This is a genomic window from Actinophytocola sp. (assembly GCF_035762905.1).
In the GTDB taxonomy this organism is placed as follows: domain Bacteria; phylum Actinomycetota; class Actinomycetes; order Mycobacteriales; family Pseudonocardiaceae; genus DASYTH01.
The window spans coordinates 1-56,658 of the sequence record NZ_DASUCC010000148.1 but is presented as its reverse complement, the minus strand read 5'-3'; the positions used below and the strand labels follow the sequence as shown (position 1 = coordinate 56,658).

General features: G+C 69.2%; 54 protein-coding genes and 1 tRNA gene (1 of these 55 only partly in view). 27 read left to right on the top strand and 28 right to left on the bottom strand.

Annotation, left to right across the window (positions count from 1 at the left end; translation table 11 throughout):
• Positions 1 to 513, top strand: partial view of an ABC transporter ATP-binding protein gene (locus tag VFV67_RS32270; protein WP_326474487.1) — the end only. Its footprint begins 1,311 nt before the window's first position; the window shows 513 of its 1,824 coding nt (coding positions 1,312-1,824); its start codon lies beyond the left edge, outside the window; the stop codon is at positions 511 to 513.
• Positions 510 to 941 (top strand): S26 family signal peptidase, encoded by a 432-nt coding sequence (locus VFV67_RS32265; protein WP_326474486.1) that lies wholly within the window; start codon positions 510 to 512, stop codon positions 939 to 941. Before VFV67_RS32270 ends, VFV67_RS32265 begins: the two co-directional genes overlap by 4 nt.
• On the opposite strand, the gene VFV67_RS32260 is transcribed toward VFV67_RS32265, so the two are convergent.
• Positions 938 to 1,393 (bottom strand): GNAT family N-acetyltransferase, encoded by a 456-nt coding sequence (locus VFV67_RS32260; protein ID WP_326474485.1) that lies wholly within the window; start codon positions 1,391 to 1,393, stop codon positions 938 to 940. The two genes, VFV67_RS32265 and VFV67_RS32260, sit on opposite strands and share 4 nt — an antisense overlap.
• Positions 1,394 to 1,605: 212 nt before the next feature.
• On the opposite strand from VFV67_RS32260, the gene VFV67_RS32255 reads away from it, so the two are divergent.
• The 3 genes from VFV67_RS32255 to VFV67_RS32245 all read left to right on the top strand — a co-directional run bounded on the left by VFV67_RS32255 (position 1,606) and on the right by VFV67_RS32245 (position 5,004).
• Positions 1,606 to 3,111, top strand: coding sequence for a UvrD-helicase domain-containing protein (locus VFV67_RS32255; RefSeq protein ID WP_326474484.1), 1,506 nt, complete (start codon positions 1,606 to 1,608; stop codon positions 3,109 to 3,111).
• Positions 3,112 to 3,188: 77 nt separating this feature from the next.
• On the top strand, positions 3,189 to 3,749 hold the full coding sequence (locus tag VFV67_RS32250) for an RNA polymerase sigma factor (protein ID WP_414636389.1): 561 nt from the start codon (positions 3,189 to 3,191) through the stop codon (positions 3,747 to 3,749).
• A complete protein-coding gene (locus VFV67_RS32245) occupies positions 3,742 to 5,004 on the top strand; it encodes a hypothetical protein (protein WP_326474483.1) in 1,263 nt (420 codons plus the stop codon). The genes VFV67_RS32250 and VFV67_RS32245 overlap by 8 nt, the downstream gene beginning before the upstream one ends.
• Before the next feature lie 57 nt (positions 5,005 to 5,061).
• Here VFV67_RS32245 and VFV67_RS32240 read toward each other — a convergent pair whose 3' ends face one another.
• Positions 5,062 to 6,153: a type VII secretion protein EccE gene (locus tag VFV67_RS32240; protein ID WP_326474482.1), complete on the bottom strand. Its 1,092-nt coding sequence runs from the start codon at positions 6,151 to 6,153 to the stop codon at positions 5,062 to 5,064.
• A 162-nt stretch (positions 6,154 to 6,315) separates the two neighbouring features.
• On the opposite strand from VFV67_RS32240, the gene eccB reads away from it, so the two are divergent.
• From eccB to VFV67_RS32210, 6 genes are all read left to right on the top strand, one after another.
• Positions 6,316 to 7,695 (top strand): type VII secretion protein EccB, encoded by a 1,380-nt coding sequence (gene eccB / locus VFV67_RS32235; protein WP_326474481.1) that lies wholly within the window; start codon positions 6,316 to 6,318, stop codon positions 7,693 to 7,695.
• A complete protein-coding gene (locus tag VFV67_RS32230; RefSeq protein WP_326474480.1) occupies positions 7,695 to 9,929 on the top strand; it encodes a sensor histidine kinase in 2,235 nt (744 codons plus the stop codon). Before eccB ends, VFV67_RS32230 begins: the two co-directional genes overlap by 1 nt.
• A complete protein-coding gene (locus VFV67_RS32225; RefSeq protein WP_326474479.1) occupies positions 9,926 to 10,567 on the top strand; it encodes a DNA-binding response regulator in 642 nt (213 codons plus the stop codon). The genes VFV67_RS32230 and VFV67_RS32225 overlap by 4 nt, the downstream gene beginning before the upstream one ends.
• Positions 10,568 to 10,665: 98 nt before the next feature.
• Positions 10,666 to 11,298 carry a response regulator transcription factor gene (locus VFV67_RS32220; protein ID WP_326474478.1) on the top strand — a complete coding sequence of 211 codons (633 nt, stop codon included), beginning with the start codon at positions 10,666 to 10,668 and terminating at the stop codon, positions 11,296 to 11,298.
• Position 11,299: 1 nt separating this feature from the next.
• The gene (locus VFV67_RS32215) at positions 11,300 to 11,905 is read left to right on the top strand and encodes a sensor histidine kinase (protein WP_326474477.1); all 606 of its coding nucleotides are present in this window, start codon (positions 11,300 to 11,302) and stop codon (positions 11,903 to 11,905) included.
• Positions 11,902 to 13,044 carry a S8 family serine peptidase gene (locus VFV67_RS32210; protein WP_326474476.1) on the top strand — a complete coding sequence of 381 codons (1,143 nt, stop codon included), beginning with the start codon at positions 11,902 to 11,904 and terminating at the stop codon, positions 13,042 to 13,044. Before VFV67_RS32215 ends, VFV67_RS32210 begins: the two co-directional genes overlap by 4 nt.
• Positions 13,045 to 13,395: 351 nt before the next feature.
• Here VFV67_RS32210 and VFV67_RS32205 read toward each other — a convergent pair whose 3' ends face one another.
• The 7 genes from VFV67_RS32205 to eccCa form a co-directional block, all read right to left on the bottom strand.
• Positions 13,396 to 14,319, bottom strand: a complete 924-nt coding sequence (locus VFV67_RS32205) for a hypothetical protein (RefSeq protein WP_326474475.1) — start codon at positions 14,317 to 14,319, stop codon at positions 13,396 to 13,398.
• A 23-nt stretch (positions 14,320 to 14,342) separates the two neighbouring features.
• On the bottom strand, positions 14,343 to 15,131 hold the full coding sequence (locus tag VFV67_RS32200; RefSeq protein ID WP_326474474.1) for a hypothetical protein: 789 nt from the start codon (positions 15,129 to 15,131) through the stop codon (positions 14,343 to 14,345).
• A gap of 13 nt (positions 15,132 to 15,144) precedes the next feature.
• Positions 15,145 to 16,353: a WXG100 family type VII secretion target gene (locus VFV67_RS32195; protein ID WP_326474473.1), complete on the bottom strand. Its 1,209-nt coding sequence runs from the start codon at positions 16,351 to 16,353 to the stop codon at positions 15,145 to 15,147.
• A gap of 5 nt (positions 16,354 to 16,358) precedes the next feature.
• Positions 16,359 to 16,697 carry a hypothetical protein gene (locus VFV67_RS32190; RefSeq protein ID WP_326474472.1) on the bottom strand — a complete coding sequence of 113 codons (339 nt, stop codon included), beginning with the start codon at positions 16,695 to 16,697 and terminating at the stop codon, positions 16,359 to 16,361.
• A gap of 105 nt (positions 16,698 to 16,802) precedes the next feature.
• The gene (locus VFV67_RS32185) at positions 16,803 to 17,141 is read right to left on the bottom strand and encodes a hypothetical protein (RefSeq protein WP_326474471.1); all 339 of its coding nucleotides are present in this window, start codon (positions 17,139 to 17,141) and stop codon (positions 16,803 to 16,805) included.
• Positions 17,142 to 17,156: 15 nt separating this feature from the next.
• Positions 17,157 to 17,486, bottom strand: a complete 330-nt coding sequence (locus VFV67_RS32180) for a WXG100 family type VII secretion target (protein ID WP_326474470.1) — start codon at positions 17,484 to 17,486, stop codon at positions 17,157 to 17,159.
• A 108-nt stretch (positions 17,487 to 17,594) separates the two neighbouring features.
• Positions 17,595 to 21,578: a type VII secretion protein EccCa gene (gene eccCa / locus VFV67_RS32175; RefSeq protein ID WP_326474469.1), complete on the bottom strand. Its 3,984-nt coding sequence runs from the start codon at positions 21,576 to 21,578 to the stop codon at positions 17,595 to 17,597.
• Positions 21,579 to 21,683: 105 nt separating this feature from the next.
• Between eccCa and VFV67_RS32170 the strand changes: the two genes are divergently transcribed.
• From VFV67_RS32170 to eccD, 3 genes are read left to right on the top strand one after another with little or no spacing between them, the layout of a single operon-like run.
• Positions 21,684 to 22,283 (top strand): WXG100 family type VII secretion target, encoded by a 600-nt coding sequence (locus VFV67_RS32170; RefSeq protein ID WP_326474468.1) that lies wholly within the window; start codon positions 21,684 to 21,686, stop codon positions 22,281 to 22,283.
• A gap of 11 nt (positions 22,284 to 22,294) precedes the next feature.
• Entirely contained in the window at positions 22,295 to 22,603 is a 309-nt protein-coding gene (locus VFV67_RS32165) for a YbaB/EbfC family nucleoid-associated protein (protein ID WP_326474467.1), read from the top strand.
• Complete coding sequence (gene eccD / locus VFV67_RS32160; protein WP_326474466.1) at positions 22,600 to 23,967, top strand: type VII secretion integral membrane protein EccD; 1,368 nt, start codon at positions 22,600 to 22,602, stop codon at positions 23,965 to 23,967. The genes VFV67_RS32165 and eccD overlap by 4 nt, the downstream gene beginning before the upstream one ends.
• An 18-nt stretch (positions 23,968 to 23,985) precedes the next feature.
• Here eccD and VFV67_RS32155 read toward each other — a convergent pair whose 3' ends face one another.
• From VFV67_RS32155 to VFV67_RS32135, 5 genes are all read right to left on the bottom strand, one after another.
• Positions 23,986 to 24,483 carry a hypothetical protein gene (locus tag VFV67_RS32155; protein ID WP_326474465.1) on the bottom strand — a complete coding sequence of 166 codons (498 nt, stop codon included), beginning with the start codon at positions 24,481 to 24,483 and terminating at the stop codon, positions 23,986 to 23,988.
• 213 nt (positions 24,484 to 24,696) lie between these two features.
• Complete coding sequence (locus VFV67_RS32150) at positions 24,697 to 24,882, bottom strand: hypothetical protein (protein WP_326474464.1); 186 nt, start codon at positions 24,880 to 24,882, stop codon at positions 24,697 to 24,699.
• 379 nt (positions 24,883 to 25,261) lie between these two features.
• Entirely contained in the window at positions 25,262 to 25,486 is a 225-nt protein-coding gene (locus VFV67_RS32145) for a glycosyltransferase family A protein (RefSeq protein WP_326474463.1), read from the bottom strand.
• On the bottom strand, positions 25,479 to 26,702 hold the full coding sequence (locus VFV67_RS32140) for a glycosyltransferase (protein WP_326474462.1): 1,224 nt from the start codon (positions 26,700 to 26,702) through the stop codon (positions 25,479 to 25,481). Before VFV67_RS32140 ends, VFV67_RS32145 begins: the two co-directional genes overlap by 8 nt.
• Entirely contained in the window at positions 26,699 to 27,691 is a 993-nt protein-coding gene (locus VFV67_RS32135; RefSeq protein ID WP_326474461.1) for a hypothetical protein, read from the bottom strand. Before VFV67_RS32135 ends, VFV67_RS32140 begins: the two co-directional genes overlap by 4 nt.
• A 596-nt stretch (positions 27,692 to 28,287) precedes the next feature.
• Between VFV67_RS32135 and VFV67_RS32130 the strand changes: the two genes are divergently transcribed.
• From VFV67_RS32130 to VFV67_RS32120, 3 genes are all read left to right on the top strand, one after another.
• Positions 28,288 to 28,908: a hypothetical protein gene (locus tag VFV67_RS32130; protein ID WP_326474460.1), complete on the top strand. Its 621-nt coding sequence runs from the start codon at positions 28,288 to 28,290 to the stop codon at positions 28,906 to 28,908.
• A 161-nt stretch (positions 28,909 to 29,069) separates the two neighbouring features.
• Positions 29,070 to 29,285, top strand: a complete 216-nt coding sequence (locus tag VFV67_RS32125) for a hypothetical protein (protein ID WP_326474459.1) — start codon at positions 29,070 to 29,072, stop codon at positions 29,283 to 29,285.
• A gap of 5 nt (positions 29,286 to 29,290) precedes the next feature.
• Positions 29,291 to 30,292 carry a magnesium transporter MgtE N-terminal domain-containing protein gene (locus VFV67_RS32120; RefSeq protein ID WP_326474458.1) on the top strand — a complete coding sequence of 334 codons (1,002 nt, stop codon included), beginning with the start codon at positions 29,291 to 29,293 and terminating at the stop codon, positions 30,290 to 30,292.
• A 60-nt stretch (positions 30,293 to 30,352) separates the two neighbouring features.
• Here the strand turns inward: VFV67_RS32120 and VFV67_RS32115 are convergent, their stop codons facing one another.
• From VFV67_RS32115 to VFV67_RS32105, 3 genes are all read right to left on the bottom strand, one after another.
• Positions 30,353 to 30,490 carry a hypothetical protein gene (locus tag VFV67_RS32115; RefSeq protein ID WP_326474457.1) on the bottom strand — a complete coding sequence of 46 codons (138 nt, stop codon included), beginning with the start codon at positions 30,488 to 30,490 and terminating at the stop codon, positions 30,353 to 30,355.
• Between the two features lie 122 nt (positions 30,491 to 30,612).
• Positions 30,613 to 31,122, bottom strand: a complete 510-nt coding sequence (locus tag VFV67_RS32110) for a DUF5994 family protein (protein WP_326474456.1) — start codon at positions 31,120 to 31,122, stop codon at positions 30,613 to 30,615.
• A 229-nt stretch (positions 31,123 to 31,351) separates the two neighbouring features.
• A complete protein-coding gene (locus tag VFV67_RS32105; RefSeq protein ID WP_326474455.1) occupies positions 31,352 to 32,893 on the bottom strand; it encodes a B12-binding domain-containing radical SAM protein in 1,542 nt (513 codons plus the stop codon).
• Between the two features lie 260 nt (positions 32,894 to 33,153).
• On the opposite strand from VFV67_RS32105, the gene VFV67_RS32100 reads away from it, so the two are divergent.
• Positions 33,154 to 33,420 carry a hypothetical protein gene (locus tag VFV67_RS32100; protein ID WP_326474454.1) on the top strand — a complete coding sequence of 89 codons (267 nt, stop codon included), beginning with the start codon at positions 33,154 to 33,156 and terminating at the stop codon, positions 33,418 to 33,420.
• Here VFV67_RS32100 and VFV67_RS32095 read toward each other — a convergent pair.
• Positions 33,417 to 34,241, bottom strand: a complete 825-nt coding sequence (locus VFV67_RS32095; protein WP_326474453.1) for an isocitrate lyase/phosphoenolpyruvate mutase family protein — start codon at positions 34,239 to 34,241, stop codon at positions 33,417 to 33,419. The genes VFV67_RS32100 and VFV67_RS32095 overlap by 4 nt on opposite strands.
• 76 nt (positions 34,242 to 34,317) lie before the next feature.
• Here VFV67_RS32095 and VFV67_RS32090 point away from each other — a divergent pair, with 76 nt between their 5' ends.
• Positions 34,318 to 35,244 (top strand): LysR family transcriptional regulator, encoded by a 927-nt coding sequence (locus VFV67_RS32090; protein WP_326474452.1) that lies wholly within the window; start codon positions 34,318 to 34,320, stop codon positions 35,242 to 35,244.
• Between the two features lie 825 nt (positions 35,245 to 36,069).
• Here the strand turns inward: VFV67_RS32090 and VFV67_RS32085 are convergent.
• From VFV67_RS32085 to VFV67_RS32065, 5 genes are all read right to left on the bottom strand, one after another.
• Positions 36,070 to 36,276, bottom strand: coding sequence for a hypothetical protein (locus VFV67_RS32085; RefSeq protein WP_326474451.1), 207 nt, complete (start codon positions 36,274 to 36,276; stop codon positions 36,070 to 36,072).
• A gap of 350 nt (positions 36,277 to 36,626) precedes the next feature.
• Positions 36,627 to 37,715 (bottom strand): ADP-ribosylglycohydrolase family protein, encoded by a 1,089-nt coding sequence (locus tag VFV67_RS32080; protein WP_326474450.1) that lies wholly within the window; start codon positions 37,713 to 37,715, stop codon positions 36,627 to 36,629.
• Entirely contained in the window at positions 37,712 to 38,101 is a 390-nt protein-coding gene (locus tag VFV67_RS32075; RefSeq protein ID WP_326474449.1) for a hypothetical protein, read from the bottom strand. Before VFV67_RS32075 ends, VFV67_RS32080 begins: the two co-directional genes overlap by 4 nt.
• Positions 38,098 to 39,165, bottom strand: coding sequence for an ADP-ribosyltransferase (locus tag VFV67_RS32070; protein WP_326474448.1), 1,068 nt, complete (start codon positions 39,163 to 39,165; stop codon positions 38,098 to 38,100). The genes VFV67_RS32075 and VFV67_RS32070 overlap by 4 nt, the downstream gene beginning before the upstream one ends.
• A 716-nt stretch (positions 39,166 to 39,881) precedes the next feature.
• Complete coding sequence (locus VFV67_RS32065) at positions 39,882 to 40,127, bottom strand: hypothetical protein (RefSeq protein ID WP_326474447.1); 246 nt, start codon at positions 40,125 to 40,127, stop codon at positions 39,882 to 39,884.
• 361 nt (positions 40,128 to 40,488) lie between these two features.
• Between VFV67_RS32065 and VFV67_RS32060 the strand changes: the two genes are divergently transcribed.
• Positions 40,489 to 41,568, top strand: coding sequence for an XRE family transcriptional regulator (locus VFV67_RS32060; RefSeq protein WP_326474446.1), 1,080 nt, complete (start codon positions 40,489 to 40,491; stop codon positions 41,566 to 41,568).
• 62 nt (positions 41,569 to 41,630) lie between these two features.
• On the opposite strand, the gene VFV67_RS32055 is transcribed toward VFV67_RS32060, so the two are convergent.
• From VFV67_RS32055 to VFV67_RS32045, 3 genes are all read right to left on the bottom strand, one after another.
• Positions 41,631 to 43,361, bottom strand: a complete 1,731-nt coding sequence (locus tag VFV67_RS32055) for an ATP-dependent nuclease (protein WP_326474445.1) — start codon at positions 43,359 to 43,361, stop codon at positions 41,631 to 41,633.
• Positions 43,362 to 43,423: 62 nt separating this feature from the next.
• On the bottom strand, positions 43,424 to 44,680 hold the full coding sequence (locus tag VFV67_RS32050) for a site-specific integrase (RefSeq protein ID WP_326474444.1): 1,257 nt from the start codon (positions 44,678 to 44,680) through the stop codon (positions 43,424 to 43,426).
• Positions 44,681 to 44,761: 81 nt separating this feature from the next.
• Positions 44,762 to 44,838 (bottom strand) — tRNA-Leu (locus VFV67_RS32045).
• A 146-nt stretch (positions 44,839 to 44,984) separates the two neighbouring features.
• Between VFV67_RS32045 and VFV67_RS32040 the strand changes: the two genes are divergently transcribed.
• A complete protein-coding gene (locus tag VFV67_RS32040; RefSeq protein WP_326474443.1) occupies positions 44,985 to 45,584 on the top strand; it encodes an ANTAR domain-containing response regulator in 600 nt (199 codons plus the stop codon).
• Here VFV67_RS32040 and VFV67_RS32035 read toward each other — a convergent pair.
• Complete coding sequence (locus VFV67_RS32035) at positions 45,577 to 47,490, bottom strand: fibronectin type III domain-containing protein (RefSeq protein ID WP_326474442.1); 1,914 nt, start codon at positions 47,488 to 47,490, stop codon at positions 45,577 to 45,579. The genes VFV67_RS32040 and VFV67_RS32035 overlap by 8 nt on opposite strands.
• Positions 47,491 to 47,719: 229 nt before the next feature.
• On the opposite strand from VFV67_RS32035, the gene VFV67_RS32030 reads away from it, so the two are divergent.
• The 5 genes from VFV67_RS32030 to VFV67_RS32010 all read left to right on the top strand — a co-directional run bounded on the left by VFV67_RS32030 (position 47,720) and on the right by VFV67_RS32010 (position 53,438).
• Positions 47,720 to 48,952 carry a branched-chain amino acid ABC transporter substrate-binding protein gene (locus VFV67_RS32030; protein ID WP_326474441.1) on the top strand — a complete coding sequence of 411 codons (1,233 nt, stop codon included), beginning with the start codon at positions 47,720 to 47,722 and terminating at the stop codon, positions 48,950 to 48,952.
• 79 nt (positions 48,953 to 49,031) lie between these two features.
• Complete coding sequence (locus VFV67_RS32025) at positions 49,032 to 49,991, top strand: branched-chain amino acid ABC transporter permease (protein WP_326474440.1); 960 nt, start codon at positions 49,032 to 49,034, stop codon at positions 49,989 to 49,991.
• A complete protein-coding gene (locus tag VFV67_RS32020; protein WP_326474439.1) occupies positions 49,988 to 51,850 on the top strand; it encodes a branched-chain amino acid ABC transporter permease in 1,863 nt (620 codons plus the stop codon). Before VFV67_RS32025 ends, VFV67_RS32020 begins: the two co-directional genes overlap by 4 nt.
• The gene (locus VFV67_RS32015) at positions 51,847 to 52,725 is read left to right on the top strand and encodes an ABC transporter ATP-binding protein (protein ID WP_326474438.1); all 879 of its coding nucleotides are present in this window, start codon (positions 51,847 to 51,849) and stop codon (positions 52,723 to 52,725) included. The genes VFV67_RS32020 and VFV67_RS32015 overlap by 4 nt, the downstream gene beginning before the upstream one ends.
• Positions 52,722 to 53,438, top strand: a complete 717-nt coding sequence (locus VFV67_RS32010; RefSeq protein WP_326474437.1) for an ABC transporter ATP-binding protein — start codon at positions 52,722 to 52,724, stop codon at positions 53,436 to 53,438. Before VFV67_RS32015 ends, VFV67_RS32010 begins: the two co-directional genes overlap by 4 nt.
• A 1-nt stretch (position 53,439) precedes the next feature.
• On the opposite strand, the gene VFV67_RS32005 is transcribed toward VFV67_RS32010, so the two are convergent.
• On the bottom strand, positions 53,440 to 53,835 hold the full coding sequence (locus VFV67_RS32005; RefSeq protein WP_414636390.1) for a PaaI family thioesterase: 396 nt from the start codon (positions 53,833 to 53,835) through the stop codon (positions 53,440 to 53,442).
• Positions 53,836 to 53,933: 98 nt separating this feature from the next.
• Here VFV67_RS32005 and polA point away from each other — a divergent pair, with 98 nt between their 5' ends.
• Positions 53,934 to 56,612, top strand: coding sequence for a DNA polymerase I (gene polA / locus VFV67_RS32000; protein ID WP_326474505.1), 2,679 nt, complete (start codon positions 53,934 to 53,936; stop codon positions 56,610 to 56,612).
• Positions 56,613 to 56,658 lie beyond the last annotated feature (46 nt).

The window sequence follows — 56,658 nt, the reverse complement described above, 5'->3', positions numbered from 1 at the left end:
GGCGTGGACGGCGCGGTCGACGTTGGTGGCGACCTCGGTGGCGACCGGCTCGAGCCGGTGCGGCGCGCGGCCCGGCGCGCGGGGGTGGACGAGGTGCTCGCCGGCCTGCCGCGCGGCTATCGCACCCTGCTGACCCGGATGTTCTCCGGCGAGGAGGACAAGGCCGACGCCGAGACCGGGGTGCTGCTCTCCGGCGGCCAGTGGCAGCGGGTCGCGCTCGCCCGGGCGTTTCTGCGCGACGCCCGCGACCTGCTCATCCTCGACGAGCCGACGTCCGGTCTTGACGCCGAGGCCGAGCACGCGATCCACACCGAGCTGGCCGCGCACCGGGCCGGCCGGACCAGCGTGCTGATCTCGCACCGGCTCGGCTCGGTCCGCGACGCCGACCGGATCGCCGTTCTGGTCGACGGCCGGGTGGCCGAGTCCGGCACGCACGAGGATCTGATGTCCGCCAACGGAAACTACGCGCGGCTGTTCACCATGCAGGCCGCCGGCTACGGAACCCGGGTATGAAGATGCTCGCGCTGCTTGGTTTCGCCCTCGCGGCGGTGGCCGCCGGCCGCTTGGCCGCGCACCGCTGGGTCGCCGTCACCGTGCGCGGTGACAGCATGTGCCCCGCTCTCACCGACGGTGACCGGGTGCTGCTGCGCCGCACTCCGGTGCATCGCCTGGCCGTCGGCGACATCGTCGTCGTCCGGCTGCCGGGAATGCCCAGGGTCGTCGGCCCCCGGGACCGCCCGTGGCTGATCAAACGCGTCGCCGCCCTGCCCGGCGACCCGGTGCCGTCGGCCGTGGCTCCCGCCGTCGACGGCGCGGCCCACGTCCCCCCGAACCGGCTGGTCCTGCTCAGTGACAACCCCGTCGGTGCCATCGACTCCCGCCAGTTCGGCTACCTGACCCCCGACCTGGTGCTCGGCCGGGTGGTCCGCCGGCTCGCCTAGAGTGCTCGGGTCATGAACACGCTGTGCGGGTCGAGCCGGTAGTCGCCGAACGGCTCGCAGTAGCCGAACCCGTACTTCTCGTACAGGCTCCTGGCCGGCCGGAAGAAGTCGGCCGAGCCGGTCTCCAGGCTGATCCGGGTGAACCCCATCCGCCTGGCCTCGGCCAGGATGTGCTCGAGCAGCCGCGAGGCGATCCCACCGCGCTTGCGCGTCGTGGCGGTCCGCATCGATTTCAGCTCGGCGTGCTCGGCGTCCAGCCGCTTGATCGCGCCGCAGCCGACCAGCACGTCGCCGTCCATCATCGACCAGAAGGTGACCTCCGGGCGGCGCAGCCCGTCGAGGTCGAGCGCGTGCTTGCTCTCCGGCGGTGTGATGGACAGCATCTCCCGAACGTGCTCGTTCAGGAACTCGGCGATCTCCGTCCCGGACAGATCGTCCACAACGATCCGCACCCGGCCCTCCTTCCCACTGACCCGTCGGTGTCCACAGTACCGTCCACCGTGTACTCAACTTCCCAGCGCCAATGATGATCGCACTCCCCGCCGTTCTGCCGGCATTACCGTTCCGGTCCCTGGCGCCATTGTTTCGCCATTGGTGCCGGCCGAGTAGTTGACCTTCGGCCAGGTTGGCGGTTTGATCACGGTTGGCGATGGGAGGAGCGGGAATGGCGGAGGGGCCTACTCCGGAGCAGGAGGCGGCGGTGGCGGCCTTCGGCTCAGGGGATCACCTGGTGCTGCAGGCCGGGGCGGGAAGCGGGAAAACCACGACCCTGCGAATGCTGGCCGCCAGTACCCGCCGGTGGGGACGTTACCTCGCCTTCAACAAATCGATCGCAACCGAGGCGCGGAGCAGTTTTCCGGACAACGTCAAGTGTTCCACCGCGCACAGTATCGCCTGGCACGCCGTCGGCCACCGGTATCGCGACCGACTGGGCGCCCCGCGCATGTCCAGCGCCAAACTTGCCGCGCTGTTCGGCATCAACGTCGAGCTGCGGCTGGGCGAGCGCAAGATCACCGCGAGCGGGCTGTGCTTCGCCGCCCAGGAGACGGTGCTCCGGTACTGCCAGTCCGCCGACGCCGTCATCGGTCCGCAGCACGTGCCCTGGCTCAAGGGCATCGGTGAGGAGCACCTGCACGACCAACTGGCCGACGTGGTCCTGCCCTACGCCCGGCGGATCTGGGCGGACCTGCAGAACCCGGAACGTGGCCGGGTCAAGTTCAAACCCGACCACTACCTGAAGATGTGGGCGCTCACCGAGCCGGAGATCAGGAAGAACTTCCTGATGCTGGACGAGGCGCAGGACACCAACCCGGTGCTGGAGCGGGTGTTCAACGCGCAACGCGGCCACGCCCAACTGGTCATGGTCGGCGACTCCGGCCAGGCCATCTACGGCTGGCGCGGCGCCCGGGACGTGATGACCGGGTTCGCCGGCCGGCAGCTCACGCTGTCGCACTCGTTCCGGTTCGGCGATGGCGTTGCCCGCGAGGCGAACCGGTGGCTGGCGATCGCCGGAGCGTCGATCCGCCTGCACGGGTCGCCGACCATCGACAGCGGTGTGGGCCGGGTGGACCGGCCGGACGCGATTCTGTGCCGTACCAACGGTGGCGCGATGGCCGAGATCCTCACGCTGCTCGGCTCCGGCTTCCGGGTGGCGCTGGTCGGCCGCGGCGACACCCTGTCCGACCTCGCCATCGCGGCCCAGGAGCTCAAGACCGGACGCCGCACCAACCATCCCGAACTGCTGCTGTTCTCGTCCTGGGGCGAGGTTCAGGACTACGTCGAGCACGACCCGGACGGGCGCGACCTGCAGCCGTTCGTCGACGTCATCGACGAGCACGGGGTGGACGTGGTGCTCGACGTGCTCGGCCGGCTTTCCGCGGAGAACCTGGCCGACGTCACGGTTTCCACCGTGCACAAGGCAAAGGGCCGGGAGTGGTCCACGGTGCGCATCGCGAACGACTTCACCGAGCCGGAGCCGGACGATCCGCACGAGGTCGACCGGACCGGGGAACCGCTGCCCGGCCGGATCGACGCCGCCGAGGCACGGCTGGCCTACGTCGCCGTCACCCGGGCCCGGCACCGGCTCGACCTCGGCGGCCTGGCCTGGATCAACCGCCACCCCGACGGAAACCCCGACCAGAGGGGCGGCAGCTTCGGGCAGGACAGGTGACCATCACCGTTGCCTGAACCGCCGCACCTATTCCGGGTCCGATGCAACCTTCGGGGGCCGGCCGGTGTGTAGGAACCGTGAGCCTGCGTGATGCGAGGGGCGAGGAGGAGTTTCGGCGGTTCGCCGCCACGGTGATCCCGCCGCTGGGCCGGTTGGCCTACTCGCTGTGCGGTGACCGGCATCTGGCCGAGGACCTGGTGCAGACCTGCCTGATGAAGCTGTACCGGGCGTGGCCGAAGATCCGCCGGCCGGAGTACGCCGACGCCTATGTCCGCAAGACGCTGCTGCGGGTCTGGCTGAACGAGCAGCGGCGGCCGTGGCGGCGGGCCGAGAGCGGCACCGGCGTCCTGCCCGAGGTCGGCGACCAACGGTCCGACCCGGCCGCGCTGACCGAGCGGGACGCCTTCAGCGAACGTCTTCGCCGCGCCCTCGAACAGGTTCCGGCCCGCCAACGCGCCGCGGTGATCCTGCGCTACCGGATGCAGCTGTCCGTGACCGAGACGGCGGAACTCCTGCGGTGCTCGGAAGGAACCGTCAAGAGCCAGTCGGCCAGGGGCCTGGACGCCCTGCGCGCCGCCATGACGCGGCAGGACGCAGACCGCCCGCTGGCACGGGGAGGAGTCGTCGTCGATGAATGACCAGCAGCTGATCTCCGGGCTTGCCGCGCTGCCCGACGAGGATCTGCATGTCGACCTGGATGCCGTGGTCGCCACGGTCAAGAGCCGCCGCAGGCGCCGGCACGCCGTGACCACCGCGGCCCTGACCACCACCGTCCTGACCGCCGGGCTGATCGTCGTGATCGGCCACCCCGGCGGGGCACCGCTGCCGCCGCCGCCGCCCGCGGTGCCCGGCAACTGGACGGTTCGGTCGTCCGACACCCAGTGGGTCAGCCTGTCGAGCGTCGCCGTCGTCAGCGCATCCGACGTGTGGACGACCGGCGTCACTGGTGAACCCGACCCCGGGGGAGTTGGCCTACGCGAGCGGGGACGTGTGGAACATTGGGACGGGCAGCGGTGGACGCGGTTCGACCTCCCCGACGGCCACCACCCGTTCGACCTGGCCGCCATCGCCTCGGGCGACGTCTGGGTCGTCGGACGCGTCGCAACCTCCGGGCCTACCGCCCGGCCGTTCGCCATGCACTGGGACGGCCTTGGCTGGCGGGATGTCCCGGTTCCGCCGCAGGGAAGCAACTCCTATCTGGACTCCGTGGCCGTGGTGTCGGCGAACGACATCTGGGCGGTCGGGCCGACGCCGAGCTTGGACGCGGGTCCGCTCCTCGTCCGCTGGGATGGCCAGCGGTGGACGACGGTGACCCTCCCGGACGCTCCAGCAGGCCCGGTGTCGTTGGACTTCGTCTCCGCCCGGGGCGCCGACGACGTCTGGGCGGTCGGCAGGTCCGATTCGCACCCGCTGATCGCGCACTTCGTCGGCAGCGGTTGGTCGTGGATTCCGGCGACGGTGGACGGGCGGGTCCTGCCCAAGCTGCGAGGTGTGGTCGCGCTCGGGCCGGATGACGTGTGGGGTGTGAGCGACACGGGATTCTTCCGGTGGGACGGTCGCGTCTGGCGGGAAGCACCGCTTCCGGCGGAGCTCGACGGTCGGTACGCCACCTTCGCCCCCGACGGCGCCGGCGGGCTGTTCGTGGCCGGGTACCGGTTGATGTGTCAGAACGTCCCGTGTCCGAACGGTGGACCGGACGCGCGCGCTTACTTCCGGGTCGCGCACTGGAACGGAACAGCGTGGCGGCTGGTCTCGCCCCCGGTCGACGGCCCCGGGATGTTCCAGGATCTGGATACCGCGCGCGACGGCAGCGGAGTCTGGGCGGTCGGCCTCCGCATGGACGCCTCCAACTTCGACAGGTGGATCGTGGCCTCGCGTCCGTTGCTCCGGTAGGCGGCTCGGCAGCTGGGGGTATGGACGGGTCCGGTGAACGATCACCGGACCCGTCCCTCAGCCCAGCGCCAACGGCAGGCTGGCCAGGACGTGGCGGCGGTGCCGGCCGTCGGCGGGGAGCAGGCGCAGGCCGAGCTTGCGGGCGGCCTGGTGCGGGGTGAGCCAGAACTGGGTCTTCGGCACGCCGATGCGCGCCACCGCCGTGGTCCGGACCGCGCCGCGGGCGGTGCGGGTGAACGCGTACGAGGTGGTGGTGAAGGTGGACTCCGGAACGCAGCGGCCGATCAGGCTCAGCGCGTCGGCCCTCGAGCGTGGCACGAAACAGGCCTGGCGGAGCTTGCCGATCGACCAGCCGCGCCAGGTCTCCTCACCGCGGTAGGTGGCCGATCCGTTGGCCCGCAGCATGTCCGGGTCGGTACCGAGCGCGGCGGACAGCTCCTGGTGCAGCTCCGGGGTGTCCAGCACGGACGCGGCGTAACCGATCGTGGCCAGCTCGCTGACCAGCCGAAGCGCCGCGCTGGCCGCCGCCCGGCGCGCACCATCGGCTCCGCCGCCGCGGGCCAGGGCCGCCCATGGCGCCTCCGCCAACCGGTACCGCAGCGCCAGCCAGGAGATCCGGACCGGCACCGGGGAGTTGGCCACCCCGGGCATCGCCCACACCACCAGCTGCGCGCTGCTCAGCGGGATGTCCTGACTGTCGAACGCCTTGCGCAGCAAGGAGATCAGTCGCGCCGGATCGGGCCGGTCGGCCGGTGCGACCCGGAGGGTCACGCCGAAGTCCGCCTGCTCGTCGAGGCTGGCGACCGCCGTCCGGTTGCCCAGCCGGTCGATCTGGGTGTGCACGGTCAGTCGCGGCTCCAGCGCCCGGACCGGCGTCGCGGCCGGCGCCACCGGGCCGCGGTGCCGGCGCAGCAGGAACCGCAGCGCCGTCCACGCCCACTGGTAGCCGCACAGCCCCCGGAGCCGGACCGACGTCGCCAGCACGGCCGCCGCCGCACCGGCCGCGACGATCGCGGCCGCGGTGTCGAACGTGAACACCGTGGCGAGCACGGCCAGCGCCGCCAGCTGCCACACGGCGACCTGCCCTACGCCAATCGGCAGCAGCCAACCGGTCCGAATGCGCGGCCATTCCGAGTTCGCGGTGGTCACGGTTGTAGAGGCTGCCGGATCGGCTGCGGTTGTCATCGGTCAACGCCCCCGGAAACTTCCGTTTGCATGTCTCAGAGCTGGAGTTCTCGATCACTCCGGTCGGTATTATCTCGTTCACCGAGCGCATCGCCAAGAATTCTCAAGACACCGGGAGTCGGCCGGGTGTGGACACAGAAGGACCAGATACAGGCCTACCAGTTCCTTCGGCGGCGCCTGGTTTCGGCTCTGGTGTCGGCCGACGCCAACCATCCCGTTTCGCCGTCCAAAAGGTTACTGCTCGGTACCGGGATCGGGTTGGCCGTGGCGCTGATCGTGTCGGCGGTGTTCGGGATCATCGGCCTGCTCACCCCCAGCCGGGCGGAGGAGTGGCGGCAGGGCGGCCAAGTGATCATGGAGAAGGAGACCGGGGCCCGGTTCATCCTCGGCCAGGACGGCGCGCTGCATCCGGTGCTCAACTACGCCTCGGCGCGGCTGCTGGCCGGCGGTGACGGCGGCAAGACCGTGACCGTGCCGGCGAAGACGCTGCGCGACGTGCCCCGGGGCGCCGGTGCCGGCATCGTCGGGGCGCCGGACTCGTTGCCGCAGAACGATCGGCTGCGCGCCGGGCCGTGGACCAGCTGCACCCGGCTGTCGGCGGACCGGCCGGCCGGCGACGAGCCGATCTCCACCGTCCTGTTGGGACAGGAGTTTGCCGGTCCCCCGCTGCCCGACGGGGCGGCGATCCTGGCCCGGTTGCGGTCCGGTGAGCGGTTCGTGATCACCGGCGGCCACCGGCACCGGCTGGCCGACGACCGCGCCGTTGTGGCCCTCGGCTACGCCTCCGCCGACTCCGTCACGGTCGCCCCGACCTGGTTGAACACCATCCCCGCCGGACGGGACCTGGCCACCATCGACGTGCAGCGCAGCGGCGCGCCCGGCCCGGCCGTCGGTCGCGCCGCCACCAGGATCGGCCAGGTGCTGGTGTCCGGCGCGGAGGAGTTCTATCTGGTCCGCGGCGACGGTCTGGCGGTGATCTCCGGTACCGAGGCCGCGCTGGTGCTCGGGTCGCCGGCAAGCGTCGCGGCCTATCCGGATGCCCGGCCGCGGCCGATTCCGTTGCCCGCCGCGGACATCGCCGCCGCCCCGCGGTCGGCCGAGCGCGCGGACGGCTATCCCCGGCGCCGCCCGGAACCCGTCGGGGTCCAGCCGACCACGACGCTGTGCGCGACCGGCGCGCGGATCACGATCGGCACCGGGCTTCCGTTGCCGAGCGGGGCGAAGCCACACTCGGTGCCGCAATCGGCCGGTGCCGCGGCGGAGGTGTACGTGCCCGGCGGTGCGGGCGCGGTGGTGGCCGAGGAACCGGCGCCCGGCGCGGCCTCCGGTACCACGTACCTGATCACCGACACCGGCCAGAAGTACCCGTTGTCCGGCGACGAGGCGATCAAGGCGCTCGGCTACGGGCGGGTGTCGCGTCCGGGCGTGCCGGCCGCGGTGCTCGCACTGTTCCCGACCGGGCCGACGCTCGATCCGGCGCAGGCCAGACGGACGGTCGGCAGTTGATGGGCGCCGCCGAGCGGGGACTGCTGCATCAGGGCCTGCGCTATGCCCTGGCGCTGCGGATCGCGGTCACCGGGCTGGCCAGCCTGGTCACGCTGTTCTCCGGTTCGGCGCGGCAGCAGGCCGTCGCGATCGTCGTCGTGCTGGCGTTCAACCTGTGGAACGGTTGCTTCGCCTATCTGATGGTGCGCGGTGCGGACCGGCGCTGGCTGGTTCCGGTGGACGTTGCCGTGGTGTGCGCGGCCTGCTTCACCCAGGTCTGGACCACCTCGCTCGACCCCCGGCTGAGCACGAGCTGGGTGCTCGCCGCCGTCGAGATCACCGTCGTCGCCTACCCGTGGCTGGTCGGCTCGGTGGGCCTCGCCGGGGTCACCGCGACGATCCTGGTCAGCTACTTCGCCGGTGCGGCGGTGTCCAATCCGGCCGGCTGGCTGGCCACCGCGCCGGTCGAACTGTGGACCGCGGCGGAGGCGGCGCTGTCCTGGGCGCTCTACCGGTTCGTCCGGCGCAGCGCCAGGGCCGCGGACCAGGTCGTCGAGCGCGCGGAACGGTTGCGCCGGGCGGCCGCGGTCGCCGGGGCCCGCCGGGTGGACGAGCGTGAGTATCTTGCGGCATTGCACGACACCGCGTCGGCGACGCTGCTCATGGTCGGCGCCGGGGTGGTGTCCGGCCGCGAACGCTGGCTGCTCGAGCAGGCCGCGCGCGACGTCGAGGTGATGAGCGGGCCCGCCGTGGTGACCGGCAGCGAGGTCGACCTGCTCGACCTGCTCCGGGACGCGGCCTGGCGGACTCCGCTGGAAATCCGTTGGCACGGTATGGCTTCCGTGCTCCTGCCGGCGGTGGACGCGGTGCAGCTCAGCAACGGCGCCCGGGAGGCGCTGACCAACGTGGTGCGGCACGCCGGCACCGACCGGGCCGACATCCGGGTGGACCGCGACGGGGATACGGTGATCGTGGAAATCTCCGATGAGGGAAGGGGATTCGACCCCGCCGCGGTGTCCGGACACCACTACGGCGTGACCCGCTCCCTGGTGGAACGCATGGCCCGTACCGGAGGCAGTGCGCTGGTGGACAGCCGGCCCGGCCACGGCACCCGGGTCCGGCTGACCCACCCGCTGTCCGCCCGGGAGCCGGCCGGGGACGACGCGGAGATCATCGCGACCTCGTTCCAGCAGGGATTGCGCTGGGGGGTCATCGTGATGTGCTTCGTCATCTCGCTGTTCCTCGATCTGCCGAAGCTGCTGGCGAACCAGCACGCGTACAGCTCGGTCGGCGCACAGTTCTTCGTGCTCGGCGGGCTGATCGCGGTGACCGCCGTGGTGGCGGTGGTGACCTGGCGGGGCCGGTCGCTCGGCGCCTGGCGCTGGCCGCTGGTGCTGCTGGTGTTCGGCCTGTCGGCGCTGGCCACCGCGACCGTGCTGCCGCAGTACCGGCTCGGCACGGCGCACTGGTCCGACGGCGACGCCGGCTGGCAGATCGTGTTGCTGCTGCTGGACAGCCGGGTCATCGTGTTCGCCGGCGTGCTCGGCGCGCAGTACCTGATGACCTTCGCCCAGACGGCGCTCGGCGGCGAATCGGCACTGACCCTGGTGGGAGTGGTGAACGCGACCTGGATCGGGCTCAGCTACCAGCTCGCGGTCTGCATGATCGCTGCGGTGCTCCGCGGGTTGTCGATCTCCTCGGCCAAGGCCGCCCGGGCCGAGGAGGAGCTGCGCACCTCGGAGGCGATCGCCGAGCAGCTGCACCGGGACCGCAAGGAACGCTTTTCCGGCCTGGCCGACACGACCGTGCCGCTGCTGACCGGGCTGGCCAACGGCGAGCTGGATCCCGGCGACGAGGCCGTGCGCCGGTCCTGCGCGGTGGAGGCGGCCCGGATGCGGCGGCTGTTCGCCGAGGACGCCACCGGGCCCGACCCGTTGCTGCACGAGCTTCGCGCGTGCATCGAGTTGGCCGAGCGCAACGGCGTGTCGGTGGCGTTCGCCACCTGCGGGGCGCGGCCGGAGGTTCCCGAGGCCGTGTGCCGGAAGCTGACCGAGCCGGCGATCGCCGCGTTGGCCACCGCGCGCGGCAAGGTGCGGCTCACCGTCGCGGGTGCTGCGGAGACCGTGACGGTCAGCATCGTGGCCGACTGCATGCCCCAGATGGTGCCGAAGCCCAGCGGCCACGGGGTGCGCACCGATGTGTTGCGGGACGGAGACCGGCTCTGGATCCGGGCGACCTGGCGAGGTGAATCATGATCACCGCTGTCGTAGTCGACGACCATCCCGCGGTGACCGCGGGGGTTCAGGCGTGGTGCGGCCTCGCCGACCCGCCGATCAAGGTGCTGGCCACCGGCCGGAACGTGTCGGTGGCCTGGCTGGAACCGGGCCGCTCCGCGGATGTGGTGGTGTTCGACCTGCAACTGGACGTCAGCGGCCCGGCCTACGGGGATCTCAAGCGGCTGGTGGACGCCGGGCGCCAGGTGGTGATCTACAGCATGCGGGCCGACCGGGAGACCGTGTTGACCTGCCTGGACATCGGCGGGTTCACCTATCTCACCAAGGCCGAGGGCGAGGACCACCTGGTGGCGGCCATCCAGGCGGCCGCCGCGCACACCCCGTACACCCCACCGGTGCTGTCCGGCGCGTTCGGCACGGACAACCGTCCACATCGGCCACAGCTCTCGCCACGGGAGAGCGAGGTGCTGCTGGAGTGGTTCCACTCCGAGTCCAAGGAGATGGTCGCGCGCCGGCTGAACCTGACCGTTCGTCGGGTGAACGCCTGCCTGGAGCGGGTGCGGATCAAGTACGCCAACGTCGGCCGGGATGCGCCGACCAAGGCAGCGCTGGTGGCCAGGGCGATCCAGGACGGCCTGGTGCGGGCCGACGAGCTTTGACGGGGTCAGAACGAAAAAGGTGGACAAACGACCACCACCATGCCGCCCGGCGGATCACTACGGTTCCTGGTAAAGGTCATTTCGCCGAGGAGGGCGCGGTGGAAGGCTCAGGGATTCCGGTCGCGGTGGTCGAGGACCATCCGCTCTACCGCGCCGCGCTGACCAGGCTGTTCACCGAGACCCCTGGCCTGTGCCTGGACGCCGTCGCCGAGTCGGTCACCCAGTTCGCCGCCCGCAGCCGCCAGTGCTCGGTCGTGGTGCTGGATCTCGGACTGCCCGGGGTGAGCGGGGCGGCGGCGGTGCTGGAGGTCACCCGGATGGGCCACCGGGTTCTGGTGCTTTCGGCGCAGGCGGAGACCAATGACGTGGTCGGCGCGAAGGCCGCCGGGGCGTGGGGGTACCTGTGCAAGAACGCGGACAGCACGGAGATCCTGGCCGCGGTCGCCCAGATCGCCGCCGGGATCCGGGTTCCGGCCCCGGCCGCGGTGCCGGTCGAACCGGAGCCGGCGGCCCGGATGGAGTTGTCGGACCGCGAGGTCGAGGTGCTGGCCCGGCTGGCCGCGGGGGAGCGGGACCAGGACATCGCGCAAACGCTGCGGATCAGCGTGCGCACCGTAAGGTCCTATTTGGACAGAATCCGGGACAAGACCGGCCTGCGCCGGCGCCCGGAGCTGACCCGGTACGCGATCGAACACGGCATGATCGCCAATCCGCGGGCGATCTCCGCCTGACATGCTGACCATCGCGATGGCCGGCGGGGTGACCCTGCTAGCCGCGATGTTCGCCTACCGGATCGGCCGGATCCGGGGCCGGGGCGCGGAGCGGGTGGCGGTGGACCGGCTGCTGCACGACACGGTGTTGCCGACCCTGGACGCGCTCGCCCTCGGTGCGCCCCCGGACGCAGCGCGGGCGCAGGCGGTCGAACTGCGCGGCCGGCTGCGCGAGCAGGTCCGGCCGCAGGCGCTCGGCCACGAGCTCGCCACCGTGCTGAATGAGTTGTCCCGCAAGGGACTGCGTGCGCACCTGGTGATCGCGGATCCGGGCACCGGGCTGCCGGCCCGCCGCCGGGTGGCGCTGCGGGACGCGACCAGGGAGGCGCTGCGCAACATCGTGCGGCACGCCGGCACGAACCAGGCGGAGGTCCGGGTGGAACGGCTCGGTGCCGGGATCGCCGTGACCACAAGGGATCGCGGAATCGGGTTCGATCAGACCCGGCGCCGGCCGGGGTTCGGGATCACCGAGTCCATCGTGGCCAGAATGGTCGAGGTGGACGGCTGGGCCGAGGTGGTGTCCCAGCCCGGCTGGGGGACCCGGGTGCGGTTGTGGGTGCCGCGGTGAGGGTGGTCGCGGCCGCTCTGGCCGCCGTTCTCGGCCTGCTGCCGGTGGTTCATCCGCGCTCCGTGGCCGTGGCCGCCCAGTGCGCCAGCCCGGCCGGGGTCTACCGGGAGGGGACCGGTTGGGCGCAGCGGCTGACCGACCCGGCGCGGATCTGGCCGCTCACCGACGGATCCGGCCAGCTGGTCGCGGTGCTCGGTACCGGCGTCGACCCGGCCAACCCGCAGTTCGGGCGGGACCAGGTGATCGGCGGCTCGGACCTCGACGACTGCGACGGCCGGGGCACCTTCGCCGCCGGAATCGTCGGCGCAGCAACGGATCCGGCCACCACGTTCGCCGGAATGGCGCCGGGCGTGCGTATTCTCGCCCTGCGCCACACCCAGTCGGTCGGCTCCGGGCAGGGTGAGGTCGATCCCGACGCCCTGGCCAACCGGATCGACCGGGCCGTGGCCGCCGGTGCGTCGGTGATCCTGGTGGTCGCCCCCGCCAGCCGCAGCACTCCCGCCCTGGAGTCCGCTGTCCGTAACGCCCTTGCCCGGGACGCGGTCATCGTCTCCCCGGCCGCCAGCGACAAACCGGAGAGCCTGAGCTACCCGACCGCCCTGCCCGGCGTGATCGGCGTCGGCGCCCACGACCGCTCCGGCACCCCGGTACAAGCCGAAGCCGGCCCGCACATCCTCCTCGCCGCCCCCGGCGCCGACCTGGTCAGCCTCGCCGCCGGCACCGCCGGATCCCTCGGCCACCGCTGGAGCATCACCAATCCGGCGTTCGCCGCCGCCTACGTCGCCGGCACCGTCGTCCTCATCCGCGCCTACCACCCCAACCTCACGCCCAGCCAGGTATCCGACCGCCTGTCCCGCACCGCCAACCGTCCACCCAGCGGCACCCGCCACCTCCGGCTCGGCTGGGGCATCCTCGACGTCCAAGCCGCCGTCACCGCCCAGCTCACCGCGCCACCCCCCAGCACAGCCCGCACCGCCACCCCCGCCCGCATCAGCCCGGCCGCCGCCCCCGCAGGCCCGCCCACCTACCCCCGCCTCCCCGGCACCCTCGCCATCGCCGGCGTCGCCATCGCCGCCCTCTCCGCCCTCACCGTCTCCGTCACCCGCCGCGCCCGCACCCGCAACTGGCGCCAGGGATAACCACCACCCGCACCCCGGCCCCGAACCCCGACATCACCCTCGCTGAGTTCCCAGCCCCCGCACCCGAGTTCCCGCTCCCAACACCCGAGTTCGCGGGTCCAGTCGCTGAGTTGGCGACCCGGGCTCTCGGGTTGTCAGTTCCAGTACCGAGTTGCCGATCCCAGCACCCGACTTCCCGCTCCCAACACCCGACTCCGTGGCTCCAGCCGCTGAGTTGCCGACCCGGGCAGCCGATTTCCCAGTTCCAGCATGGGCGATGGGTCAGGGTCCGTTGTCAGCGGCCGGTTCGGATCGGGGATCGTGCGCTGAGCACCACCGCGTCGTGCACGATCCGCACGACCGGCGCCACGATCATCGGGTCAGCCCGTTGATGATGCGCTGATGGTTCTGCTCCCACAGGTAGTCGGTGTACCAGTGGGTGGGCAGCATCAGTGGGTGCTGCCAGCCGGAGTTTCCTTCGCCGTAGCTGACGATCCGGCTCATGCCGTCGGGCAGCCGCTCGCCGTAGCGGATCACGTAGCCCTCGTGCAGCATGTGCTCGCCCGCGACGGTGTAGTTCACCGTGATGTTGGTGAACCGGTCGGGATCGGGCGACGCCACCGTGTAGGAGTGGACGTAGTTGCCGTACCCGGCGTCGTTGCGGGTGCCGGCCGCGGTGGCGGCCGCCGCCCCGTCGTTGGGCACCGGGTTGTTGGCGATCGCGCTTCCGAGCTGGCTCGCGTTGGTGTCGAACGGGATCCTGGTGTCACTCTCGACCCGGTAGGTGTGGTCGGAATTGATGATGTCGTACCAGGGTCCGACCGTGAAGCCCTTCGCGCCCGTGGTGTTCGGGATCGTCACCGACGGGACGGTCTCGTCGCGGGGGCGCAGCTGGACCTGGTCACCGTCGAGATAGGCGCCGCCGCGCGGGACGTCCGTCGTGGTGCCGGTGTTCGCCTGGGCCAGCTGGATCCGTTCGGCGCCCTGGCTGTTCTGCTGGGTGGCCTTGTCCTTGTCCCACTGCTGCGCGGTGGCGGTGGTGCCGCGGATGTCGGCGATCATCAGGTCCAGTCGCCGGCCGGCGGCGGCCAGCGCCCTGGCGTTGTCCTCCACGGTGCGGGCGTGCGTCGCGCCGGCCGCCGCGGACGCGTCCACGTTGGCGAACGCGGACGCCGGGACCTGCCGGGAGAGCAGTGTCTGATGGGTGTCGCCGAGCACGGTGACCTGTTCGGGCAACGCGCGGGCGGCGCCGTTCAATGCCTCGTGCACGATCTGCATACCGGGGGTGGCGACCATGGTGCGGGCTCCTCTCGGTCACCTCATCCGACGAAGGTCATCGGATCCACGACGGTCCGGTTGATCCGCTGGCTGCCGTTCTGGTCGAACTCTCGAATGGACTGTTCGGAACCCCTGATCTCATCCTTGATGCGGTCCAGCCGGTTCCGGGCCGCCTCCGTCGCATCGCCGTATTCGGCGGTGTTGCGCTGGTGCCGGGCGGCCACCGAGGCGGAGGACTCGACGTTGCCGAACGCGGCGCTGCTGGCCGCCGCACCGCGCGCGGTCTGGGCCGCCCGGCCGAGCTGGTTGCTCGGGTTGAGCAGCTTGCTCACCGCGCCGAGCAGATCCGCCAGAGGGAACTGCATCCCGCCCCCGCCGCCGCCCCCGGCGTCCCCGCGCCGCTGCGGGTCCTGCGGCGCCTGCTGCTGTTGCTGCTGTTGCTGCTGTTGCTGCAGGCGTTGCGCGGCGGTACGCCCTTGCTCCAGGAACTGCCGGTACCGGCCGTCGGTGTAGGACCCCCAGCGCCGCCAGCCGTACCGCTGGAAGATGGCGTGGGCGTTGTTGGCATTGGTCTGCGGGTCCAGGTTGTCCTGGTGGTTGTGGTGCAACCGGTCGAACCAGCCCTGGTTGGGACCGGGGTGAACCGTGCGGATCTGCCACAGCCCCACCGACGGACCGTAGGTCGCGTTCTGCAGGTTGAGATCACCCAGCCGGTCGGTCCACCCGTCCGACTCGGCGAGCGCGATCGTCACGGCCATCTCCAGGTCCTGCCCGGTGAAGCCGGCGCGTGCGGCCAAGGCGGCGATCTCATCGGGGGTCAGCTGCGGCATGGTCTCGCCTTTCTCAGAACTGGAACCCGGCATGCGGGTTCGGGTCGCCCGGTGGGTCGGCGCCGATCACCGGCGGCGTGATGACCGATGACTCGCCCCAGACCTCCTCGGTTTCCACCAGCCACGGCGGCACCCGGCGGCCCCCGGCCATGTCCATGCCCATGGGCGCGAACGGCATGAACGGCATCATCGGCATCCCGCCGGTCGCCGCGCCCGCCCCGGCAGCGGCCCCGGCGGCGGCGAGGCCGCCGAGACCGGCCGCGGCGACCGGGGGCGGGCCGGCGCCGAGCATTCCGTTGTGCGCCACCGGGACCGGCGGGGCCGCGCCGAACCCGCCGATCTTTCCGATGCCGCCGCCACCACCGACTCCCTTGAGCCCGTCGGTGAGCGCCGCCTTGGCCTTGTCCGGATCGGTCTCGGCGGCCGGCTCCTCCTTCTTCTTCTCCGCCCAGGTCGGGATGCGAGGCATCCCGAGCCGCCCGGCGGCCGCCGCCGTCGCGGCCGCAAGGCCGGCGGTGAACATGCTGCCGAACATCGGCCTGGATCCGTTGGGGTTGAGCAGGTCCACGTCGTCCAGCGCCCCACCGTGACCGTGACCGTGGCCGGAGCCGGGTGCGCCGGGCGGCCGGCCCGCGATGTTGAGGTGCGGGATGCTCCGCTCCGAGCGCCGGTACTCCCCAGCCAGCCGGACCATGACGGCGACGGCCTTCGCGTGCGCGGCGTTCGCCGCGTTGGCAGCCTGCTGGTGGTTCTGCACGGCCGCGACCGCGTCGGCCTGCGCCCGGCGCAGCTGCGCCACGGATTCCGGCGATGCCATCGGATCCACCTCGATCGTGGCGGTGGCCAGGTGCACGGTGGTGGGGGAGACCTCGGGCACCTCGACCGGAGGCGGCATCTCGGCCTTGGCCCGGTGCAGCGCGTCGGCGGTGTCGTGCGCGGCGTCGCGCACCGCGAACGCCGCGTCGCCGATCCGGCGCAACCCGCCGGCCAGGTCGGTGATCATCACGGCGTACGCGTCGGCCGCACCGCCCTGCCAATGCTCCCGGAACCGCGCCAGCCTGGCATCCAGGTTGCCGGCCTGCTCGTGCAACCGCGCACCCACGGCGTCCCAGGAGTCCGCGGCCGAACGCGCGCTCCCTTCCTCGCCTGCGTGCAACATCGCGTACAGCTGTGCGTGGCTGTACCGGGAGAAATCCGTGTGGCCGTTCGGCTTCTCGGGCATCGTGCTCAGGCTTCCTGGATCGACTTCCCGACCGCGTGCATCGCGCCGGTCACGGTGTCGTCGTAGGTCTGGTAGGCGACGGACACCGTCTTGGTGATCTCGTTGGCGAACTCGATCGCGTCCCGGGCCTGACCGACCAGGATGTACATCTCCGAAACCGCGATGCCGTGGCTGTTCCACAGCGCATAGGCCTCGTTGAACTCACCGAGCCGGAGCTTGTGCTCGACCAGCGAGTCCAGATCGCTCAACGGTTGGCCCATGCCGCTGAGCTGGGTAGCCAACTCACCGGCGAAGTCGGTCAGCGACTGCAGGTGGACCGCGAACCCCTCGTTTCCAGTCGGCATGGTGGATCCTTTCTGGACTCCGGCCAAGGTGGGCGGGTCGGCACGCCCACCCACCTCGGCCGGCGCCGGCGATCAGCCGTACGGCGGAACGCCGCCCTTGGGTGTTCAGCGGATGGTGCCGTGCCCCTGGAACCTCTGGCCCAGTGCTCCGTCCAGCGCCGCACCTTCGGTCGCCGTACCGTCCAGCAGCCGGCCGAGGTTGTTGATGATCAGCGTCATGTCGTTGAGCAGCTTGCGCAGGTTGACCTCGGCGATCTGGGCCTCCTGGCCGGAACTGCTGCCCGACTCGTACCAGGTCATCCGGACCGGGTTCAGCGCCTTGTCCAGGCTTTCCAGCGCGCCGTTGATCGCCCCGGACTGGGTGACCAGCGTGGCACCGGCGCCGGAGACGGCGCCGAAGGACATTGCGACGGTGCCGGCTGAGGGTGCTCCTGACTCATACATTTCCGCTCACTCCTCTCAGCCGTTGAGCCCGCTGACGATGCCGCCGCCGTTGCCGCCGCTGATCGCCCCGGTGACGGTTTGGTTGATCTTCTGAGCCTGCTGGTCGGCGAACGAGCTGTGCGTGTTCATGACCTCGTTGAACTTCTGCCCGATGACCGTGAGCTCGACCTGTGCCTTCTGGATCCGGTCGTTGAGCAGCATCTTGTTCTGGTCGAACGCGAGCCGTGCCGCACCGTTGAAGTTCCTGGTCGCGCCGACGAGACCCTCAACGTCCGCGTTGAGCTTCGCCATCATGCCGCGAATCTGATTGGCCGTGTCGTCGAAATCCCTGGCCGCCTTGGTCATAACGGCCTGGTCGAGAACGACTCCTTGTGGTGCCATGATTGTCGCCTCCTTTCGGATCTGAGGTTATGGCCGCCGGCATTCTGGGCCCACGGCACTTTTACCCACACTTCAGCTTTCGCCTGGCGTCCAGGCCACCTGGACCAGTTCACTGCCGGTGCGGCGGCGCACCAGGTAACCGCGGCCGGGCGGCTGCGGTTCCGGCTTGATGTCGCCGACCAGCGGACCCTCGTCCTTGCTGCCGGACATCACCAGGCCCGGCGAACCGAGCTCGCGCATTCGCTGGATCACCGGGTCGAACATGGCCCGCGACGCGCCGCCGCTGCCCCGGGCGATGACCACGTGCAGGCCGATGTCCCTGGCGTGCGGCAGGTATTCCAGCAATGGCTGCAACGGGTGGGTGAGCTTGCCGGGGGTGGCCACCAGCTCGTAGTCGTCGATCAGCAGGAACAGCTCACGGCCCTGCCACCAGTCCCGTCTGCGCAGCTGTTCCGGCGTGATGTCCGGGCCGGGCAACCGATCTCGCATCGCCGTGGCGATCTGCGCGACCGCGTCGTCGAGCACCGGCTCCGATCCCGCGTAGGCGAGTAGGTGGCCGTTGCCGACGGCACCGAGCAGGCCGCGCCGGTAGTCCACCATGATGATCCGGGCCTGTTCCGGGGTATAGCGTCGGGTAATGCCCTGCGCGATCGTGCGCAGCAGCGCGGTCTTGCCGCACTCCACGTCGGCGAAGGCAAGAAAGTGCGGGTCGGTGGTGAAGTCCAGGAAGGCCGGCTGCAGATCGGTTTCCGAGATACCGAGCGGAATCGTCTGTCCTGGCGCGCGGTACGCCGGGGACAGTGCCTCGACCGGCACCTCTCTCGGCAGCAACCGCATCGGTGGAGCCGGCTTGCCCGGCCAGGCATCGCGCACCCGGGAGATCAGGTTGGCCGTTCCCGCGCCAAGGGTGTCGACCCGGCAGTCACCGTCCACTCGGGACAGAGCGCCGAGCATGTGCAGCCGCTCCGCGGTGATGCCCCGGCCGGGAGCACTTGCCGGGACGTTCTGCGCGGCCCGGCGGTCGATCATCGAGTCCGACGGGTCACCCAGCCGCAGCTCGATCCGGGTGTTGAGGCTGTCCCGCAGCGGTGTCGGCATGTTCAGCCACCAGGTGCTGGACACCACGACGTGGATGCCGAACCCCAGACCCCGGGTGGCCAGGCGGACGATGGTCGGCTCGAGGAACTCGAACTCCTGTCGCACCGTCGCCCAGTCGTCGACGACGAGGAACACGTCGCCGAACTCCCGGTCGCCGTCCTCACTCTCGACGAACTCGCGACGCCGCTGCCGGAACGTCGTGATCGAGTCGATCCGGTGCTCGGCGAAGAGTTGCTCGCGCCGGCCGAGCAGGGTGTTGACCTCGGCGACCACCCGGCGGCACCGCTCGACGTCCCGGCGGACCGCGTAACCGCTCACGTGCGGCAGCCCGGAGACCGAGCCGAGCGCGCCACCGCCCATGTCCAGCAGGAAGAACTGCACCTCGGCCGGTGTATGGGTGAGGGCGAGTGAGGCGACCAGGCCGCGCAGGAACGTGCTCTTTCCACTCTGCGGCGCGCCGATCATCAGGACGTTGCCGGCGGCGGCGGTGAGGTCGAGCCACATCTGGTCGCGGGTCTGCTCGAATGGTTTGTCCACAATGGCAACCGGTACGACCAACTGGCCGTTGCCGGACCAGCCGGTGGGGCAGAACCCGCGTTCCGCGTCGACACTCAGCGGCGGCAGCAGCTGGTCCAGGGTGGGCGGTTCGGCCAGCGGTGGCAACCAGATCTGGTGCGCGGGCGGGCCTTTTCCGGTCAGCCGGGACAGCATCGCGCCCATGATCGTTTCACCGGTGCCGGCCGGGACGCTGTCCGGCGCCGTGCTGTCCGGCGGGGCGGGTTCGGGCGGCCGGGGGAGCTCCTCGAGCGTGAACGGCAGCACCTCCCGGCCGGGCGCCGCCTGCGGTCCGGGGCCGGTCGACCGGGGCGGCAACTCGCCCGAGACGTAGGCCGTTTTCAGCCGCAGCAAGGTGTCCGTGTCCAGTCGCAGGTAGGCCGAGCCGGGCACCGGCGGCAGGTGGTAGGCGTCCGGAACCCCGAGCACCGCACGGCTCTCCGACGCGGAGAACGTGCGCAGCCCGATCCGGTAGGACAGGTGCGCCTCCAGCCCGCGCAGCCGACCCTCCTCCAGTCGCTGCGACGCGAGCAGCAGGTGCACCGCGAGGCTGCGACCGAGCCGGCCGATCATCACGAACAGGTCGATGAACTCCGGCCGGCTGGTGAGCAGCTCGCTGAACTCGTCGATGATCACCAGCAGGGCCGGCAGCGGAGCCAGGTCCGCTCCGGTCTCCCGGGCCCGCTCGTAGTCCCGGACCGAAGCGAAATTGCCGGCGTCCCGGAGAAGTTCCTGGCGGCGTACCAGTTCTCCGTTGATCGCGTCGGCCATCCGGTCGACAAGGGCCAGGTCGTCGGACAGGTTCGTGATCACCGCGCAGGTGTGCGGCAGCTCGGCCATCCCGGCGAACGTGGCGCCACCCTTGAAGTCGATCAGTGCCAGGTTCAGCGTCTCCGACGAGTGCGTCACCGCGAGCGCGCTGACCAGGGTGCGCAGCAGTTCGCTCTTTCCCGACCCGGTGGCGCCGATCACCAGACCGTGCGGGCCCATGCCGTTCTCGGCCGACTCCTTCAGGTCCAGCTCGACCGGCTGGCCACGCAGGTCGAGGCCGAGCGGGACGCGCAACCGCTCCCGCGGCGGCCGGGGACGCCAGGTGATGGCCGGATCGACGTCCCTCGGGTCACCGAGACCGAGCAGGCCGGGCAGGCCGAAGGTCGAGGCGAGCGGGCTTTCCGGCGCTGCCATCCCGCTGCGGTACCGCGAGGTCATCATCCGGGCCAGGGCCTCGGCGTCGGCGGTGGGCAACGCGTCCGGCCGGCCGACGTAGGTGAAGCCGGCGGCGTCGCCACCCTCGCCGGCCAGCATGCCGAGCCGGCCGGCCGACGCGTGCAGGAACAACGCGTTCGGGCTCGGCGTGTCCGGCGGGCCGTCGGCGATCTCGATCAGCGTCACCCCGTGCAGTCCGGTTTCCGGTGCGAGCCGGGACGTGCCGTGCGTCCGGCCGCCGTCGATCACCACCACCAGGTGCGGCAGGTCGAATCCCATCCCGCTGTTCCGGGTGAACGGCGGGCGCTCGCCGAGATCCTGGCCGAACGCCTCGGCAAGGGCGTCCAGGTCGGCGGCCACGATCCGGGTCGGCCCGACGGCGTCGGACTCGATGGCGTCGTAGAGCTGCGGCAGCCACTTGGCCCAGTCCCAGTCGCCGCGCCGGTCCGCGGTGAGGCACAGCCCGACCCGCAGATCGGCCGGGGCGTGCGCGACGACCGCCTGAGCCAGCATCGCCCGCACCAGATCGAGCACCGCCGCGCGCGGCCCGCTGACCCCGATCCGCGGGAAGGCCCGCAACGAGATCGCGGCCGGCAGCTCGGTGACCGTGGCGTAGGCGCGGATGAAGTGCCGCAACGAGGTCGACGAGACCGGGTCGAGGTCCTCCAGCGGCGCGGTCTGCGGTGCCCGGAGCGGAGTGGCCAGCCGCTGCGGGCTGGTGCCCACCCGAACCTGGCCGAAGTCCGAGTCGGACCGCCTGCGCTCCCACAACCTCCTCGTGTCGACCAGCGTCCACAGGTCGACCGGATCCGGCTGCCCGTAGGCGAGGGCGAACCGTTGGCGTTCGGCGACGTCGTGCACCTGCTTGCGCAGCCCGGAAAGGTAACGCTGGTAGTCGCGCCGCTCCTCGTTGATCTTGGCTTTGGTCGCGTGCCGGCTGCCGGCCAGCATCATCACGATCATGCCGCCCATCACGAGCACGAACAGACCGCCGAAGATGTAGGTCATCACCCCGCCGGCGCGTCCGATGTAGACGAACGACATGCCGCCCATGGCCAGCATCATCGGCACCATGAACAGCATGTGCAGCATCGCCTGGTTGCTGCCCTTGGGCAGCGCGGGCGGCGATTCCAGCACGACCTCGCCGGTCGGCTGCTCGGGCGCGGGCAGCCGGCGCGCCCGCGTCGGGGTGCTCATCCGCTGAGTGTGCCGCTGCGGACGCCGGCCGGGGTGGGTAATTTTGCCGTCCGCCCGCCGCCGTGGCCCGCCTACTCTTCGACCCGACACGGGAGGTGCGCCAACATGAATACCGGTGCGGTTCACGCGATCATTCAGCAGGGCATGCAACTGCTGAACACCACGATCGCCGACGTCACGGGCAACCCGGGCGAGCTGCAGGCCAAGGCCCAGGAGTGCGCGAGCTGCGCCAGCTCCATCGACTCGGCGGCGAGCGCCACGAGTCAGGTGGTGAGCCAGCTCGGCCAGTCCTGGAACGGAACGGCCTACAACTCCTGCAACGATGTGTCCACCCAGCTGGTCAACCAGCTGCGCGAGGAGCTGAAACGCAACCTGGAGCAGGAGCAGCAGCGCCTCACCCAGGCGGCCAGCGCGTTGCAGCAGGCCAGGCAGCAGGCGGATCAGAACAAGCAGAACTTCGCACAGCAGGCCCAGCAGATCGTGCAGCAGATGATGCAGGCGATTCAGGCGGCCCAGTCCGCGCCGCCGTGGCTGCGCCCGATCCTCATCATGCTGGCCATCATGCAGGCGCTGATGCAGGCGATGCAGGCCAAGCAGCAGGCGCAGAGCAAATCCGACCAGACTCGCAACCAGCTCAGCTCGACGCTGTCCGGCCTGTTCTCGTCCGCCGGTTCCGGCGCCCTGCAGCTGTCCGGCGCACGGTGAGGAGACCGACGATGCAGAACGATCCCGAAGTCGACGCGATGGTGGAGCAACTGCGTCGCCAGGAACAGGAGATCGACCGGATCCGGCGGGACGTCGAGGCCATGGTGGTCAAGGGACGTTCCCGCGCCGGTGAGGTCGAGGCGAGCGTGCGGGGTAACGGCCGGCTCGCCGGGGTGTCGATCGACCCGGCGACCGTGCGCCAGTACGACACGCACGATCTCGGCGTGATCGTCACCGAGGCGGTCAACGCCGCCCTGGACAACCTGGCCAAGGTGGTCCAGGCCCGGTTCGCCCCGACCCTCGCATCCTTGCCGGCGTGACACCGCGCCGGGTCACCGTTGTGGCGCCCCAGGTCCGGATGGACCTGGGGCTGCCGCCGGAGTGCACGGTGGCCGAGCTGATCCCGCAACTGGTCCGGCTGGCCGGCGCGCCGCCGCAACCCGAGCGCGGCGCGACCGGTTGGGTGCTGTGCCGGATGGGGGACACCCCGTTGCCGCCCGGGGTCACCGTGTCGGCCGCGGCGGTCCGCGACGGCGAGATCCTCCACCTGCGGTCCCGGGCCCGAATCGAGACGCCGCTGCTGTTCGACGACGTGGTGGACGCGATCGCCAGCGCCGCACAGACCCGGCGCGGCGCCTGGCGGCCCCGGATCGGGCGCCGGCTCGGCCTCTGCGTCGCGGCGGCGCTCTTCGTCGGAGCCGCATTGCTTGTGCTGGCCGCGCTTTCCGGCCAACCGCAGGCCGCTCTCGGCTGCGGCGTGCTCGCGGTGGCACTGGCCTTCGCCGGTGCCGCACTGGCCCGCGCCTACGGCGACGTGAACGCCGCGAGCGTGTGCGCCGGCGCCGGAACCGCCGCGGCTCTCCTCGCCGGTCTGGTCGCCCTTCCGCCGCATCAACCCTGGCCGCTCACCGTGGAGTCCCTCGCCGTCGCCTTCGGCACCGCGGCCTGCTACGCCGCCGTCTGCGCCGTGGTGATCTCCCATCGCCTGGCCTGGTTCGGCTCGGTGGCCGTGATGACCGCCTTCGGAGCCCTCATCACCGCCGTCATCCTGCTGTTCGACATCCCCCCGCCGCACGCCGCCGCCGTCACCGTGACCCTGGTGACCGCGCTGACCGCCGCCGGCCCCATGATCTCCATGCGGCTGGCCCGCCTGCCCCTGCCGAACGTCCCGGCCGACATGGAGTCCTTCCGCGAAGACGAGCGTCCCGCCCTCGGCTCCGAGGTCCTCGGTGTCACCTCGGCGGCCGCCGCCATCCTCACCGGCCTGATCACCGCCCTCGGCGCCATCGCCGTCGCCTGCTCCGCCGTCCTGCTCTGGGACCCCTCACCCTGGGCGGCAATCCTGGCCGCGTTGACCGGCTTCGCCTGGCTGCTCCGGTCCCGCTCCTACGCCGGCGCCACCCAACGCGTCATACCCGTCGCCGCCGGGCTCGCCATGCTGGCCGGCTTCACCATCCACCTGTCCTCCACAATGGACCCCGACACCCTCATGACCCTCGCCGTGTTCCTGGTCCTCGCCGCCGCCTGCACCCTCTTCTACGCCAACCGCATCGTCCGCAACATCCACTCCCCCTTCCGCGCCCGCTGGTTCGACATCCTCGAATACCTCACCCTCATCTCCCTCATCCCCATCACCGGCGCCGTCCTCAACATCTACAACACCATCCGCGACGCCGTCAGCTGACCCCGGGCCGAGTCACCGCTACCGGCAGTCGTACTGCTCGAACCTGACCTTGGCGGCCTGGTACTCCCGTTGCACGAAGCTCTTGCGGAAGTGGCTGCCCCAGGGGAATTCCTCCTTGTGTCCGCACCGCCCGCAGACCAGCTCGGGCAGGTCCTCGGGGTGCGGCTCGGCAACGGTGATGCTGTGTTTGGACATGCTCGCCGGCACCGCGTTGCCGTGGCCGGTGACGACCACCTCCTCCGCGGCGATCGATCCGACAGTCCACATGACGACGAAACCGAGCACCAACGCCACGATTGCCCCGACCATGAGGCCGGTGCTGTCCCCGGCGAAGCCGGTGATGAGGCCGATGGCGCCGGCAAGGAGCAGGGCCAGGCCGGCCCAGGCGACGGCCCGCCGGCGAGCCTGCCGTCGCCGCGTGGCCGCGACGCTGTGCACCGTGAACGTGAGCTCCTTGTCGCACACCCCGCACCGCACCGAGCGCCGGGCCGCGGGCATGCCGTCATCCGGCCGCACCACTTCCCAAGGTATGCCTTGGTACTGCCAGGATACGGTCGATGTCCCGCTCGGACGTCCCCAGAAGTTCATCCGATGGGACACCTGTGCCTGCTGTTTCTGTGCGACCACGAGCGGCATCCCAACTCCCTCCACCGGCGCCGCGGATCGGACGCGGAGCACATCCTCGCCACGGCCGAAGACCGGGGTCAACTGGAACATTCCGGATCGTGGCTAGCTGTATGCCTTGGCCTGCAACGCGAACAGCTCCGTGTAGCTGCCGGTCCCAGCGCTCAGCGTGGCGTGGTCGCCGGTTTCCACCACCCGGCCGTCCCGGACGACGACGATCAGATCGGCCGCGCGCACCGTGGCAAACCGGTGGGACACGAAGACGGCGATCCCACCGGTCCTGGCCGCCACCCGTTTCGCCGTCGGTGTAGCTGGTGCCGAGCAGCGTGCGCAGGCCGTCGGGCAGTTCGTCGACCAGCCCGCCGGCATCGGCGCGATCCGTTCCGTCGACCAGGATCCGGCCTCGCGACGGCCGGTAGAACCCGCACAGCAGCTTGATCAGGGTCGATTTTTCCGGCGCCGTTCTCGCCGACGACGGCAACGGTCGACTCGGCCGGTTCACGCCGAACCGCGCGCCGTCGCGATGCAACCGGTAGCCCAGGTCGAGATCCTCGCCGCCTCACCGCTGGAACGCCTCGTCGAACATGCCGACCGCGCGGAGCTGATCGGTGCGCGCCGAGGCGTTGCAGGTCCAGTACATCAGCCAGGGCGCGAGAACTGCCGGAAGTCGTCAGCTCGGCGTCCTCGTTGTTGAGGTTGAACAGTCGACGTACCCGTTCAGCGCCAACGGTTCCGCCGCCGCCGCCGTCGCGTCGGAGGATCCGTCGTCCACGACCAGCACTTCGAACTCGTCCGGTGGCAGGCTCTGCCTGGTCAGCGCATCGAGCGTCAACTCGAGCAGCCGGATCCGGTCATAGGTCTGGACGATCATGGTGCAGCCCGGCGGGCTACCCACGGGATCCCGCCGCCGCGCAGACGATCCGGGCCGCCTCGCGAGCGCCGTCGCCGCCGCGGTAGCTGGCCTGGATCCGGGTCACGCTCCGCCGGATCGGCCCGTTGGGGTCCAGCAGCCGGGCCAGCGCGTCGTGCGCGGAGTCCGGGTCGATCTGGTCACGCTCCAGCGCGAGGCCCGCTCCGGCCCGCCGTACCAGGTCCGCCTGCATCGGCTGGTCGCTGGCCAGCGGCACCACGAGCAGCGGCACGCCGTGGTACATCCCCTCCATCACCGAGTTGGCGCCGCCGTGGGTGACGAACGCGTCCACCCGCTCGAGCAGTTGGAGTTGCGGGGCGTAGGGCACGGCCAGCACGTGGTCCGGCAGGTCGGTGCGGCGGGCGGTGGACGCCGAGCTGACCACGAGGGCCGCGCCGAGCCGCCCGGTGGCCGAGACCAGCGCGTCGACCATGACGTCCATCTCCAGTCCGGTGTGGACACTGCCGAGCGACAGGTACACGACCGGCCGGTCGGCGGGCAGTTGGTCGAACGGGAAGTCCGGTTCGTCTCCGCGCCGCCGGGGCGGGATCGACGGTCCGACCAGCCGGGTGTGCGCAGGCGGGTTCGCCGCACCGACCAGCTCGGTGGTTCCGAACACGATGTTGGCCACCGGGGACGGGCACTCGAACAGCCGGAAATCGGGGAACATCCCGTACCGGGCGAACAGTTCCGCCCGGGGTTGCACCAGCGGGGCCATGTCGCCCCGGTAGGCGGGGCTGAATCCGGGCGGGTGCAGCAGCTTCAGTCCGGCGCAGACGCCGACCCACGGCACCTCGTTCAGGTGGCAGGCGATGATTCCCGGGTAGGACATGGTGTCGATCATCGCGACGTCCGGCTGGAATTCGTCGAGCACCGCCCGGACGCCGTCCACCATGGGCTCGACCGGATCCAGCAGGATGTAGCGGTAGGCCTGCCAGACCCGCTGCGGATCCCGGGCCAGTTCGGCCAGGATCTCGGGACCCGGCAGCAGTCCGGGGGGAGTGGCGGCGCGCATCGGCTCGATCCCGAAGGTCTTCAGCTGTGCCTGGTCCGCCTCGCCCATGGCGGCCGGCAGGGGCAGCCAGCCGACGTGATGTCCGCCGGCCATCAGCCACTGCGCGACCCCCACCAGGGGGTTGAGGTGGCCTTTGGACGCGCCTGCGCCCACCTGTAGTGAGATCACCAGTATCCGCATGGTCATGACTCCTCGACGGCGACGGTCAACGCGCGCATGCTCTCCACTTGGCGGGCCACCCGCTCCAGCTCGGTCGCGTTCAGGTCGGGAAGGCCGAACGCGCCGGTGGCAAGGTCCAGCGTGCCGCCGAGGAACACCTCGGCCCCGCCGGCCGGCGGCCACTGGCAGGCCGCGGAGACGCGCACCCGTTCGGTGGTGAACCAGCTGTCCACCAGCGCGTTCATGTGCCCGCCGGCCCGGTGCACCGGCGGATGCCAGCCGTTGAACTCCGCAGCGGCCAGTGCCTGAGCCGCGATTGCCAGGCGGCGGTACGGGTCGTCGTCCGGCTCGGGACGCAACCGGGACAGCACGGCGGCGAGCCTCTGCGGCTGCAACAGCCAGTTCAGCCGGTCGGTGCGGGCCGCGTTGTGCAACCGGTCGCACACGACCGGCCAAGGCGGCGCTGCGATCCGCGCGGCCAGGCCGGGAACGGCCGACAGCACCGGGATCGCCTCGAGTCCGTGCATTCCCGACACCGGTAGCTCGTCGGCGCCGAGCCCGATTCCCCAGCCGGCCCGCAGCACGTCCCGGTAGCGTTCCGCGTCGATCTGCATGCCGACCCCGTAGACGGCCCGGCAGCCGGCGGTCTGGGCCAGCCGTGCGCACATCAGCTCGACCGGGTTGGTGACCATGAGGACGGTCCGGTGGCGTAGCCGGTCGCCGAGCACCGCCGGATGGAAGAGCCGGCGGTTGTTCCGGGCCACCATCGCCCGGCCCAGATCGAGCTGGCCGGCGACCAGGTACTGGCGCAGTACCTCCGCCTCCTCGTCGGCCACGCACACCAGCACCGGCGCGTCATCGACACCGAGGCGGGCCACGTCGCCGAGCCGGACATTCGGCGGAAAGCCGTTGTTCCGCAACGGATCCCTGGTAATCCCGACAAACCGCCGGTGCGGGTGCCGGGCGGCCACCCCGTGGAGCACGGCGAGCCCGAGCGCCCCCAGCCCCCAAACCACCAAATCGACGTCTCCGGTTGACCGTTCCCGAACCGGAGACAGTTCTAAGGATCCCTCAACGGTCACCGCGCAAGCATGCCCGACCACTTTCCGTAGTTATGAACCGGTCAAGGACAGATCGCATCACCGATCCCACGAGCCAAAACGCGTTCCGCTGCCCATCCGAACGCGGTAAAAGATCGACACGTACTGTCTATTTACTTAGGTACATTTCAACCGGACGCGGTTGGTCGGCCCGTCCGGATCAGAGTTGGTGGCGTCCACCCGCGTGTGGATGCTCCCGCCGGGCGCCGACCCCAGGAGCAGGTGGTCACGCCGTCGGGCGGGAGGCTCTCCACCGCGCCGCCGCGCTCGGGTCAGCAGTCGGTCACGCCGACGGTCGCAATTCGAGTTGGTGCGCATAATATCACCGTTCATCGAATCGCCATGGTTGCGCACCTGGCGTGCAATGTATTACCGAATGCGGACCTGCGGTGGTGTTGGTGATCGGGCTGCGCAACGCCACCCGAATATTTCACCACATTGTGTGAGGAGTCAGGACGATGTAGCCCAAACCGGCGAGGTGTAGCGTCCTTGAGGACACTTCCATCCCACAGGTGCCCGAGGAAGGTCCGGCAATGCGTGCATCATTCGACAAGTTGATCTCGTGGACCGGTGTGTTGTTGGCGGCCTTCCTTCTCGTTGCGGGGGGAATGCTCACCTACGCGTACTTCTACATTGGTGACGAAGTGGAGACACAGCTCGGCATCCAGGGCATCACGATGCCCGAGGGCGCAGCACTGCAGTCTCTTCCGCCGGCCGATCAGGATGCGCTGGAGCCCTATGCCGGTAGTCCGATGGACACCGGGCCGGAGGCCAGGGCGTACGCGGATCACTACATTCTGGCGCACATGAACGCGGCCTCCGGCGGCAAGACGTACGAGGAGGTCAGCAGCGCGTACCTAGCGATGAGTTCGGAGCAGAAGGCCAGCCCGGAAGGCCAAAAGCAAGCCGCACTGCGTACCACCCTGTTCCAGGGCAACACGCTGCGCGGTCTGCTGCTCTACGGGGCCGCGTTCGCGACAATGGGCACAATCGCAGGCTATGCGGCGATCGGCGCTTTCGTCGGGGCGGCAATTCTACTGGTCCTCGGCTTCTTGGGTCTGCGACACGCGCGTCGCCTGGAACGGGCGGCTGGCGGACAATCAACTGTGGCCGACCAGGCGACAGCCTCCTAGCGGGCGCAGGAAACGGCCGCTCGGTCGCAATGAGCGCATGCGCCCCTCGGATGGGCACAAGCCCGTCCAGTGGGCAGACGGTCGCTCACCAGTTCCGCGTGATCCGCGGCGACCTTTCCACGGTCGAAACGGGCGCATGGCGGGCATGAGATACTCGAACAGTGCACGGCGATTTGCGCGATATGTTGAAGTGCTGGCTAGGCCACGACGCGCAGGTTCTGGACGAGTTGTCCGACCCACAGCTGGAACAACTTCACGCTGCCTTGGTGGACGCACGGAAACGGCAGGCCGGGGCGTTGAAAGCGACGTCACTGCAGGCGCTGCGGCAGATACCGACGTTACTGCGCCGCAGCGTCGACAAGATCGTGAGTGACTGATCCTGATGGTTCAGGACCAGGCCACACAGGCCGAGCTGGCCAAACTCGCCCGAGTATTGGGCACTACCCCGGACCGAGTGGCCTTTGCCGAGTCACTCGACCACACTGCCATCCGTTCACTTCGCGACCGGGTGGCCGCCGCGCTGTACGACGAGCACCGCGCCGGCTTCCGGCGCATCGCGAGGGTGGCCAGAGTGCTGCCCACCCCACTGAACGTCAAGATCACCATGCGGTCGTTCCCACCCCGACTGGCCGCGCGGATCGCCAGCGAGATGGCACCGGATCGGGCGGCCGAACTGGCCAACCGCATGCCCATCGACTACCTCGCGGAGGGGTGTCTCCACCTCGATCCCCATCGAGCCGCACCCCTGATCAGCCGAATCCGTCCGGACCGCATGAAGGCCGTCGTGACCGAACTGGTCCGGCGTGGCGAGTACATCACGCTCGGTCACCTACTCGACGCCGCCGCAGACCGCGCCGTCCGGCTGGTGGCCGCAACGATCTCCGACGACGCCCTGCTGCGGATCGGCTACTACACCGAGTCCACCGCACGTCTCACCCAAGCGGTCGCCGCGCTGCCGCTGCAACGACTACCCGCCCTCGTGCACCACGCCCTGACGGGACCGCGTGACCTGCGCTCCGCCGGCCTGGCACTCATCCAACGCATCGACGACGACAACCTCCGCGGCCGCCTCGCCGACTACGCCGCGCAAGCCGACGACGACACACTGACGACCCTGTTGCGCACGGCGATCGACGACAACTGCGTGCCACAGCTACTCACCGCCGTAGCCGCCATGCGACCGGCGTCCCAGCAGCGCGTCCTCACACTCCCCGCTCTCGCCGAGCCCGACATTCTGAGCCACCTCATCAACGCCGCCGCAACCCACAACCTCGCCACACAGCTGGCTCCGATGATGAACCGCATCGTCAACAGGTTCCGCCTCGGCAGCACGGCCCACAGGGAAACGACCGGACCGACCCGTCGCCCGCCGGAACAGCCATGAATGTTCGGCATGGGTCGTGGTTCTTGCGAACAGGACCGCGAAGTCAGGTGATGCGGCCCGTCACCGGCCCGCTTGCGCGCCGGTCTCCGGGTCTTCGTCCAAGCCCAACATCGATACCAACCGGCGGAAGTCGTCGGCGTCGACGGCCTGGTGAGCCACCGTGCGCACCGCCTTGCCGTTCGTGACGATGTTCTCCAAGCGCTCCTGGGCGCGGGCCTTCTCGAACGAACTATCCTCACGGGGCGTACCGGTTTGCCAAGCCCGAATCATCTGACTCCAGATTCTCTGTGGACGAAACTCTGACGGGTCAACCTTCGTCGTTAGTTCTCGGCCGCGGCGCGTGGCTTCGGCATGACGAAGGACGCTGGCGCCCCAGTGCGCGAAAGGAGCTCATCGATCTGGTCGTTGTTACCGCGGTGGGCCGCCGCCATCAACATAACGTGTGCCGCGTCCGGCGGCGTCGGCGGTGGGACCACCAGCAACGTGATGCGAACGCCGTCGGCGCCGATGACGTCGATGGTGTCGGTCCGCTGGGAGTGGAATCCGCCCAGTCGTACCGTGTGCCCGCCGATGTCCAGACGCCGCTCGACCGGTTCCCAGTCAGCCAGGTTGTAGGACACCCGCTGGATCGGACCCAGCCGAACCGCCAGCACCGCGAGCAGTGCGGGCAGTTCGGCGGACAAGTCCAGCGATCGGGGCCACCACGCCCCATCGACGAATCCCGTAGTGGGCGCCTTGGGCTTCATTCTCAATCGGAGTGTCAGCTGTGGCAGCTCGTTGACCGTCGCGGTCTTCGGGATCGTGATGCGGCTGCGCGGGCCCGACGTCATGCCGGTACTCCCGTCCGCCGGCCCGGATAACGGCCGGCCTGAGTCGCCGAGGACGATACCGGCTTGGTTGCCGGATCGAGATGCTCTCGACAACCTTGACCCTACACCACCGGTACCCGCGCTACCCCGGTTCGGGCCACCGTGTACGGTACCGGTATCGGGACTGTCCGGCGTCGGCGTCGCGTTGCCGCCCGTTGACCGGATGATCCATTGAGGACACCGCTGGCCGCTAGCGCTTCCTGATGGTGAGCTGACGCGGACTTGATTCGGCCGGCGACAGATCCGGGGTCCGGTCGGCGGGCGAGAGCAGCTCTGCGTAGCGGCCGAGCATGCGTTCGCCGGTGTGGCGGTAGTACTCCGGCAGGGCGGTGCTCCGTCCCTCGTGGAATGCCAGGAAGTTCGGGTCGGAGCGCAGCATTCCCAGAATCTGGCGGAACCGCGCGACGTCGCTGCGGAAGCTCGCGGTGCGGGCCCGGTGCACGTAGCCGATCGCGCGGTGCGACGTGGTCCGCAGGCGCCGCCGCAGCATCGCCGGCGACGCGGCGTGCGCGTAGAGGTCGACGAGTTTGTCGTAGTAGGTCACCGGGTCGTAGTGCTTGATGGTGGTCACCAGGTACGGCGCGTAGTAGAAGCTGAACGGCATCGTGGTGAGGATCCGTCCATTCGCGGCGAGCTCGTCGTGCAGCGGGGTTCCGCCGAACGGCACCGGGATGTTGATCGTGGGCCACGCGAACGGCGCGCGGTCCATGAACGCCTTGGTCAACTCGACCGGCTCGTCGCCCTGGTCGGTGTCGAGCCCGAAGATGAAGTTCGCCTGCAGATACGGCACGTTCTCGGCCAGCTGCGCGAAATGGGTGGCCACCCGGTCGACCTTGTCCAGCCCGCCCCGGCGACCCACACCGGCCTTGTTCGAATAGTCGGTCCATGACTCGACGCCCGGCGCGACCATCACACAGTTGGTCTCCTTCAGGCGGCGCGGCCGGTCACCGCGCAGCACGGTCAGCGAGCTTTCGATGATGTAGGGCGGTCGCCGCTCGGGTGGCTGGGCCTCCAGCACCTCGAAGATCTGGTCGAACTTCACCGCGAAGTTGGGGTCGTGGAACACGATGACCGTTCCCGGCAGCTCGCGAGCGAGATAGCGCAGATCCGTCGCGAGCCGATCGGTCGACAGCGGGCGGTAGGTGCTGTTCCAGTCGATGCAGAAGTTGCACTGGTACGGGCAACCCATGCTGGCGAGCATGGGAACCGCGGAGAGCGGAAGTGGCTTGCGGCCAAAGAAGAACGCCGACGAACGGATCTCGGGCATCCGTTCCTCGACCGTCGGGACGTCGTCGAACGGTTGGGCCGAGGAGATCACGGCACCCGGATCGAACTGTCCGGCCACGATGTCGGCGATCAGCTCCGCGTCGCACTCCCGCACCACCAGATCGAAGAAGCGCAGGCAGTCGACCGGAAACGCCTTGGCGTGCGGCCCGCCGATCACGGTCCGAACCCCGGCCCGGCGGTAGAGCTTCGCCAGCGCGTAGGCGAGGTGGCTCACCTGCGTGTAACAGGAGATGAACACCACGTCCAGGTCGGCCGGCAGGAGCCGGTCCGGCCGGCCGAGACCGTGATAGGTGGCGTAGAACGTCCGGTGTCCCTGCCGGCGACACCACACGGAGATGGCTTGCGGGGTGATGCTGGCGAACTGCTTGGTGATCAACAGTTGATAGCCGATGTCCACCGGGCGCCGCGCCGGTGGTCCCAAGAGGTCGAGAATTCCTACCCTCATCCCGTAATCCCGTCGTGACTGGCACACGGGACCAGGAGCGGGTTGACGACGGGCGCGCCACCCCGAATTTGCCTGTCCGCGTGCCCGGTGGCACGTCGCCGGGGTCTCGGGCGGACGCGGAGGTCTACAGCGGGCCAAGTCTACCCGGCCGTCCAGGAGGCGTACGCTGCGAAGTATCCGGACAGGGTGACAACGCATGCCATCCGATGACATTCCGTTCGAGGTGCCAGCACGCCGGCGAGTCCAGGAAGCTGCTCCTCATGTGGTCCGACCAGCGCACGCCGTACGTGCTCGGCGAACCTACGGCGCCGTTTGGCGGCGATCTGGCCCGGTCGCTTACCCACTGGTTGGTGCGTGCCTTGTTGATCACCCTCGTCATCGGGTTCGTCATCGTGCGCTACGCGGTACGCCGCTATGTGAGCGGGGAGTTGGGTGCAACCATGGCGCCCGGGACGGCCTTCGACGGGTACGAGCCGGGCGCCGTCAATCTGTCCGGATCGGACGGTCTTCGAACCAGCTCGAACTAGTCGGCTTGCCTGCGGGTGAACGCCCGGTGCAGCTCGGCGACGGGAAGGATGTCGGGCACGAACCCGAACCGGCCCGCCCGCATCTGCCGGGCACCGTCTATAAAGGACTGAAGCGCGAGTCGGTTGAGCGCGGCGCCGATGCTCACCCGGCGTACCCCGATCTCGGCCAGCTGGTCCAACGTGATCGAGGGGTCGGCGAAGCCCATCACGACGTTGACCGGCTTGCCGACCGATGAGACCACCGCACGCATCTGGTCCAGGGTGCGCAGCCCGGGGGCGTACAGCACGTCGGCGCCGGCGGCGTCGAACGCCTGCAGCCGCTTGATGGTGTCGTCAAGATCATGGATGCCGTACAGCAGGTTCTCGGCTCGCGCGGTGAGCACGGGAGGAACGGGGAGAGCGCGCGCGGCGTCCACCGCCGCCCGCACGCGCTCGACAGCGAGCCCGAAGTCGTAGATCGGCGAGCGGTTGTCACCGGTGTGGTCCTCAATGGACATTCCGACCGCACCGGCCGCACCGGCGTCCTCGATCATTTCGGCCATGCCGGCGGGGTCGTCGGCGAACCCGTTCTCCAGGTCCGCGTTCACCGGCAGCGGAGTGGCGTCGACGATGGCGCGGCAGTTGTCCAGGATCTCCTGCCGGCTCGCCCGGGTGCGGCCGAACATGTTGGCCACGCCCATGCTCGTCGTGGCGAGGGCCTCGAAGCCGAGACCGGTCAGCAGCCGCGCGGTTCCGGCGTCCCAGGGATTCGGCAGCAGGAACGGCTCCGATCGCTCGTGCAGAGCGCGGAAGTGAGCGGCACTGGTGGCCTGATCGGTCATGGTGATCACTCTCGCCCGCCGCCTGTCATCATGCAAATGCATAGTGTTGATAGCTTCGATCAGCAATACTGATCTGATGACGTTCGACGAGATCGAGACCTTCGTCTGCATCGCCGAACTGGGCGGGTTCACCGAGGCGGCCCGGCGGCTGCACCGGTCCCAGCCCGCGATCAGCCGCCGGATCCACGAGCTCGAGCACGCGCTCGACGCGGAGCTGTTCGAGCGGCTCGGCCGCCGCGTGGCGCTCACCGACGCCGGACGTGCACTGCTGCCACACGCCGAGGCCGCCCTCGCCGCGGTCCGCGACGGTGAGCGTGCCGTCCGGGACCGGGCCGGGCGGGGCCGGGGTTCGCAGACGCTGCGTCTGGCCATCGTTGGAACCCTGGCCGACTCGCACATCGTCGACGCGCTGCGCGCGTTCCGGGCGCGGTTCCGGGACGCCACGGTCAACCTGCGGACCGCGACCAGCCGCGAGGTGAGCACGCTCGTCCGGGCCGGCGAGGCCTGCCTCGGCCTGCGCTACTTTCTCGACACCAACCCGAAACTGGAGTCCATCCCGCTCGGCACGGAGAAACTCTTCGTCGTGGTCCCGACCGCGCACCCGGTCACCGATCGCGAACTGCCGGACCTGCGGGCGCTGCGGGACGACACCTGGCTCGGCTTCCCACCGGAGCGCCATCAGCCCGACTCCTTCGGCGCCCTGCTCGAACGACACCTCACCGCCTGCGGGCTCGCGCCGCCGTCGATCACCAGGGTGGACAGCCTCACCGCGCAAAAACGATTGGTCGAAGCCGGCCTCGGCGTCGCCCTCATGCCGAAAAGCAGCGTCCGAGAGGAACTGCGCATCGGAAGCCTGCGCACGATCGATGTCCCCGCCCTGGACGCCCACCTGCCCGTAGTCGCCGTCCGACGAACAGGTGGCCATCACACCCACCTGGCAACCGAATTCCTACAGGTCCTGGCCGACCACACCCCGGACCTCGCCACGCCCCGCCGTGCATGACCAAGAGCCGATCGACCCAGCACCGCGCCGAGCAGCGCCCTGCCCGTAGCCGACCTCGCCGAGCCCCCCGGCTGCACTTGGAGTAAGCCCACCAATTTCGACATACGCTGACAAGGGAAGCAGTGCTGGACAAGCAATTCGGCGATGTCTCCCAGCACACCCATTCAAAGCGACCCCAACATTGCGGCGGCCGCCAGCACATCGCTCAACCCCACCTCGGCGGCCAACCGCTGCCGGATCGACGCCGCGAATGACCGTCGACTCCAGAGCTTCCAATCACGTCCTATCGGATCAGGCGAGGTGCCCCAGCGCGGCTCCCACAGCATCCGCACGCCGCTGGTCCAAGATCAACATGTGTCGCCGAATGTGCGCGGCACGCATCCGGGTGACACCGCTAGGCCATGGGTAAGTCTTGGGATGATCTTGGCCGTGAGCGGTTTCCGGAGACCTGGTTGACGGTGGGAGCGGGTTCTAGCCCCACCTCGCGGTTGACAGCGAGTGGGTGGCGTCGTATTTCGACAGCACCGGTCTTCTTGACCGCGCAAGGACAGTTCAGCGCCGCGCGTGCCGCTGGCGCCGCCGGCCCGACAGAGTCAGGGCGGTCCCGAGCGCGACGGCGGCCACTCCGACGATCACATTGGCGACCGGGTTGGGCGGACCGGTGACGGCCTGGTTGAACGCTGCGGCTGCCGGCGGGGCCGCCGCCGGCGGCGCGGCGCCCCCGCCCCCGCCGGGGGCCGCAAGGGTGACGTAGACGACCGCGAACGCCAGGGGACCGCCGTTGCGGTACAGCGTCTGGCCGGTGAAGAGCCAGGCGCCGGACGTTCAGCCGCTGCTGGTGGTCTGGACCACGCCTTGGTAGGTCCCCGGCGTGGCGACGCAGGCGGTGCTGGCGTCCGGGCAGATCGCGATCGAGGAGCCGGGCAACAGGCCGGCCGGGGTCACGTCGATGCCGGTGCCGGCGGAGTTGGTGCCGGTGTTGACCAGGACCACCCGGCCGCTCGGCCCGGCGCCCGCGGCGACGTAGGCCACCCAGGTCCCGCCGGACGGCTGGGCCGGGCGGCCGGGACCGGTCCGGTGGCGGCCCAGGCGAGGGCGGACACCGTCAGCGTGACGGCACCGGCCGCGAGCGTCATCGCACGCATGACAGGGGTGGAGGGGCATCGTCGGTAGCTCTCGGGTCGGGGCGTCAACTCTCCGGCATCCTGGCCGACGGAGGCGGGTCCGAACGGGTGATCTCCCTTTGGGAGCGCCATTTTCACCCGTCGAGGGGCGACCCTGTACCCGATCGGTTTACGGTGCGGTCATGACCCCGAACGGAGCCGGTGCGGTCCACCCGGCCGCCCAGTAGTGACCGCCGTTAACCAGCCGTGCCTGCTGAGTTACCAGGCCGGGTACCGTTCGTGCCATTCCGTGGTGTCCGGTGGGTTCGGCCCGAGTTCTGTCAGCAGGTCGAGGGTTAGCCGCTTGGTAACGTCGCGCAGCTCCAGCTCGGCCAGCCATCGGTGCGGGATGGCGTGGATACCGTCGCGTGCACCCAGGATGTTTCCGCAGATCGAGCCAGTCGAGTCGCTGTCGCCGGAGTGGTTGACCGCAAGCAGGAGCCCATCGGCCAGATCACGGGAGACCAGCGCCGCGCACACACCAATGGCCAGTGCCTCCTCGCCGACCCACCCGCCGCCCAGCCGGCTCTCGATCGTCTCGGGCGCCGGCCGCCCCTCCGCCGCCACCCGTACCGCCGCGACCAATGCCTGGTCGGTCTCGCCGTAATCGGGCCAGCCGCTCAGTTCGGCCCGTGCAACGTCCACGGCCGCGAGGAGGTCGGCGCCGCGCAGTATCTGGTGCACGATCACCGCAAGCGCCCCTGCCGACAGGTATCCGCTGGGGTGGCCGTGGGTCAATGCTCCCAACTCCGCCGCTGATGAGAACACCTCGGCGGTCGAGTCCGCCCATAGCGCTACCGGCGCTGAGCGCATCACCGCTCCGCATCCCTTGGAGTCGTTGGCTGGTCGCGTCGGCGACGGGCTTGGCGCGCCTGATGCGAATGCCGTCAGCGCGCCGAGCACGGTGTTGCCCGGTGCCCGCCGTGCATGCAGCTCAGCGCACTGCACCAGCCAACCGTCGGCCGCTGCCGCCTGATCGAACTTCCCCCGAGCCCGTTCCCAGGCCACTCCCTGCGTGTGTAGCCAACGCTGATAGGCGTGCTGGACCGTCGACCTCAGATCCCCGCCACCCCGCCGCCGCCCCACCGACGCCCGGACCAGGCCCTCCATGGTGAACAACGTCATCTGGGTGTCGTCGGTGACCCGGCCTCGTCCCCCGTACTCGTCGACAAAGTCCGTGGCTCCGGCCGCCCCGAACTCCTGTCGGATCTGCTCGATCGACAGGAACTCCACCGGTCCACCCAACGCATCCCCCACGGCACCGGCCATTATCGAGCCGAGCACCTGGTCCTGATCAACGCCGGTCACGGTCGATCGGCCGTGGCCAGTTCTCGCAGCGTCGCCAGGGAGATCGCCTCCCCCTCGCTCCCCGGAACGACATGGCCGGTCCGTGGGCCGTCCGGTAGGGCAGCGAGCGCCGCGATTGCCGCCGAGGGCAGGACATCCAGCGCCTTCTGCTCCCGCAACTTTTGGTACCACCACACGCCCGCGTTGAACGCGTCACCCCCCGCCGCCGTGCGCGGTTCGTACCCAGCGGCACCGTCCTCGTCAGCCGCCCAGAGGTAACCGAGTACCCCGGCATCGTTGGCGACGGCCACGTAGCGCACCGGTTTGTCCGTCGTACGTTCATAAGACGGTGGGCCAGCCACGACCCGTGGTTGAAGATCCTCGGTCTTCCAGCCATCACCTGTCATCGTGTCGTTCCTTTCGGTGACAGAACCTCACCATAGATCTGCCACTGGCCATTATCCCAAAACACTCGGTCCACCCGGTACGTCACGCCGCGCCCGAGCAACAACTCACGCTCACCGTTGCCGAATGCAGACACCTTCTCCATGTACAACGCGGGCGTCCCCTCCGGAACACGCAGATGCAGGACCGCCTCTTTACCTTGGAAGGCCCCGGCCGTGTCGCCGAGCGAGGTGGACATATAGGCGGGATCACCAAATGTCCTACCGACCATGTCAGGAGCCGACACCCCAATATGGCCCAAATTCGTTCCTCTGGACACCACGATGTCCTCGGGAACGGGTCTTCCCGCCATTGCCATGTCAATCTGCTCGATGTCGTGGCGAATCTGCGGTGTTTCCGGCTCGGTGCCACGCAGCACGCCATTGATGTCTACATAGGATGGGTAGTGTGGTGGATCTGTGGTGTAGTTGTACAGTGCGCTCGCCTGTTCGGCCGGCAGGTTCTCGGTGTAGTCATTCCACTGTTCCGCACCGTACCGGCTTGCTTCGTCGTTATCCCGAAAGGTTCGTGCGCCGTGGCCGATCTCCGCTTCCGCAACGTCGACCTGCCGGTGGGCGGGCAGGTTAATGAAATCAGCATCGGACAGTGGTGGCGCGCCCGCCTCACTGCCGGACCCATCGAGCGTCGAAGCGATTGAGCCCGGTCGATGCGTCTGCGGAGGACGGCTCGGGGCGCCGGTGGTCGCGGTGCTACCTGCCGGTGGGGCGGTGCCGGCGGCGGTCGGATTGGGCGGCCGGATGTTGGTATCGATACCGGCCAGGCGAGCGGCGCTGGTGGTGTCGGTGTCACGGTAGGCCGCCACCGTGCCGGCGGTGCCGGCTTGTGCTTGCTCGACCGCGCGAGTAGCCCGGGCGACCTGTTGCTCGGCATGACGAAAGTGGGACTGAGCGGCGCCAGCGAAACCGGAACCGATAACGCCCATGCTCTGCCGGCCGACGTCGACCCCAGACAGCGTTCTACCGACGTCGTCGACCCGAGTCCGGGTGGCATCGAGTCGACTTGCCATGGTGTCGATGGCATCGAGATTGGTACCGACTCCGCCGGCATCCGATCCACGGCGACGTGAATGCGGGCCGTCCGGTCGATCGCCGTGTGATCGCGGGCTGGCATGCTAGCCACCACCGGTAGAACCACCCGAACGCCGCCGCCCCGTCATGGCTCTGAACCTCCCCATTGCCGAACCAGTGCTCAGACGCAACGGGACCTGGGCACAGTTCCACAGGCCCTCGCATTAAGCACTGCCCCAAGCAGCTACCGTCCGGATCGGCACTGCTACGACCGGGCATGTCGTCACCGGTACACGCACCCCTATCGGGTGCGAGCCGAGATGGCTTTGAACTGCGCATACGCTTGATCACTCAGAGTGCCCCCGGTGCGATTCGAACGCACACTGGACGGGTTTTGAGTCGGCCGTGCAACGTCACTTAGGCTGTCTACCAGGCAATACGTCCCAATGTAGGTCCGTTTTGTCTCACTGTGGGCATGAGTTCACCTGAGTTCATGCCCAAACCCATGCCCACGAGCCCGACCCTTTGTGACGGGATGCCCGAGGTCTCTCTCAGAGCCGTTTCGAGCCCCCAAATTGCCGGCCCGTGACGGGATCGCGCGATCCCGTCACACCCGTCACAGAGGCTATCGTCGCAGGTAGAGGCCCACCCGATCCCGTCACAACCCTGTGACGGGTGTGACTGCATCTGTGACGGGTGCGAACGGTCCACACCCCTAAGTGCCCCACCGGTTCGACTCGTCGTGCCGGTCGGCGAGTTCGTCACCGTGGAGCAGCAGGCAGGCAAAGCACCGCCGCCCGTCCTGCTCGGTGAGCCGGCTGGCCAGCGCGCTGTGTTCGCACAAAGCCTCCGCCGTCAACTCCCCGATGTTCTCTGGCCGGAAGGCGTGGACCAGCCCGTCCCACGGCGACATGCGCCATACCAGCCTGGCAGTCGGATCCGGTGCCCCGTTCTCAGCCATGGCAGTTCCGCCGATGCTCGGCGAGTCGATCGGAGGCCTCCTCCTGGTTCGCCCCGATGCACCAGGTAGGACAGGACCCGCATTCCCGGACCACGCGCGGTCCGTCCGGCGACCGATCGACCGGGCACCCGGCGGTGCCCGCGAGGATGGTGGCACCGCTCGCCCATGCGCTGAACAAGGTCGCACGGCGTTCACACACGATGCCCACCCCAGACGATCGTGAACGCCTCGATGGCGGTGGTTGGGTGTGCGGCATCAGTCACCGAAACAGCGTCACGCCGTCACTCACCGCTCACCAGGGCCGATCCACCCGGCAGGTAGGGGGCAGAATGGGGGTAGATCACCGGCCAGGAGTCCCACCGTGCCCGACCCGAACAACCACCTCCGCGCCGCCCGAGAGGCCACGCCGTCGCCCGGGTGCCCTGGCGCCGCGATGTCACGCGCGGAGCTGGCCGACGCGGTGAACACCTGGCTGGCCGAGCACTCCACGCGGCCCGGCGCCCTGGACGAGCACTACGTGGCCCGACTGGAACGCGGCCGGGTCCGTTGGCCCGGCCGGGAGTACCGCGCCGCTTTCCGTGCCGTTCTCGGCGCATCCACAGATACCGACCTGGGCTTCCAGCCCTCCAACCGCCGACCAGTGCGCCCCAACCGTGCCTTTTCAGGACTAGACGGGGTGATCGACCCGGACGAGGAGGACCGGCTGGCCTACGCCGTGCGGGAGCCCCGGCGAGTGGACGCCGCCGCGCTGCGGTCCGTAGCGGATGTATTGGCCGCCGTGCGCCGGCTGGAGGACGAAACTGGGGCGGCCAACGTGCTCCCCACAGTTCGCGCCCAGCGTGAGTTGGTGGAAGCGTTCGCCGCCGAAGGACGCGGCCCCGTGCGACCGATCGCGGTCGGCCTGGCATCCGAACTCGCCCAATACCACGGTTGGCTGCACATCCCCCTGGGCCGGTTCGAAGAGGCTCAGGCGCATCTGGACCGGGCAGCTGTGCTGGGCCTGGAAGCTGACGATCCTGACCGCCTGTCCACCGCGCTGTCCTTCAGCGCGTACCGCGCGATCCGAGCCGGTGACTTCCGCACCGCCGATGCCCTGTCGGACGCAGCCCGCCGAGACACGCGGACAAACGTGGCTCTACGCACATACGAGACCTACCAACGAGCCGAAGTATTGGCACGCAACGGGGAACGCACGGATGCCGTGCGGCTGCTCTCCGAGGCGGACACAATGGTCGACCACCTCCCACCAGAGGACGAGCTACCCCCCGCCGGCTACTGGTACACCCCCGCGTTCTTCCTGGGCCAGAAGGGCTTCGTCCTACACGCACTCGGCGACATCCACGGAGCGCGCCAAGCTGCCCGAGACTGCCTGGCCACCATGCCGCCCGAATGGTCCACGTCAGAGTGGGCGACTCGCCGCCGGCGGCTGGCAGAAGAATAGCTCGACCCTGATCGGCTGTATTCTGGTGGACGATGGGCGTGGACAAGCGGCCTTACTGGCGTCTATGGCTGCCCGGTAAGGCGGCGTTCAACATCCTCACACAATGCGATTAGCGCGCGGGAACGCTCCGCATGAATTGACTTCTCGGGCGCAAGGAGAACTGATTCCGAAACGGTGCTCTTTACGGCGAGCTTTGTTGCATCGTCTAGCAATTTTCCCTGAGTTCGAAAACAGCTCTCGACTCGGGAGCTCCACTTTCTTTTGCTGGATCTGAATTCGCGCACGTTCAGGTTTACGCCAAAGCGATCCATTACCGCTTGAAAATAGACACTAGGATCCAGGCAGTCTTCAAGCTCTGACTCTTTCATGCCCGGGGCTATGGCGAAGTATTCCTCACGGGAAGATAGCAGCCCTTCGTCTCTGGCCTTCTTGGCGGCCAATATACCAGCAGCGTCGTTGTCGAGTAGGACTACATAACGACAAATCTGAGAACGCAGCATCTCCAGTCTTGTCGAAAGATTTGAGGCGCTACTCATAGATCCAATCGCCAGCTCGCCCGACGAGAGTTGGTTTCGCAGGTATCCACTGTGCGTGGAGAAGATTGCTTTTAGCGCGAGTTCGTCGCAACCGCCTTCGACTAGTACGATCAGGGATGCGGAGGAGAGATTGTCAGCCGCGCGCACGCCAAGGGCGGCCCGCAGCTCGCGCAAGCTGGCAGATTGCTGCGCCTTGTTTTCTCTGACGATAATGTTGTTACTCAGATTGAATCTGTCTACCAGAAGTGGACTATGAGTTGTGATGGCAATCTGCTTCTTTTCCGCGATCTCGTGCAAGACCGCCCTGACCTGATGCACCGCCCGAGGGTGGAGATGCGCTTCGGGCTCCTCAACTGCCAGGAACAGCGATCTACGGCCTAGATCGGCAGCTTTCCGGGCGAGGGCCAGGGCTGCAAGGCTCTGTACGCCATCGCCTTTCATGCGAAGGTCGGTAGGTACTCCGTCGTCTACGACAATTCGGCATTTCTCTGCGAGGATTCCCAGTAGATCATCCACGGGCAATTGGACTTCAACGTTCTGCACTTCGGGCAGGAAGTCTGTAAGGGTCTCCGCAAGGTCGGTTGCCATGGGGTGCAGTGCGGAGTTAAGGGCGGACTGCAGGGCGGTCAAGGCATCTTTGTATTCGTCCTTGTCGAGGAGCTCATCCAGTTCAAAAAGCAACATGTTGCGAACTACTTCAGCCGCATCGGCGGCTGTTCGAATTGATGGAACGTACTCGATTCTAAGTGTCTGGCCAATGAATTGGGCAACTCTGCTGGCCTTCTGCATCAGCGTCTGCTTTCCAGGGCCTTGTTTCCGAACAGTGAACTCAACCTGTCGCCCAAGCGTAAGACGGATCGGAAGCTCTGTTTTGAGTTGGACGCCAATGGCCCTTCGAAACGAAAGTTTTTCGGAGTCATTGAGTTCGAACCAAAGATCGATTATAGTGTTCCCGTCGGGGCTCCTGTCTTGAAGGTCCTTCGGATAGTCTTCGGTCCAATCATAATCGGCTCCAGTCCGCCTTAGCACGGTTCTTCCTGGCGCGAGGGTACTACTGAACCGGCGCAGGATCTTCATGCTTGTGACAACTGCTCTGAGGATGTTTGACTTGCCTTCGTTATTTGGTCCCACAAGTACGGTGAGGCCACCAAGATCTAGGCGTGCGGTCTTCTTAATCGACCGATACTTCTGGATCGCGATCCCTGATAGTCTCAACTGCATTACCTCGCGAAGATTAGCCAACGAAAGTTTGTCCACCGCTGAGCATTAGAACGCATGATCTCGACTAAGGTCACTGAAGTGGTATCAGGGTAGACCTGTCATACCTTAGGTTTACGCTTGGGCATACGGGAACCGAGGATTTCGGCGGCTTTGCGGTCGGAGGCGGCTACCCAGGCGGCGTAGACCTTGAGGGTGGTGGCGCCGCCTCCGCCGTGGCCTAGGCGGCCGGCGACTGTCGGGAGATCTACGCCGGCGGTCAGCAGCTCTGTGGCGCTGTAGTGGCGGAGGGCGTGCAGGTGGGTCTTGATGCCCAGGCGTGCGGTCATGTCTTTGTAGCGTTGGGTGACGGCGTTGGGAGAGTACGGGACTGAGTGATCCGGGGTGGTGGCGTTGCTGAACATGAACACGTCATCGTTGAAGGGGAGGGCGAGTGTTTCGAGGCGGGCGGCGACGCGGGTGCGGTGTTCGCGGAGCAGGGTCACAGTCTCGGAGTCGAGGGCGATGCGGCGGATCTGGTGGGTCTTGGTGTCCTTCTCTTTGCCGAGGACCCAGTTGCGGCGGAGGTCGATGGTCTCGGTGTCGAGGTCGACGTGGGTGAAGCGGAGGGCGCAGAGTTCGCCTCGGCGCATGCCTGTTGTCATCGCGAGCCAGACGAGGGTGCCCCAGTCGTCGTCCATCTCGAACGCTCGCTCCACGATGCGGCTGGCTTCGGTGGGGGTGGGTGGGGCGGGCTCGGGGGGTTTGCGGCGGGGGCGGCGGGTGATCTTGGCGGGGTTGTCGTTGATCCAGCCCCACCGTTCGGCGGCCGCGAGCGTGCCGCTGATGATGGAGTGGATCTGCTGAACGGTCGACGCGGACAGGGGACGGCAGACGTGGGCGCGGCAGCCCGCGTTCACGCAGTCGTGGTCGTCTGCGGTCTTGTGGTTCATGAACGGGCGACCGTCGCAGCGGGTGCGGCAGCGGCGTAGCTCTGTATAGAACGTCTCCAGGGTGCGGGCGTCGATCTTGCGGACGGGGATCGAACCGAGGACCGGGCGGATGTGGTTGGCGATGTAGCCGACGTAGGTCTTGCGGGTGCTGGGCTCGGTTTCGTTGGTGCGGAGCCATTCGTCGACGGCATGGGCGAATGGGACCGACGAGGCGGCGGAGCGTTGGCGTAGGACCTGGGTGCGGAACTGGGACAGTTTGTCCTCAGCCTTGCGCCAGGCAGCGGTGTCGGTGCCGGGAATCGTCGCGCGGAGGTAGACCTGGCGCCCTGTAACGGGATCCGTGCCGGCGTAGAGACGGACGCGGAGTCCGGGGCCGCGTTCTTCGATGTTGCCTCGCTGGCGGCCTCCGGGCCGCGTGGCAGCCATGTCACCCAGGGTACTCATGCCCAGCGCCATGCCCAAGGGGCTAGCGGGTGATTGTCCAGCAAGAGAACCTGCTGGTAGATCTGGTGCCCCCGGTGCGATTCGAACGCACACTGGACGGGTTTTGAGTCCGTTGCCTCTGCCGGTTGGGCTACGGGGGCCTAGGGGGAAGGTTACGGGATGGGTGGGGGTGGGGGTGGGTGGGTTGGGGGTGTTGGGGAGGTGTTGGGGTGATCACGTCCGATTGGGGGGCGTGGGCGGTAAGCTGCGGTTTTGGCGGGTATGGGACGAGTGTAGGAGGACGCTGGTGACGGAGCAGGTCCAGGATCGTCCTGGCGTCCAGCGGAGTGTGCTCGTTGCGGAAGATGAAGCGTTGATCCGGCTGGATCTGGTTGAGATGTTGCGGGAAGAGGGGTACGCGGTCGCGGGGGAGGCGGCTGATGGCGAAGAGGCCGTGCGGTTGGCTACGGAACTGCGGCCTGACCTCGTGATTCTCGATGTGAAGATGCCGAAGGTTGACGGGATCGACGCGGCGTCGACGATTGCGGGGAAGAGGATCGCGCCGGTCGTGATCCTGACGGCGTTCAGCCAGCGGGAGCTGGTGGAGCGGGCGCGGGATGCGGGGGCGATGGCTTACCTGGTGAAGCCGTTCGCCAAGCATGACCTGGTGCCGGCGATCGAGCTGGCGGTGAGCCGGTTCGCGGAGCTGCAGGCGCTGGAGACCGAGGTCGCGGGGCTGACCGAGCGGCTCGAGACCCGCAAGGTGATCGAGCGGGCCAAGGGGCTGCTGATGACCAAGCAGGGGCTGTCCGAGCCGGAGGCGTTCCGCTGGATCCAGCGCACGGCGATGGACCGGCGCACCACGATGAAGGCGGTCGCCGAGGCCGTGATCGACAACATCAACTGATCACGAAGTTCCGGAGCAGGGACGCGGGGCGCGGGGACGGGCCGTACTCGCGCACCTCGAGGACGTGTGGGCCGGGGTCGAGGTCGGCGAGGCCGAGGGCGATCTGGTACTCGCCGCCGACGCCGTCGCCATCGGTGGCCGTCGGCAACGCGGCGGCGATCCGGCCGTCCAGCCACAGCTCGAAGCCCCGGACGCCGGCCACGCCGCCGCTGTCCCACTGCGTGATCCGGCCGTCCAGGCGCACGGTCAGGACCAGCTGACCCCGCGGCGCCACGGTCGTGCTGGGCAGCGGGGTTCCGGCGGCGTCGCCGAAGACCAGGTCGAGGTCGGGCAGCGCGTCCGGGGTGGCCGCGCGCGTGTCGGTGTACCGCCCGCGTGGCCGGTCCGGGGGCTTCCAGTCCGGTCCGGGGGTGATCTCCAGGTAGCTCTCCACCACGTTGAGCCCGTCCGGGCCGCCGGCCGCGCGCAGCACGAACGGGCTCAGCGGATCCGGTCCGGCGCTGCCGAGCAGGTCCGGCGGCAGGTCGGCCAGCACGGTGACGGCCGCACCGCGCTCGGCCGGCGGGCCGGGGGTGGCCGGCCGGGCGGCGATGGTGCGCTCGCCGAGCTGCACGACGATCCCGTTCGGGTCGACCTCGGGCACGGTGGTGACCGTGGTGACCAGTCGGGCGCCGGCGGCCGTGACCAGCGGCGCCCGGGAGATCCCGATGCCGGGGGCCTTGTCGAGCAGGTTGAGCACCCGGTGGGTGGCCGGGTTGACCGGCACCTCGACCACCTGCGGCACCGGGAGCGGCGGCCCGCTGAACCCGGCGGCGGCCACGTGCACCCGGGCGGCGCGCCCGGCCGGCCCGCGCAGGCCGAACAGCACCGACGCCTCCCGCCAGGCCGGCACGGCGCCGCTGGCCGCCAGCACGGTGCCGTCCTGGCGCAGCGACAGGCCGGAGGTGGTCAGCACCAGCTCGAAGCGGTGCGGCACGCCCGGCCCACGCCGGGCCGCCGGCTCCGGGCTCGGCGCCGAAGGCCCGGTCAGCCCGGGGCCGGTCAGCACCCGGCCACCGGCGTCGTTCACGATCACCCGGACGGTGGACGCGGGCAGGCTCGGGTCCACGCCGGCGCGGTCTCCGACCCGCCCGGTGCCCAGCCGGTCGGCCGGGCCCGGCACCAGGTCGATGGTCAGCTCGCCGCCCGGTCCGGCGGCGTCGGTGAGCACTGTGACGGTGCCGAGCACCCCGTCCGGGCCGGCCGGGTCGGCCAGTCGCATCGGTTGCCGGGCCCGCAGCACCGCGACGTCCGCGCCGCAGCCGAAGTCGATCGGCAGGCCCCGCCGGCCGGAACCGTCGGCGGGGTCGACACAGCCGCGGTAGCCGGACAGGTGCCAGCGCGATCCGGGCAGGTCGGCGCGCACCGTGCGGGGGTCGGCGAAGTCGTCGTAGAGCCCGGTCAGGGCGGCCCGCCACGGTTCCGGTTGCGGTCCCGGCGTCCCGGTGACGGTGGCGGGAGCGGAACGTCGCCCGAACCGGTCGATTCCACGAACCTCGATCTGGTACGGCTCACCGTCGGTGAGCCCGTCGAGCTGGGTGTCCGGCGCGACCACCAGCCGGTTGTGGACCGGCTCGCCGGGCCGCTGCCACGTCACCTGGTAGCCGGCAACCGGCCCGCCGGCACCGTCCGACCAGGACAGTCGCAGTTGGCCGGTGGCGGGGACGGCCCGCAGCAGATCCGGCCGCGCCGGAGCCTCGCCGGGCCGGGGCAGGACGACGTTGTGCGCCGCGAAGCGATCGATCCGCACCGGTCGGGTGATCTCGGGCGGGGGACGCGGCGTTTCGGTATCGCGCAGCAGCACGACCGACCCGACCACCAGGGCCGCGCCGCCCAGCCATGCCAGCACGCGGATACGAGTCGGCACCCCTCAAGGGTAGGCGACGTACGGTAACAGGATCGACGCAGATGTCCGGTGAGCGGACGGCAATGAGGCTTTTTCGTTGCAGTCTGGTCACGAGGGCGGAGTGGGCGTGACTACCCGCCGCATCACTTACTACGTTCCGCCCCAGCCCTCTGACAGGGACGTGGGCGGGGTCCGGCATGCTTACCCGCAAGGTTCGGACAACCGCGGTGACGCGATGAAGGGACGTGAAGTGCGAAACCAGACGGCGAAGGCCGCAGTGCTGGTCGCTGCTGGCGCATTGGTGCTCGCAGCCTGTGGCACGAACAAGGAGGAGTCGGGTGGCGGTGGTGGGCAGGCCGCCTGCGACACCAGCAAGGGCACCCTGATCGTTGGCGTCATTGCCCCCCAGTCGGGCAGTCTTTCCGCACTGGGCCTGGGCATCAAGAACTCGGCTGACCTCGCGGTCAAGCAGGCCAACGAGGCGTGCAAGGTCAAGGGCTACAAGCTGGCCCTGCAGACCGAGGACGACCAGGCGACCGCGCAGGTCGGCGCGCAGGCCGCCACCAAGCTGTCGTCCAACCCGAACGTGGTCGGCGTGATCGGCACGCTGAACTCCTCGGTGGCGCAGAGCGTGCAGCCGGTGCTGGCCCAGAAGAAGATCGCGCAGATCTCCCCGGCCAACACCAACCCGTCCCTGACCCAGGGCACGGATTACGCGACCAGCAAGAAGCGGCCGTTCGAGACCTACTTCCGGGTCTGCACCACCGACGCCCTGCAGGGCCCGTTCGGTGCCACCTACATGGTCAGCAAGGCCGGTAAGAAGAAGATCGCCACGATCAGCGACGGCAAGACCTACGGTGTGGGCCTGGTGCAGGAGTTCACCAAGCAGGCCACCAAGCTCGGCGCGGCCGTGGTCGCGAACGAGACGGTCGGCGAGAAGGACACCGACTTCGGTGGTGTCATCGCCAAGATCCGTGGCGCGGCGCCGGACGCGGTCTACTACGGCGGTGAGTACCCGATCGCCGGGCCGCTGTCGAAGCAGATGAAGGACGCCGGCCTGAACGTTCCGCTGATGGGCGGCGACGGCATCTTCGACCCGAAGTTCATCGAGCTGGGCGGCGCCGACGGTGACCTGGCCACCTCGGTGGGTGCTCCGACCGAGTCGCTGTCCAGCGCCAAGGCGTTCGTGGACGCCTACGCCGCGGCGAACTACCCCGAGGCCTTCAGCGCCTACGGTGCGTTCTCCTACGACTCGGCGAACGCCCTGATCGGTGCACTGGCCACCACCATGGGCGACAGCGGCACGTGGGGCGAGGACAAGCGCGCCGACCTGCTGAAGAACATCGGCTCGTACAAGGCGACCGGCGCCACGGGCGAGGTCGCGTTCGACGAGTACGGCGACAGCACCAACAAGCTGCTCACCGTCTACCAGGTGTCCGGCAAGGAGTGGAAGCCGGTCGAGACCGGCAAGTTCGAGGGCTGATCAAACCCGTTCCGACCGGGGATAGCCGGATGACGGGGGCAGGCATCTACGCTTGCCCCCGTCATTCATGGAGGTAGATGTGTCGACGCTGCTCGAGCAGCTGGCCAATGGCATGGTGTTAGGGGGAACGATCGCCCTGATCGCGATCGGCTACACCATGGTCTACGGGATCATCCAGCTGATCAACTTCGCCCATGGCGAGGTGTTCATGATCGGGGCCTACGGGGCGCTGTTCGCGTTCATGTGGTGGCTGCCGTCGGGGATGAAGGAAGACTGGTACGTCACGCTGCCGCTCCTGCTGGTGATCGGCATCGGGGTCGCGGTCGGGGTCGCGGTGCTGATGGAACGGTTCGCCTACCGGCCGTTGCGCAACGCACCCCGGCTGGCGCCGCTGATCACCGCGCTCGGCGTGTCCGTGTTCCTCCAGGAGTTCGTCCGGGTGTTCTATCGCTGCCCGTCGCCGAGCGGCGGTGAGCCATCGGCGTGCGCCACCTCGGCGATCGGCTTCCCGGAGGCGTTCGTCAAGGGCGGTGTGCACGTCTCGATCGGACAGGGGTTCACCATCCCCTACGCCGGCATCCTGATCATCGTGGTTTCCCTCGGCCTCGCGGTCGCGCTGCAGATGTACGTCGGCCGATCCCGGATGGGCCGGGCGATGCGGGCCACCTCGGCCGACCCGGACACCGCCCGGCTGATGGGCGTCAACCCGGACCGCACCATCGTCATCACGTTCGTGATCGGCGGGGCGCTGGCCGGTGTCGCCGGTGTGCTGTACGGCGTGCGGTACACCAGCGTCAACATCGACATGGGTTTCCTGAACGGCATCTTCGCGTTCACCGCGGCGGTGCTCGGCGGCATCGGCAGCATCAAGGGTGCCGTGGTCGGCGGCTTCGCCATCGGTCTGATCAAGACACTGGCCGGGCAGTACATGCCCGGCGGCACCGGGTACGACCTGGTGTGGATCTTCATCGTGCTGATCGTGGTGCTGGTGTTCCGCCCGCAAGGGTTCTTCGGTGAGACCGAGAGGGTGCGAGCATGAGTCCCCTTGAGTTCACCACGGTCGTCGTCGCCTTCGCCGTATACGTCTGGCTGGTCAGCCAGGCCGGCAAACAGGCCACCGACCGGACGGTGTTCGCCCGGCCGGCGGCCGTGGCCGGTGGCGTGCTCACGATCGTGGCCGCGCTGCTGCCGTGGGCGACCTTCGTGCTCAACGACGGTCCGTACCCGGCGAAGTCGACGCTGCAGTTCTTCGACGCGCCGTTCGAGCTCGGCGGCTTCCGGGCCCACCTGGCCCTGTTCGGCATCGTCGCGCTGGTGTTCACCTTCGTGCGCATTCCCGGCCGGAACCGGGCGATCCGGGGCCTCGGCTGGGGTGTCGGTGTCATCTCGCTGGTCAACGTGCTGTTCATCGCGATCAACGGCGGCGGGATCGGCGCGGTGACCGCCGCGGAGGGGTCGACGGCCTTCGCCGGGTTCCTCGGTCTGATCGCCGGCGTGCTGCTGGTGGCCGCGGGCTCGGCCGGTGGGATCGAGCCGATCCCGCAGTGGCCGACCAAGTTGCCGACCGCGGTCGCCTTCCTGGTGCTGCTGTTGTCGTTCGCCGGTCTGCTGTGGGTGGTCGCCGAGACGCTCACCTCGGGTGGTCTCGGCGGTCCGTCCAGTCCGTACGCCGGCCCGGAGTTCCTGAGCTATCTCGGGTTCCTGGTCGGTCTGCTCGGCGCGCTGTACGGGATCGGGCTGCTCCGTTGGATCTCCACGCTCTCCGAGCAGCACCGGGTGTTCAGCATGATCGTGCTGCTGCTGTGCGCGGTCGCGCTGCCGTTCACCGACGCCGGCACCGACTACTGGATGACCGTCGCGGTCAACATCGGCGTCTACGCCGCGACCGCGATCGGGTTGAACATCGTGGTCGGTCTTGCCGGCCTGCTCGACATCGGCTACGTGGCGTTCCTCGGCATCGGCGCGTTCGTCGCGGCCCAGCTGTCCGGGGCGGCGTCGGCCAAGCTGGCCGGTCCGATCGGTGAGGTCCCGTTCATCATCGTGTTGGTGATCTGCGCGGTGGTGGCCGGCATCTTCGGTGCCATCGTCGGTTCGCCGACCCTGCGGGTGCGCGGCGACTACCTCGCCATCGTGACGCTCGCGTTCGGTGAGATCTTCCGCAAGTCCGCGCAGGAGAACATCGGCGGGCTCACCGGCGGGGCCAACGCGGTGCCGAACATCCCGCCGATCTCGCTGTTCGATCAGCCGTTCAACGAGCCGATCTCGGCCGGCGGCGTGGTGCTGCCGTCCGGGGTGCTCTACTACTTCCTCATCGTGCTGCTGATCGCGGTGGTCATGCTGGTCTTCGCGAACCTGAAGGACAGCCGGATCGGCCGGGCCTGGATGGCCATCCGCGAGGACGAGGACGCGGCAAGGGCGATGGGCATCAAGACCGGCAAGGCCAAGATCCTCGCCTTCCTGGTCGGCGCCACGCTGGCCGGCATGGCCGGCGCGGTGTTCGCGCACAAGACCAGCACGGTGGCCTACGACAGCTTCCAGTTCCTGGAGTCGGTGACCCTGCTGGCCGCGGTCGTGCTCGGCGGCATGGGCACGATCCCGGGCGCGGTGCTCGGCGCGTCGCTGCTGTTCGTGCTGCCGGAGAAGCTGCGTGAGTTCAACGAGTACCGGCTGATGATGTTCGGTCTGGCGCTGGTGCTGATCATGCGGTTCCGGCCGCAGGGTCTGGTGCCCGACCGGGTCCGGCGGGCCGAGTTCGCCGGTGAGACCGCGACCGGCGAGTCGATCGAGCAGGTTCAGGAGAAGGCCGTCGTCGAACACGAACAGGAACTGGCCGAGGCCGAGACCGGGCCCGGGCCCGCGGCTCCGGCCGGCGGCGGGGAAGGACGGGCGCGACCATGACGACGGACATGGCGGCTGAGGCCGAGACCAGGCCCGCGACCGTGCTCGAGGCGCGCGGCGTGACCATGCTGTTCGGCGGGTTGTCCGCGCTGAGCGACGTGTCGCTGCGCCTGGAACAGGGCCAGATCGTGGGCCTGATCGGGCCGAACGGGGCCGGCAAGACCACCTTCTTCAACTGCCTCACCGGCCTGTACACCCCGACCCGCGGGGTGGTGCTGCTGTCCGGCAAGCGGCTGCCGACCGACCCGGCCGAGGTGACCGCCGCCGGGGTGGCCCGCACGTTCCAGAACATCCGGCTGTTCCCGAACATGACCGTGCTGGAGAACGTGCTGATCGGCCGGCACGCGCGGACCAAGCAGGGTCCGATCGCGTCGCTGCTGCACGGGCCGTCGTTCAAGCGCGGCGAGGAAAACGCCCGGGCGCACGCCCGGGACCTGCTCAAGTTCGTCGGGCTGGCCAAGGTGGAGGGTGAGACCGCCCGGTTCCTGCCCTACGGCGACCAGCGCCGGCTGGAGATCGCCAGGGCGCTGGCCACCGAGCCCAAGGTGCTGCTGCTGGACGAGCCGACCGCCGGCATGAACCCGCAGGAGACCGACGCGGCCCGGGAGCTGATCTTCAAGATTCGCGACCGGGGCATCTCGGTGGTGGTGATCGAGCACGACACCAAGTTCATCTTCAGTCTGTGTGACCAGGTCTCCGTGTTGGTGCAGGGATCGCTGCTGGTCGAGGGGACGCCGGACGTGGTGCGCGAGGATCCGCGGGTGATCGAGGCCTACCTCGGCAAGCCGCCGGAAGAGGTCGAGGCGGAGGTCCGTGAGCTCTCCGCCGACCACGGCACCGGCAACCAGGCGGCGGGCGAGGAGGAGACCCGATGACGGCGTTGTTGGAGGTGGAGGACCTCAGCGTCGCGTACGGAGCGATCGAGGCGGTGCGCAACATCTCGTTCACCGTGGACGAGGGCCAGATCGTCTGCCTGATCGGGGCGAACGGGGCCGGCAAGACCACGACCCTGCGCACCATCTCCGGGCTGCTCCGGCCCCGGGCCGGGGACATCCGGTTCCGCGGCCAGTCGATCACCGCGCTGCCGGCGCACTCCATCCTCAGCGGCGGGATCGCGCACAGCCCGGAGGGCCGGCGGGTGTTCGCCAGGATGACGGTCGAGGAGAACCTGCTGCTCGGCGCGTACACCCGGACCGACCAGGCCGGGATCGCGGCGGACATCCGGCGGGTGTGCGAGCTGTTCCCGGTGCTCGGCGAGCGGCGCAACCAGAAGGCCGGGCTGTTCTCCGGTGGTGAGCAGCAGATGTTGGCCATCGGCCGGGCGATGATGTCCCGGCCGCGGCTGCTGATGCTCGACGAGCCGTCCATGGGCCTCTCGCCGATCATGACCCAGCTGATCTTCGACACGATCCGCGAACTGCAGCAGCAGGAGACCACGATCCTGCTGGTCGAGCAGAACGCGCTGGCCGCGCTGGCCCTTGCCGACCACGCCTACGTGGTCGACCTCGGGCAGACCACGCTGTCCGGGCCGGGCCACGACCTGCTCGCCGACGAGCGGGTCCGGGCGGCCTACCTCGGGCAGGGCTGAGCTACGGGCCGGGCGGGCGGTCCCGCACCAGGCAGGTGAGCCTTCCGGTGCAGGTCCGCCTGCCCTGCTCGTCGGTGATCGTGATCTCCACGGTGACCGTGCCGCGGCCGACGTGCAGCGGCGTGCACACCCCGGTGACCGTGCCCTCGCGCACGGCCCGGTGGTGCGTGCAGGACAGCTCGAGTCCCATGGTGGCCCGGTCGAGGCCGGCGTTGAGCGCGGCGCAGGCCGAGCCGATGGTCTCGGCGAGCACCGCGTTGGCGCCACCGTGCAGCAGGCCGTAGGGCTGCAGGTTGCCCTTGACCGGCATCGTGCCGACCACCCGCTCGGGGCTCCACTCGGTGATCTCGATGCCCAGCTTCGTCGGCAGCAACTGGTCGACGAACTCGAGCGGGATCCCCGGGATGTCAGCGGTCACGGTGCCTCCTCACGTGTGTCGGTGCTCCACCATAGACTCGGGCCGTGACTGACAAGCCCGGCACCGGTACCCGCAAGATGCTGCTCATCGACGGCCACTCGATGGCCTACCGGGCCTTCTACGCGCTGCCCAAGGAGAACTTCGCCACCCAGACGGGTCAGCACACCAACGCCGTGTACGGCTTCACCTCGATGCTGATCAACCTGATCCGGGACGAGAAGCCGACCCACATGGCGGTCGCGTTCGACGTGTCCCGCAAGACGTTCCGCAGCGAGGCCTACGCCGACTACAAGGCCACCCGCAGCAGTACTCCGGACGAGTTCAAGGGCCAGGTCAGCCTGATCGAGGAGGTGCTCCGGGCGCTGTGCGTCCCGTTCCTCTCGCTGGACCGCTACGAAGCCGACGACCTGATCGCCACGCTCACCACGCAGGCGGTGGCCGACGGCTTCGACGTCATCATCTGTAGCGGCGACCGGGACGTCATCCAACTGGTCAACGAGTCGGTCACGCTGCTCTACCCGAGCCGAGGGGTGTCCGAGATGTGGCGGCTGGACCCGCCGACCGTGCTGGAGAAGTACGGCGTCACCCCGGTGCAGTACCCGGACTTCGCGGCGCTGCGCGGTGACCCGTCGGACAACCTGCCCAAGATCCCCGGGGTGGGCGAGAAGACCATCACCAAATGGATCAACGAGTTCGGTTCGCTCGCCGAGCTGGTGGACCGGGCCGACGAGGTGAAGGGCAAGGCCGGCGACGCGCTGCGCGCCAACCTGGCCAACGTGCTGCTCAACCGGCAGCTCACCGAGCTGGTCAAGGACGTGCCGCTCGAGGTCGGCCCCGGCGACCTGGCGCTGCGGCCGTGGGACCGGGACGCGGTGCACCGGCTGTTCGACGAGCTGGAGTTCCGTGTGCTGCGGGAGCGGCTGTTCACCGAGCACACCAGCGTCGAGCCGGAGGCGGAGGAGGGCTTCCACGTCGTCGGCGGTGCGCTGGTGCCCGGGGAGCTGGCCGGCTGGCTGGAGCGCTGTTGCGGCAAGGGCCAGCGGGTGGGGGTGTGTTTCCGGTACACGCCGGTCGGGGTGTCCGGCGAGGCGGTCGAGCTGCGCACGGTGGCGCTGGCCGGGGCCGGTGACGAGGGCGTGTTCATCGACGTCGGCAAGCTGACCGAGGAGGACGAGCGGGTGCTGGTGGCCTGGTTCGCCGACGCCGATGCGCCAAAGGCGACCTACGACGTGAAGCGGTCGCTGCACGCGGTGCGGCATCAGGGCTGGACGCTGCGCGGGTTGGCCACCGACACCCAGCTGGCGGCCTACCTGGTGCGGCCCGGTCAGCGTTCGTTCAGTCTGGACGACCTGGCGCTGCGCTACCTCAAGCGGGAGCTGCGGGTGGAGGAGCAGCCCGAGGAGCGGCAGCTGTCCCTGCTGGACGGGGAGGAGGGCGACGAGGCCAACCTGGCGGCCGGCGAGATCCTCAAGGCCCGGGCGATCGCCGAGCTGTCCGACGCGCTGGACGCCGAGCTGGAGAAGATCGGCGGAGCGCGGCTGCTGGTCGAGATGGAGCTGCCGCTGCTCGAGGTGCTCGCCGAGCTGGAGGCGGCCGGGATCGCGGTGGACATCGAGCTGCTCGCGTCGCTGGACGCGCACTTCGGGGGCCGGGTGAAGCAGGCAGAGCAGGAGGCGTTCAAGGTCATCGGCAAGGAGATCAACCTGGGTTCGCCCAAGCAGTTGCAGACCGTGCTGTTCGACGAGCTGCACATGCCGAAGACCAAGCGCACCAAGACCGGCTACACCACCGACGCCGACGCGCTGACCAACCTCTACGCCGCCACCGAGCACCCGTTCCTTGCGCACCTGCTCGAGCACCGGGACGCGAGCCGGCTGAAGATCACGGTCGAGGGCCTGATCAAGTCGGTGACCGACGACGGGCGGATCCACACCACCTACAGCCAGACGATCGCGGCGACCGGGCGGCTGTCGTCCACCGAGCCGAACCTGCAGAACGTGCCGATTCGCACCGACGAGGGCCGCACGATCCGGGACACGTTCATCGTGGGGTCGGGTTATGCGGAGCTGATGACCGCGGACTACAGCCAGATCGAGATGCGGATCATGGCGCACCTGTCCGGCGATCGCGCGCTGATCGAGGCTTTCCAGTCCGGGCACGACTTCCACGCGGCCACCGCGGCCCGGGTGTTCTCGGTGGAGCCCGGCGAGGTGACCGGCGCGCAGCGGGCCAAGATCAAGGCGATGAACTACGGCCTGGCCTACGGTCTGTCCGCGTTCGGTCTGTCCCAGCAGCTGCGGATCTCCACCGAGGAGGCGCGCGCACTGATGGACGAGTACTTCGCCGAGTTCGGCGGCGTCCGGGACTATCTGAACTCGGTGGTGGACAAGGCCCGCAAGGACGGCTACACGTCGACGATCTTCGGGCGGCGCCGCTACCTGCCCGACCTCACCAGTGACAACCGCCAGCGCCGCGAGATGGCCGAGCGGATGGCGCTGAACGCCCCGATCCAGGGCAGCGCCGCCGACATCATCAAGGTCGCGATGCTCAACGTGCAGCGCGAGCTGAAAGCATCCGACCTGCGCTCCCGGATGCTGCTGCAGGTGCACGACGAACTCGTGCTCGAGGTCGCCGAGGGCGAGCAGGCCGCGACCGAGGACCTGGTCCGCCAGGGCATGGGCAGCGCCTACCACCTGGACGTCCCACTGGACGTTTCAGTCGGCTTCGGCCGCTCCTGGAACGACGCCGCACACTAGAATTCCGCGCCACCGTTAACCCGTCCGAGTGACGATCGCGCGAACG

What these genes read in the sequence shown, in the direction of transcription:
- VFV67_RS32110 (WP_326474456.1), bottom strand. Translation starts at nt 31,122, where the DNA reads ATGACGTCGGGCCCGCGCAGCCGCATCACGATCCCGAAGACCGCGACG.
- VFV67_RS32245 (WP_326474483.1), top strand. Translation starts at nt 3,742, where the DNA reads ATGAATGACCAGCAGCTGATCTCCGGGCTTGCCGCGCTGCCCGACGAG.
- VFV67_RS32230 (WP_326474480.1), top strand. Translation starts at nt 7,695, where the DNA reads ATGGGCGCCGCCGAGCGGGGACTGCTGCATCAGGGCCTGCGCTATGCC.
- VFV67_RS32185 (WP_326474471.1), bottom strand. Translation starts at nt 17,141, where the DNA reads ATGTATGAGTCAGGAGCACCCTCAGCCGGCACCGTCGCAATGTCCTTC.
- VFV67_RS32215 (WP_326474477.1), top strand. Translation starts at nt 11,300, where the DNA reads ATGCTGACCATCGCGATGGCCGGCGGGGTGACCCTGCTAGCCGCGATG.
- VFV67_RS32100 (WP_326474454.1), top strand. Translation starts at nt 33,154, where the DNA reads ATGTGGTCCGACCAGCGCACGCCGTACGTGCTCGGCGAACCTACGGCG.
- VFV67_RS32205 (WP_326474475.1), bottom strand. Translation starts at nt 14,319, where the DNA reads ATGGTCGCCACCCCCGGTATGCAGATCGTGCACGAGGCATTGAACGGC.
- polA (WP_326474505.1), top strand. Translation starts at nt 53,934, where the DNA reads ATGCTGCTCATCGACGGCCACTCGATGGCCTACCGGGCCTTCTACGCG.
- eccCa (WP_326474469.1), bottom strand. Translation starts at nt 21,578, where the DNA reads ATGAGCACCCCGACGCGGGCGCGCCGGCTGCCCGCGCCCGAGCAGCCG.
- VFV67_RS32050 (WP_326474444.1), bottom strand. Translation starts at nt 44,680, where the DNA reads ATGGCTGCCACGCGGCCCGGAGGCCGCCAGCGAGGCAACATCGAAGAA.
- VFV67_RS32105 (WP_326474455.1), bottom strand. Translation starts at nt 32,893, where the DNA reads ATGAGGGTAGGAATTCTCGACCTCTTGGGACCACCGGCGCGGCGCCCG.
- VFV67_RS32065 (WP_326474447.1), bottom strand. Translation starts at nt 40,127, where the DNA reads ATGGCTGAGAACGGGGCACCGGATCCGACTGCCAGGCTGGTATGGCGC.
- VFV67_RS32015 (WP_326474438.1), top strand. Translation starts at nt 51,847, where the DNA reads ATGACGACGGACATGGCGGCTGAGGCCGAGACCAGGCCCGCGACCGTG.
- VFV67_RS32120 (WP_326474458.1), top strand. Translation starts at nt 29,291, where the DNA reads ATGGTTCAGGACCAGGCCACACAGGCCGAGCTGGCCAAACTCGCCCGA.
- VFV67_RS32170 (WP_326474468.1), top strand. Translation starts at nt 21,684, where the DNA reads ATGAATACCGGTGCGGTTCACGCGATCATTCAGCAGGGCATGCAACTG.
- VFV67_RS32090 (WP_326474452.1), top strand. Translation starts at nt 34,318, where the DNA reads ATGACGTTCGACGAGATCGAGACCTTCGTCTGCATCGCCGAACTGGGC.
- VFV67_RS32140 (WP_326474462.1), bottom strand. Translation starts at nt 26,702, where the DNA reads ATGACCATGCGGATACTGGTGATCTCACTACAGGTGGGCGCAGGCGCG.
- VFV67_RS32180 (WP_326474470.1), bottom strand. Translation starts at nt 17,486, where the DNA reads ATGACCAAGGCGGCCAGGGATTTCGACGACACGGCCAATCAGATTCGC.
- VFV67_RS32165 (WP_326474467.1), top strand. Translation starts at nt 22,295, where the DNA reads ATGCAGAACGATCCCGAAGTCGACGCGATGGTGGAGCAACTGCGTCGC.
- VFV67_RS32265 (WP_326474486.1), top strand. Translation starts at nt 510, where the DNA reads ATGAAGATGCTCGCGCTGCTTGGTTTCGCCCTCGCGGCGGTGGCCGCC.
- VFV67_RS32095 (WP_326474453.1), bottom strand. Translation starts at nt 34,241, where the DNA reads ATGACCGATCAGGCCACCAGTGCCGCTCACTTCCGCGCTCTGCACGAG.
- VFV67_RS32070 (WP_326474448.1), bottom strand. Translation starts at nt 39,165, where the DNA reads ATGGCAAGTCGACTCGATGCCACCCGGACTCGGGTCGACGACGTCGGT.
- VFV67_RS32225 (WP_326474479.1), top strand. Translation starts at nt 9,926, where the DNA reads ATGATCACCGCTGTCGTAGTCGACGACCATCCCGCGGTGACCGCGGGG.
- VFV67_RS32010 (WP_326474437.1), top strand. Translation starts at nt 52,722, where the DNA reads ATGACGGCGTTGTTGGAGGTGGAGGACCTCAGCGTCGCGTACGGAGCG.
- VFV67_RS32190 (WP_326474472.1), bottom strand. Translation starts at nt 16,697, where the DNA reads ATGCCGACTGGAAACGAGGGGTTCGCGGTCCACCTGCAGTCGCTGACC.
- VFV67_RS32020 (WP_326474439.1), top strand. Translation starts at nt 49,988, where the DNA reads ATGAGTCCCCTTGAGTTCACCACGGTCGTCGTCGCCTTCGCCGTATAC.
- VFV67_RS32075 (WP_326474449.1), bottom strand. Translation starts at nt 38,101, where the DNA reads ATGACAGGTGATGGCTGGAAGACCGAGGATCTTCAACCACGGGTCGTG.
- VFV67_RS32195 (WP_326474473.1), bottom strand. Translation starts at nt 16,353, where the DNA reads ATGCCCGAGAAGCCGAACGGCCACACGGATTTCTCCCGGTACAGCCAC.
- VFV67_RS32200 (WP_326474474.1), bottom strand. Translation starts at nt 15,131, where the DNA reads ATGCCGCAGCTGACCCCCGATGAGATCGCCGCCTTGGCCGCACGCGCC.
- VFV67_RS32255 (WP_326474484.1), top strand. Translation starts at nt 1,606, where the DNA reads ATGGCGGAGGGGCCTACTCCGGAGCAGGAGGCGGCGGTGGCGGCCTTC.